44 protein-coding genes (1 of these 44 running past the window's edge) are annotated in these 57,671 nt (G+C 49.1%); 37 read left to right on the plus strand and 7 right to left on the minus strand.

Annotated elements, in window-relative coordinates; translation table 11 throughout:
* Positions 1-60 precede the first annotated feature (60 nt).
* The gene (locus ACTS3T_RS12290) at positions 61-1,266 is read left to right on the plus strand and encodes an ATP-binding protein (RefSeq protein ID WP_462935025.1); all 1,206 of its coding nucleotides are present in this window, start codon (positions 61-63) and stop codon (positions 1,264-1,266) included.
* A gap of 132 nt (positions 1,267-1,398) precedes the next feature.
* Here ACTS3T_RS12290 and ACTS3T_RS12295 read toward each other — a convergent pair whose 3' ends face one another.
* Positions 1,399-2,850: a sensor histidine kinase gene (locus ACTS3T_RS12295; protein ID WP_462935026.1), complete on the minus strand. Its 1,452-nt coding sequence runs from the start codon at positions 2,848-2,850 to the stop codon at positions 1,399-1,401.
* A gap of 278 nt (positions 2,851-3,128) precedes the next feature.
* On the opposite strand from ACTS3T_RS12295, the gene arsS reads away from it, so the two are divergent.
* From arsS to ACTS3T_RS12320, 5 genes are all read left to right on the plus strand, one after another.
* Positions 3,129-4,139, plus strand: coding sequence for an arsenosugar biosynthesis radical SAM (seleno)protein ArsS (gene arsS / locus ACTS3T_RS12300; protein ID WP_462935027.1), 1,011 nt, complete (start codon positions 3,129-3,131; stop codon positions 4,137-4,139).
* A 75-nt stretch (positions 4,140-4,214) separates the two neighbouring features.
* A complete protein-coding gene (locus ACTS3T_RS12305; RefSeq protein ID WP_462935028.1) occupies positions 4,215-4,973 on the plus strand; it encodes a TVP38/TMEM64 family protein in 759 nt (252 codons plus the stop codon).
* Positions 4,974-5,192: 219 nt separating this feature from the next.
* Positions 5,193-5,849, plus strand: coding sequence for a TVP38/TMEM64 family protein (locus tag ACTS3T_RS12310; protein ID WP_462935029.1), 657 nt, complete (start codon positions 5,193-5,195; stop codon positions 5,847-5,849).
* A 251-nt stretch (positions 5,850-6,100) separates the two neighbouring features.
* Positions 6,101-7,777, plus strand: a complete 1,677-nt coding sequence (locus ACTS3T_RS12315; protein ID WP_462935030.1) for a mechanosensitive ion channel family protein — start codon at positions 6,101-6,103, stop codon at positions 7,775-7,777.
* A 106-nt stretch (positions 7,778-7,883) separates the two neighbouring features.
* Positions 7,884-8,732: an Npun_R2479 family HD domain-containing metalloprotein gene (locus ACTS3T_RS12320; protein ID WP_462935031.1), complete on the plus strand. Its 849-nt coding sequence runs from the start codon at positions 7,884-7,886 to the stop codon at positions 8,730-8,732.
* 169 nt (positions 8,733-8,901) lie between these two features.
* Here the strand turns inward: ACTS3T_RS12320 and ACTS3T_RS12325 are convergent, their stop codons facing one another.
* A complete protein-coding gene (locus ACTS3T_RS12325) occupies positions 8,902-10,530 on the minus strand; it encodes a sodium/glutamate symporter (protein WP_462935032.1) in 1,629 nt (542 codons plus the stop codon).
* A gap of 423 nt (positions 10,531-10,953) precedes the next feature.
* Between ACTS3T_RS12325 and gcvH the strand changes: the two genes are divergently transcribed.
* The 7 genes from gcvH to ACTS3T_RS12360 all read left to right on the plus strand — a co-directional run bounded on the left by gcvH (position 10,954) and on the right by ACTS3T_RS12360 (position 21,227).
* Positions 10,954-11,346, plus strand: coding sequence for a glycine cleavage system protein GcvH (gene gcvH / locus ACTS3T_RS12330; RefSeq protein ID WP_462935033.1), 393 nt, complete (start codon positions 10,954-10,956; stop codon positions 11,344-11,346).
* A gap of 146 nt (positions 11,347-11,492) precedes the next feature.
* Entirely contained in the window at positions 11,493-14,450 is a 2,958-nt protein-coding gene (gcvP, locus tag ACTS3T_RS12335; protein ID WP_462935034.1) for an aminomethyl-transferring glycine dehydrogenase, read from the plus strand.
* Positions 14,451-15,110: 660 nt separating this feature from the next.
* Positions 15,111-15,842: a response regulator transcription factor gene (locus ACTS3T_RS12340; RefSeq protein WP_462935035.1), complete on the plus strand. Its 732-nt coding sequence runs from the start codon at positions 15,111-15,113 to the stop codon at positions 15,840-15,842.
* A 277-nt stretch (positions 15,843-16,119) separates the two neighbouring features.
* Complete coding sequence (locus ACTS3T_RS12345; RefSeq protein WP_462935036.1) at positions 16,120-17,859, plus strand: putative bifunctional diguanylate cyclase/phosphodiesterase; 1,740 nt, start codon at positions 16,120-16,122, stop codon at positions 17,857-17,859.
* A gap of 45 nt (positions 17,860-17,904) precedes the next feature.
* Positions 17,905-18,456: a response regulator gene (locus ACTS3T_RS12350; protein WP_462935037.1), complete on the plus strand. Its 552-nt coding sequence runs from the start codon at positions 17,905-17,907 to the stop codon at positions 18,454-18,456.
* Positions 18,457-18,632: 176 nt separating this feature from the next.
* The gene (locus tag ACTS3T_RS12355; RefSeq protein WP_462935038.1) at positions 18,633-19,685 is read left to right on the plus strand and encodes a putative bifunctional diguanylate cyclase/phosphodiesterase; all 1,053 of its coding nucleotides are present in this window, start codon (positions 18,633-18,635) and stop codon (positions 19,683-19,685) included.
* A 408-nt stretch (positions 19,686-20,093) separates the two neighbouring features.
* Entirely contained in the window at positions 20,094-21,227 is a 1,134-nt protein-coding gene (locus ACTS3T_RS12360; protein ID WP_462935039.1) for a response regulator, read from the plus strand.
* 29 nt (positions 21,228-21,256) lie between these two features.
* Here ACTS3T_RS12360 and ACTS3T_RS12365 read toward each other — a convergent pair whose 3' ends face one another.
* Entirely contained in the window at positions 21,257-22,297 is a 1,041-nt protein-coding gene (locus tag ACTS3T_RS12365; protein WP_462935040.1) for a hemolysin family protein, read from the minus strand.
* Between the two features lie 132 nt (positions 22,298-22,429).
* Here ACTS3T_RS12365 and ACTS3T_RS12370 point away from each other — a divergent pair, with 132 nt between their 5' ends.
* Entirely contained in the window at positions 22,430-24,319 is a 1,890-nt protein-coding gene (locus tag ACTS3T_RS12370) for an ABC transporter ATP-binding protein (RefSeq protein WP_462935041.1), read from the plus strand.
* A gap of 137 nt (positions 24,320-24,456) precedes the next feature.
* Here ACTS3T_RS12370 and ACTS3T_RS12375 read toward each other — a convergent pair whose 3' ends face one another.
* The 3 genes from ACTS3T_RS12375 to ACTS3T_RS12385 all read right to left on the minus strand — a co-directional run bounded on the left by ACTS3T_RS12375 (position 24,457) and on the right by ACTS3T_RS12385 (position 26,349).
* A complete protein-coding gene (locus tag ACTS3T_RS12375) occupies positions 24,457-24,594 on the minus strand; it encodes a photosystem II reaction center protein K (RefSeq protein WP_462935042.1) in 138 nt (45 codons plus the stop codon).
* Between the two features lie 71 nt (positions 24,595-24,665).
* Entirely contained in the window at positions 24,666-25,778 is a 1,113-nt protein-coding gene (tgt, locus tag ACTS3T_RS12380) for a tRNA guanosine(34) transglycosylase Tgt (protein ID WP_462935044.1), read from the minus strand.
* A gap of 121 nt (positions 25,779-25,899) precedes the next feature.
* On the minus strand, positions 25,900-26,349 hold the full coding sequence (locus tag ACTS3T_RS12385; protein ID WP_462935045.1) for a hypothetical protein: 450 nt from the start codon (positions 26,347-26,349) through the stop codon (positions 25,900-25,902).
* A 283-nt stretch (positions 26,350-26,632) separates the two neighbouring features.
* Here ACTS3T_RS12385 and cobS point away from each other — a divergent pair, with 283 nt between their 5' ends.
* The 3 genes from cobS to sbcD all read left to right on the plus strand — a co-directional run bounded on the left by cobS (position 26,633) and on the right by sbcD (position 32,776).
* Entirely contained in the window at positions 26,633-27,382 is a 750-nt protein-coding gene (cobS, locus tag ACTS3T_RS12390; protein ID WP_462935046.1) for an adenosylcobinamide-GDP ribazoletransferase, read from the plus strand.
* Between the two features lie 41 nt (positions 27,383-27,423).
* Positions 27,424-31,227 (plus strand): magnesium chelatase subunit H, encoded by a 3,804-nt coding sequence (bchH, locus tag ACTS3T_RS12395; RefSeq protein ID WP_462935047.1) that lies wholly within the window; start codon positions 27,424-27,426, stop codon positions 31,225-31,227.
* Positions 31,228-31,474: 247 nt separating this feature from the next.
* Complete coding sequence (sbcD, locus tag ACTS3T_RS12400; RefSeq protein ID WP_462935085.1) at positions 31,475-32,776, plus strand: exonuclease subunit SbcD; 1,302 nt, start codon at positions 31,475-31,477, stop codon at positions 32,774-32,776.
* Here the strand turns inward: sbcD and ACTS3T_RS12405 are convergent.
* Positions 32,773-33,678: a M48 family metalloprotease gene (locus ACTS3T_RS12405; RefSeq protein ID WP_462935048.1), complete on the minus strand. Its 906-nt coding sequence runs from the start codon at positions 33,676-33,678 to the stop codon at positions 32,773-32,775. The two genes, sbcD and ACTS3T_RS12405, sit on opposite strands and share 4 nt — an antisense overlap.
* 325 nt (positions 33,679-34,003) lie before the next feature.
* On the opposite strand from ACTS3T_RS12405, the gene ACTS3T_RS12410 reads away from it, so the two are divergent.
* From ACTS3T_RS12410 to ACTS3T_RS12505, 20 genes are all read left to right on the plus strand, one after another.
* Positions 34,004-35,419: a circularly permuted type 2 ATP-grasp protein gene (locus tag ACTS3T_RS12410; RefSeq protein ID WP_462935049.1), complete on the plus strand. Its 1,416-nt coding sequence runs from the start codon at positions 34,004-34,006 to the stop codon at positions 35,417-35,419.
* Between the two features lie 78 nt (positions 35,420-35,497).
* Complete coding sequence (locus tag ACTS3T_RS12415; RefSeq protein WP_462935050.1) at positions 35,498-36,487, plus strand: aldo/keto reductase; 990 nt, start codon at positions 35,498-35,500, stop codon at positions 36,485-36,487.
* 325 nt (positions 36,488-36,812) lie between these two features.
* Complete coding sequence (locus tag ACTS3T_RS12420) at positions 36,813-38,195, plus strand: nicotinate phosphoribosyltransferase (protein WP_462935051.1); 1,383 nt, start codon at positions 36,813-36,815, stop codon at positions 38,193-38,195.
* 119 nt (positions 38,196-38,314) lie between these two features.
* Positions 38,315-38,920, plus strand: coding sequence for a nicotinate-nucleotide adenylyltransferase (locus ACTS3T_RS12425; protein ID WP_462935052.1), 606 nt, complete (start codon positions 38,315-38,317; stop codon positions 38,918-38,920).
* A complete protein-coding gene (locus tag ACTS3T_RS12430; RefSeq protein WP_462935053.1) occupies positions 38,878-39,624 on the plus strand; it encodes an NUDIX hydrolase in 747 nt (248 codons plus the stop codon). The genes ACTS3T_RS12425 and ACTS3T_RS12430 overlap by 43 nt, the downstream gene beginning before the upstream one ends.
* A gap of 71 nt (positions 39,625-39,695) precedes the next feature.
* The gene (locus ACTS3T_RS12435; RefSeq protein WP_462935054.1) at positions 39,696-41,531 is read left to right on the plus strand and encodes an NAD+ synthase; all 1,836 of its coding nucleotides are present in this window, start codon (positions 39,696-39,698) and stop codon (positions 41,529-41,531) included.
* A gap of 200 nt (positions 41,532-41,731) precedes the next feature.
* A complete protein-coding gene (locus ACTS3T_RS12440) occupies positions 41,732-42,646 on the plus strand; it encodes an Npun_R2821/Npun_R2822 family protein (protein WP_462935055.1) in 915 nt (304 codons plus the stop codon).
* Between the two features lie 227 nt (positions 42,647-42,873).
* A complete protein-coding gene (locus ACTS3T_RS12445; RefSeq protein ID WP_462935056.1) occupies positions 42,874-43,065 on the plus strand; it encodes a heavy-metal-associated domain-containing protein in 192 nt (63 codons plus the stop codon).
* A 288-nt stretch (positions 43,066-43,353) separates the two neighbouring features.
* Positions 43,354-44,343, plus strand: coding sequence for a glycosyltransferase family 2 protein (locus ACTS3T_RS12450; RefSeq protein ID WP_462935057.1), 990 nt, complete (start codon positions 43,354-43,356; stop codon positions 44,341-44,343).
* Positions 44,330-45,232 (plus strand): phosphodiester glycosidase family protein, encoded by a 903-nt coding sequence (locus ACTS3T_RS12455; RefSeq protein ID WP_462935058.1) that lies wholly within the window; start codon positions 44,330-44,332, stop codon positions 45,230-45,232. Before ACTS3T_RS12450 ends, ACTS3T_RS12455 begins: the two co-directional genes overlap by 14 nt.
* Before the next feature lie 139 nt (positions 45,233-45,371).
* Positions 45,372-45,614: a hypothetical protein gene (locus ACTS3T_RS12460; RefSeq protein WP_462935059.1), complete on the plus strand. Its 243-nt coding sequence runs from the start codon at positions 45,372-45,374 to the stop codon at positions 45,612-45,614.
* 115 nt (positions 45,615-45,729) lie between these two features.
* The gene (locus ACTS3T_RS12465) at positions 45,730-45,894 is read left to right on the plus strand and encodes a hypothetical protein (RefSeq protein WP_462935060.1); all 165 of its coding nucleotides are present in this window, start codon (positions 45,730-45,732) and stop codon (positions 45,892-45,894) included.
* A 1,450-nt stretch (positions 45,895-47,344) separates the two neighbouring features.
* Positions 47,345-48,658 (plus strand): aminopeptidase P family protein, encoded by a 1,314-nt coding sequence (locus tag ACTS3T_RS12470; protein ID WP_462935061.1) that lies wholly within the window; start codon positions 47,345-47,347, stop codon positions 48,656-48,658.
* 608 nt (positions 48,659-49,266) lie between these two features.
* Positions 49,267-49,446, plus strand: a complete 180-nt coding sequence (locus tag ACTS3T_RS12475) for a hypothetical protein (RefSeq protein WP_462935062.1) — start codon at positions 49,267-49,269, stop codon at positions 49,444-49,446.
* Positions 49,447-49,718: 272 nt separating this feature from the next.
* A complete protein-coding gene (locus ACTS3T_RS12480; protein ID WP_462935063.1) occupies positions 49,719-52,193 on the plus strand; it encodes a putative bifunctional diguanylate cyclase/phosphodiesterase in 2,475 nt (824 codons plus the stop codon).
* Positions 52,194-52,475: 282 nt separating this feature from the next.
* Entirely contained in the window at positions 52,476-54,377 is a 1,902-nt protein-coding gene (locus tag ACTS3T_RS12485) for a protein kinase domain-containing protein (RefSeq protein ID WP_462935065.1), read from the plus strand.
* Positions 54,378-54,471: 94 nt separating this feature from the next.
* On the plus strand, positions 54,472-55,161 hold the full coding sequence (bioD, locus tag ACTS3T_RS12490; RefSeq protein WP_462935066.1) for a dethiobiotin synthase: 690 nt from the start codon (positions 54,472-54,474) through the stop codon (positions 55,159-55,161).
* A gap of 316 nt (positions 55,162-55,477) precedes the next feature.
* The gene (locus ACTS3T_RS12495) at positions 55,478-56,692 is read left to right on the plus strand and encodes a M20 family metallopeptidase (RefSeq protein WP_462935067.1); all 1,215 of its coding nucleotides are present in this window, start codon (positions 55,478-55,480) and stop codon (positions 56,690-56,692) included.
* 140 nt (positions 56,693-56,832) lie between these two features.
* The gene (locus tag ACTS3T_RS12500; RefSeq protein WP_462935068.1) at positions 56,833-57,444 is read left to right on the plus strand and encodes a hypothetical protein; all 612 of its coding nucleotides are present in this window, start codon (positions 56,833-56,835) and stop codon (positions 57,442-57,444) included.
* Positions 57,445-57,494: 50 nt separating this feature from the next.
* Positions 57,495-57,671, plus strand: partial view of a DUF3318 domain-containing protein gene (locus ACTS3T_RS12505; protein ID WP_462935069.1) — the 5' portion only. Its footprint extends 432 nt past the window's final position; only the first 177 of its 609 coding nucleotides appear in the window; the start codon lies at positions 57,495-57,497; its stop codon lies beyond the right edge, outside the window.

Consider the following 57,671-nt stretch of genomic DNA (forward strand, 5'->3'; position numbering starts at 1 on the left):
AACAAAACTAAATAATGACTGAGTTTCAAGTTGTCATTAGCGCCACTCGTTTTTTATCGCATGGACATCGGAAAAATACTCACTTATAAGTCCGATATCATTATTCAAGAATGGATTGAAAATATTCGAGAAGACAGCATCGTCACCAGCGATCAAAAACTTTCGTATCAGGCTGTTCGCAACAGCATTCCGCTGTTGCTTGAAGCGCTAGCCAGCATTTTATCGCAATCAGAAGAAAACGAAATTACGCTTTTAAAAGAAAAAGCTATAGAACACGGAATTTTAAGGGCTAAGCAAGGATTCAATGCCGAAGAATTAATGCGAGAATACGGCATTTTGCGGCAAACTATTTTTTCAAACCTAGAGGCAGAAATTTTTCAACTCAGCACTGCTCAAGCTATTCGTTTTTTTCGGCTAATTGATTTAGCCATTGATAGAGTCATCGGTCGCTGTTTTAAGAGCTATACAGCCGAACTGTTAGACGATCTAGAGCAGGTTAAAAGTCAGCTTTTGCTCACCAATCAGGAATTAAACCGACTGGTGATTGCTCAGCAAGAAAACACTTCTCGCCTAGCCCACGAACTCAAAAACCCTTTGAATTCAATCATTGGCTATTCTGATTTGATTTTGAGACGCAACAAATTTAACCCTGACAGCGACAATCACAACTACGATCTAAAGCAAATTGAACGAGTGCTGAGAAATGCCAGAAATTTGCTGCGTATTATTAACGATGCTCTAGAAATTTCGCGTTACAAAGCAGGCAAAATTAAGCTAAAGCCATTGTTTGTGGATCTGCCTAAGCTTGTTGATGGAGTGATTGATGTACTTGAACCGCTGGCAAATGAAAAGAATTTGCCGCTGGTCAAGCACTACTCTTTAGAAAGAGCAGGTATTGTGACCGATTCTTTGAGGTTACAACAGGTTTTGACTAACTTAATCAGCAACGCTATTCGCTATACCAAAACAGGCAAAATTGAAATTACCTGCTGTTCTCAGGCAGAGGGGATTGAGATTGCTATTGCTGATACGGGCATTGGCATTGCGGCAGCCGACCAAGCTCACATTTTTGAACCGTTTTATCAGTCGAGCTATAGTGCCCGTTTACCGGATAGCACCGGGCTAGGGCTGACGATTGTAGCCAATATTGTGGAGTTGCTACAGGGCAAAATTCAGTTCAAATCTGAAGTGGATGTGGGGACTACATTTAGGTTATGGTTACCAACGGCGATCGCGGCTGAAGAAAGCACCGAACTCTCAGCCTAGTCAGGTTGGCTTAGTAATCCGCCACCTTTGGCCGATTAGAACTGGGTTGTAGCTCAGGCGCAAGGCAGAAGCAGAGCTTTGCTAGCAGTGGCTTTCAGCGATCGCAGAATCTTAACCCTGATGGCTACCGCTTTAGCTATCGTAAACTGGCAGGCAAACCGTAAATTGACTGCCTTCTCCTAGCTTAGAGTGAACTCTCACCTGTCCGCCCATGCCTTCTACCCACCTTTTAACAATGGATAGCCCTAGTCCAGTTCCTCCTGTTGCCCGCGAGCGATCTTCATCAACCCGGTAAAACGGTTCAAAAATAGCGGTTTGGTCACACAGCGGAATCCCTCGCCCGTGATCGATCACCTGAATTTGGGCTTGCCTGCCGACCTGCAACAGTTTGACCGTCACCGTTGCCCCTACCGCTGAGTAATTGACGGCGTTGTCTACTAAATTGATCAAGACCTGCTTCAGACGGTTGCGATCGGCTTGAACAACCACAGAAACAGCTTCAGCTTTAACCTCAATCTGCTGATTGCCATAGTCTGCCATTTCAACCACCTCCAGCACCAAATCTTTCAGCTCCAAAAGTTCTCGGTTAAAATGCAGGCTGCCACTTTCAGCGCGGGCTAAATCTAGCAGGTCTTGCAACAGACGAATGGTTCGTTCGGTTTCAGCCGTGGCAATTTCTAACCCTTCTCGCTGTGGCTCTGTGAGGGTTTGGCAGCGGCGCAGCGTACTTTGCAAATAGCCGTTAATTAAGGTTAGGGGGGTTCGCAATTCATGAGAGACGTCGCTAACAAAACGTCGCTGCTGCATCCAGGCTGCTGACAGGCGAGAAAGCATCATGTTGCAGGTTTGGGCTAGCTGTTGCACCTCTGTGGGTGCTTGACCCAGTTGTAACTGCGTTTCTCCTAAATTGCTGGCTGAAACGTTGGCAGCCAGACGATTGAGCTGACAAATAGGTTGTAGCGATCGCCGGATGTAGAAAATAGTCACCCAGGCGATCGCCAGCAAAGCCACCCCACTTACTAAGCGCAAACTGCGCACCATCACTAAAAAGCTTTGCTGGGCTTGAGTAATGTCTTTAGCGACATATAGCTGACCGATGGGTTCTTCAGCAACTGCCAAAGGGCCTGCACAAATCACTAAATAGCGATTGCCAACGGCGTACACCTGCGCGACCTGAGTGGCTTCTAAATTGAGGAGTTTGGTGGCTAAACTCCCGGCCTGCCAAGACGGTAACGACAAAGTTTGCGATCGCGCCAAAACCTGATTATCCGCAGATTTGAGCCAAATTGCTAAGTCGCCTGTGGTGCGGTAGTCAATCACCCGCTGCACTGCTTCTTGAGAGGGCATCATGGCCTGATAAAGTTCAACATCTTCACCCAGGCGTGCCGCCACATCGATCGTGGTTTGTTTGTGCCCCGCTAGCAAGATTTGCTGCATTTGCCAGGTGATCCAGGCAGTCATGCCGCCAATTCCCAGCGCCAGCGCTAGCAAAATTACAGCCGTCAACCGAAACTGAATCGAGTTAGGATCAACACGCTGCAGGGCTTGGTGAATAGGCTTAGACAGCCGTTGAAAAAAGGTCATGCGAGGAAAGTCAACAACAGACGCAAAAAACCAAATCAAAATCTGCTGTAAAGCCTTTTAAGCCTTAGTTCAGAGGGTATCAGATGAATCTGAGAAAAGCCTGATTTTTCACCCCTCAGCCGCTGAAAAAGTTTACAGCAGACAGATTTTGGCACTAATCGAATCAACAGACGTTTCTCAGGAAAATTTCAGTTGCAGCACCTTTAATAAAGCCTGACGCCGAACCAAAGCCCCTGCAAACTTCCTAGACCCCACTTTGTTCAAATTTATCTATCCACATGGTCAAAGCACATCCCCCATTAGCTTCAACCGATCGGTTCACTCCTTTTGCCCAAAAATTAGCCGCCCCTCTCACAAAGCGTCGCATTCGCGTACTGCAAATTAACCTAGGTCGCCGCTGCAACCTGAGCTGTAGCCATTGCCATGTAGAAGCGGGGCCTCATCGCCAAGAAGAACTGACCCCAGATGTGTGTGAGCAGCTGATCGCCTTGATTCAGCGCTTTCCACAAATTGAGGCTGTCGATTTGACGGGCGGTGCCCCCGAAATGAACTATGGCTTTCGTCCTTTAGTGGCTGCAGCTCGCGCCGCTGACAAAACGGTGATTGTGCGCTCGAACCTGACCATTTTCTTCGAAGCTGGCTATGAAGACTTACCCGCCTATTTTGCTCAAAATCAGCTACGGGTTGTGGCTTCTCTGCCTTGCTATTTAGCCGAAAATGTGGACAAAATGCGCGGTCAGGGGGTATTTGAGGCTTCGGTGCAGGCGCTAAAACAGCTCAATGCTTGGGGGTATGGTCAAGATCCGGCTTTGAACTTAGATCTGGTCTACAATCCGCCTGTACCGACTTCGTCAGACTTTGCTTTAACCCCCAACCAGCAAAAGCTAGAGCAAGACTACAAGGCTTTTTTGCATACGCACTTTGGCATTGTTTTTAACCAGCTACTGACCATTACCAATTTGCCCATTGGTCGTACCAAATTTCATCTGCAGCACCGCCAGCTTCATCGGCCTTATCTGGCCTTTTTAGAGCAGCACTATAACCCCACCACTGTTGAGCATTTGATGTGCCGCGATGAACTTTCGATTGATTATCTGGGCAATGTCTACGACTGCGATTTTAATCAGATGGAAGGTTTGCCAGCGCGATCGCCTAAAGGTGAACCTCTGACAGTAGCTCAGCTTTTAGCCGCCGACTCTTTGGATTTAGTTGAGCAGGTACAAACAGCCGCTTATTGCTATGGCTGTACGGCAGGCAGCGGTTCTAGCTGCGGTGGGGCGTTGACCTGACCGTTTTAGGGGTTGTGATGCGTAGGTTTGTGGTTCGTCCGCTTTGATCTGTTGTTACCGTAGTGGTCTAAACCCATGAATTATTTACTTTGGCCTCGTTCTAAGGGCTTGCGCATGATGTTGCTAATGATGACGGCGGCGATCGCCTTTGCGGCGACTCCAGCTTTGGCTCAAGAAGCGGCGACGGGCCTTTCTCCTCAGGCGCGTCTGTTTGAAGTGCTGGCTTGGATTGATAGTTTGGGGATTGTGGCTCCGCTAGTTTTTATTGGCCTTTATATTGTGGTTACCGTTGCGTTTTTGCCCGCTTCGATTATCACTTTGGGGGCTGGAGTCGTTTTTGGCGTTGTTAAAGGTTCCATTTTTGTTTTTGTTGGCGCCATGTTGGGAGCCACCACTGCCTTTTTAGTAGGGCGGTACGTGGCTAGGGGATGGATCTCTCAAAAAATCGCTAACAACGAACGATTTCAGTCGATTGATGAGGCTATTGGCCGCGAAGGGCGCAAAATCATTTTTTTGATTCGACTGTCGCCAGCTTTTCCGTTCAATCTGCTTAATTACGCCCTGGGTCTGACCAAAGTTTCTCTGGTTGACTATGTGCTAGGCACGACAGGCATTATTCCTGGCACGATTATGTATGTTTATCTGGGTTCACTGGCGGGCAGTCTCGCCATGATTGGCACAGGCGAAGCCCCCTCTAATCCGGCCATTATCTGGACAATTCGGATTGTTGGCTTCCTGGCTACTGTAGCCGTGACGGTCTATGTCACCCGCGTCGCCCGCAAAGCGCTGAAAAATGCGGTTCCTGAAGGGGAAGAAGTGGTAGTAGAAGGTTAGGCCGAGCAGAGGCTAGGGCGCGATCGCTTTGATGATTCATGCGGTTATCGCGCCTCGCGGCTTGGCTTAATCGGCTGGCCTTTGCTCACCTGTTTGGGCGGCCTTGCTCTGATATTGCGGTAGCCACAAAGATTAAACCCCTTAGATAGCTAAAAGCTGCTGATAGAAAACTTTTGCTTCTGCCCTCTGCTGTCTACCTTTAGCTATACCTCGATCGCTATGCAAAGCCTCATCCGACATAAGCGGCTCTGGCTGTTGACAGGCTTGGGCGTGGTTTCGCTGGTCTGCTGCCGAGATGTGTTTCATTTGCTGCTCCATCCAGACAGCTTAATTGAGTTTTTGACCTGTGCCGGACACTGGCGATCGCTGGCTTTTATGACAGCTCATGTGCTAGCCACAGCCATAGGCGTGCCAGGAACCCTTTTGGTGATTGTGGGCGGCGCTGTTTTCGGCCTATTTTGGGGAACGGTGTGGTCAGTCGTGGGCGCTACCTTAGGGGCGATCGCAGCTTTTGGTCTGGCTCGTTACTTGCTGCACGACTGGTTTAAGCAGCGGTTTGGGCAGTGGCCGTTACTCATCCGGCTTAACCAGGTTGTGAAGCAGCGGGCTTTTCACTGCGTTTTAGCGGTGCGGTTTGCTCCTATTTCACCCTTTAATGTGATTAATTTTTTGTTTGGGCTGACGGTGGTACCGCTGAAACCTTATGCCCTGGGCACCTTTTTAGGCATTATTCCAGGTACCTTAGCCTATACCTGGCTGGGGGTAACGGGCCGACAGGCGCTCGATCAGCAAAACTTTTTACCATTGGCGATCGCCTTGAGTTTGTTAGGGTTGTTGTCTTTATTGCCAGCGTTGATGCGCTGGAAAGTCAGTTGAGTCAAACAGCATCGAGGGTGATTGTGGCTGTAGATCCTCGGACTGAGGCATGCTCAAGCCAGAGGGCAGAAGCAAAAGTTTTCTATCAGCAGCTTTTAGCTATCTAAGGGGTTTAACGCGGGTGGCTACGGCGATCGCGGCTAGGGTTGTGCTGGCAAATCAAACTCAAAACTTGAGGAACTTAGCGCGTCTTCTTTCCTCAGAGATCTAGAGTTGAGTTAGATTAACTGTCGCACCCCCTGAAATCGCCAATGGGACAGGACTGCATGAACGAAAGCCATCGAGAACGAGCTATTTGGCCTCAGTTACGCCGCTGCCGTAGCGTCTGGCGACGGTTGAGACGTCACTTGCAACTTGGTGCGATTGCCCTGCTGACAGCGATCGCAGCGATCTGTCTATGGGCACCCCTAGGGGGAGCGCAAACCGAACCGAATACAGCGGCGATCGTTCTAGATGGTCGCCCGGTTTTGGAAGTAGCCGCCACCGCTGACTTAACGGCTCAAGAGCGAGCCGAAGGCATCAGCGAGCGCCTGGCCGAAGCCGCCACTAGCCGGGAAAGAGCCATTTTGCGACAGGATGTGCAAAACAACTTGCCCACAATTTTGCTAAACGGAGAGCTTTTGCTCACCATTACCACCACCGATCAGGATTTGAGCAACTATCCCACCGTAGAAGCCCAAACCAAAGGCTGGATAAAGCAAATTAGAGAAGCCATTTCGCAAGCGCAAGAAGAGCGCAGTCAAGAATTTTTGCAGCGGGCGGGGCTAATTTCACTGGGGGTTTTGCTGGTAGCGGCGATCGCCCACTGGCTAACGGGTCGCATCTGGCATCGTTATCTTAGCCAGCTTCTACAAGGCTTGACCTTTAGCGATCCTAGCGAAGCCAATAGTCGTACCCCATCAGCCGCACGGCTACTGATTAACGGTTCTTTGCTGCTGGTGCGGCTGGGCATTTGGGGCGGCACGCTGCTTTATATTACTAATCTTTTCCCCTTTACCCGCCAGTGGAGCTATCGGTTTGTCGATGCCTTAGCCAACACGTTTACTCTGCGGAGTTTTGTTTTAGGTTCGCGCTCTTTTTCAATTCTTGATTTGCTCTTTTTGCTGGTGCTGCTGCTAGGGCTGATTATCGTCTCCAGCACGGTTACCAATATTTTGCGATCGCGGGTACTGCGCATTACGGGGATCAATCGCGGGGCGCAAGAGGCCGTTGCCATTCTAGCCAAGTACACCCTCATTTCAATTGGCACAATTGTCATTTTGCAGGTGTGGGGTTTAGACCTGAGTTCTTTGGCTATTTTGGCCAGTGCTTTGGGGGTAGGAATTGGTTTGGGCTTGCAAAATATTGCCAAAGACTTCGGCAGCGGTCTGGTGCTGGTATTTGAGCGACCCATTCAGGTGGGAGATTTCGTTGAGTTTGGTGACTTTATGGGCACCGTCGAACGCATTGGAGCGCGAAGTACCGAAATCAAAACGCTAGATCAAGTTTCCATCATCGTGCCTAATTCTCGCTTTTTAGAGCAAGAAGTGATCAACTGGAGCCACCGCAACCCGATTTCGCGAATTCGTCTCCCCGTCGGTGTAGCCTACAAGTCAGATCCCAAAAAGGTTCGTCAACTTCTGTTAGAGGCTAGCCGCGAACATGCCAGCGTTCTTTCAACGCCCGTGCCTCAAGTCTTTTTCACAGGCTTTGGCGATAGTGCCTTAGAGTTTGAACTGCTGGTTTGGATTGCTGAACCTAGCAAGCAGCTTTTGATTAAAAGCGACCTTTACTTCACCATCGAAGCTCAGCTACGGCAGCACGAAGTTGAAATTCCCTTTCCGCAACGCGATTTGCACCTGCGTACGGGTAACTTTCCCCTGGATCTATCAGCAGAAGTGCAGCAGTTTTTAAGCCAGTTTTCTCAACGTGCTAAAAATGGGCGCTAGCCGTTGCCACATCACACCTAAACTTCCATAAGTGGCCTAGGATTGCTATAAATCGCTATCAAGCTGATAATCTATTCGTCTGGCTGCGCCCAAACGTTATGATGCAATGCTAAATCCAAACCAACTGCTGATTGATGCCTTTGTTGAAAAACTAAAAGCGGGTTATTCGGCTACCTATGGCGGACTCAATGCTGACTATGCCGATATTATTGCCTGGGTCGGCAATATGGGCATTGAAAACATCGCCAACAGCAATGCCCTATACCACAACCCAGAGCATACGGTTTTGGTCACTTTAGTGGGCCAAGAAATTTTGCGCGGCAAGCATATTCGAGAAGGGGGCGTGTCTTGCTCCGACTGGCTGCACTTTCTGATTTCTTTGATCTGTCATGATATTGGCTATGTTAAAGGGGTTTGTCGGCAAGATTTTGTCAATCAGTGCATTTATGCTACGGGTCGCGGCGATGAAACGATAACGCTACCGCGAGGTTCTACTGATGCCAGCCTCACACCTTACCATGTCGATCGCGGTAAGCTGTTTATTCAAGAGCGATTTGGCGGTCATCAGCTGATCAAAGCTGCCACCATTCAAGCCAATATAGAACTGACGCGCTTTCCGGTACCGCTAGATACTGACCATCAAGATACGGTGGGCTATCCCGGCTTGGTCAGAGCGGCTGACTTGATTGGACAACTTTCTGACCCACGATATCTACAAAAAATTCCTGCCCTCTTCTACGAGTTTGAAGAAACAGGGGTGAATCAGCAGCTAGGCTATCAGACCCCCGAAGATCTACGCCTCAACTATCCCCGCTTCTACTGGAAAACGGTTTATCCCTATATCAACGATGCGATCGCCTATCTGCGTCTCACCCAAGAAGGCAAGCAGATTTTAGCTAATCTCTATGCTCATGTGTTTGAAGTCGAACACGAAAACCATCGCCAGCCGCTTTAATTAAACGGCTGGCGACAGCTATAGCTAAAATTAGAAGGCTAAAAGCAGAAGGCAGAATGAAAAGCTTTCAGCCCGCTAAATGCTTCAGTATCTCAACCTGAGTGGCTATAGCTATTGATCTCGCAAGATGATAGCAAGCTGCCCGTCCAGGCGATTTGATCCATATTGCCTATGGCACCGTAAGGGGCTTTACCGCTTGATTGGCCAGAGATTGGGAAATTTTCTTGTAATTCCAAAAGCCAAAAATCAGCCAGAAGGCTAACAGCCCGGTCGTCAGTAGTAAAACGGGAACCGCACCAAAGCGATTAATCAGCAACGGTGCCGCCCCCGTAAACAAGCCACCACCCACAATGGGTTCAAAAAAGAGCTGTTTATAGCCAAAGCTTTCAAAAGCACCTGAGCGATCGTCGGGGTCAACCATGCGCATGAGCAAAATGCCCGTAGCCGTGACGCCCATTGACTGCCCCATATCCCCAATGCCCCGCTCAAACCAGTAGGTAGGGATAATTCGAGGTGCCATGTAAACGAAGAAAAGCACATTCCAGGCAATTCCGGCGATCGCGAGAACGGTAAAAGCCCCTAGGTTGCGGGCAATAATTGCCAGACTAATAGAGGCTAAGGCCGCCACAATGGTGGCATCTAGCGCCACACCGCCAATGCGAACCATTAGTTGACGGCTGACCAAATACTGGCAGTTAAAGCGCTCTAAAATGAGTTGCACAATAATGCCCCCCACCAAAGCCATCGGAAACAGGGGGATGCCTCCCATAATTTCTAATCCATCCCCGCCCCGATTCCAGGTGAGCGTTTCAATTAAGACCAGCAGTTGCAAAATGATCCAGCCAATGGCGATCGCCACTCCCACAAACCCAAACTGCAACGAAAGCGGATCAACCAACAAGCTATTGAGATGTCGCCGTCGCCGCTCTCGCATCTCAGGGCTTTCGCGTTCAGCCGGAGTTCGCTCTTGGGCATCGGCAGGAATTTCGTCTAGATCACGTCCCTGAGCAATATACCCCCGCTGACGCCCCCAGTTAGCTAGCAGCACCCCGGCAATAATGCCACTAACGATACCAATCGTGGCCATACCAATTGCCAGATCAGGGCCCGCCTCAAACCCAATCTCTTCAAATACCTCTGCCATGCCCGCCGCCGTGCCATGCCCCCCTTCAAAGCCAACCTCAATTAAGGTTCCGGCTACGGGCGGCAGGCCAAAAACAGGCCCCAAAACCAGCAACGCTAGCAACAGACCAACCACATACTGACCCCAGGCCAGCGACTGACCAAAAGCAACCTGAGGGGAAGCCCGCCGCCAAATTTCAGCCGGAGGCGGGATAAATTCGCCCAGAAAGATAGTGGCAAAAACGATATTGATAAAAACGCCTGGAATTTCTGACCACACCTCTAAAATAGGCTGAGGAAACAGCCCCCCCGCCAGGGGAGCCGCTTCTCCAACCAGGTTGGTCATCAATGCGCCTAAAGCACCAGGCCCCAAAAGCAAAGCAATCACCCCCGCTACAATGGAGCTGGGCAAAAACAACGTTTGAAAGAGGCTTACCCGCTGACGCGTCCATCGCCCCACCAAAATTAAAAAGCCCAGAATAATAAAGGCAAAAAAGACGTCTTGAAAATCATAGGCGGCGCTTTCGCCGGCTGCCTGAGCGCGAGCCACCAGTGCGGCTGGCCCTGCTAACAGCAGCAGTGCCCAAACAACGGCCGAACGCCACGGCCTGAGTACCGAGTGCCGCAACCGACGGTTGAACCCCAACTTCGGCAAAGCGGACTTAAGTTTTGGCATGTCATCCTCCAAAAACTAAATAGCGCTTACCTAGACAACTTGGAAAAACCTTAGCCAAGCTGACTCAGCAGCCACTGAAGGTTATCGCTGAGGATTATCTGCAAAAAGACCAGTCTACGCGACACGATTAGCCTGAAAAGTTACCGTTGCGCTGCAGTAGCGTAAGTTTAAAGACAGTGTGGCAACCAGTTGAAAAGCTTAGAATTACCTCAGCCGCTTGATCTCACCTAAATATAAAGAAAATAGTAAGTGTTGCTCTCTTTCTTAACCGTATCAGAACTGACACTCTTTTTTAGCAGCGATCGCCATTGGGTCGCTAAAAAAGTGGTGGCAAGACTTACACAGCAGGTAACTTTGCCGATATAGTTGCTCTGATAAGCGTTCTATTTCAAACATTAGCCAGCAGCATAGTGAGGGAAGGGTATGGCCTTTGAATATCCTGCAGACTTGAAGTATGCAGATACCCACGAATACGTTCGCGTTGACGAAGAGGGCGTCGCCATTATTGGTATTACTGCTTTTGCGGTTGATCAACTGGGTGATGTCGTCTTTTTGGAACTGCCAGAGATCGGCGACACGATTGAAAAGGGAGATACTTTTGGCACGATTGAGTCGGTCAAAGCCGTTGAAGATTTGAAGGCTCCGGTCACGGGCGAAGTTCTCGAACGCAATGAGGTGCTGCTAGAGGCTCCTGAGCAAATTGCCGATGATCCCTATGGGGATGCCTGGATGCTCAAAGTCAAAATGGATGACCCTGAAGAACTAGAAGATGCTATGAGCGCCGACGAATATCAAGACCAAGTAGAAGGAGCTTAGGCATTAGCCAGGACTTAGCCTCGGCTAGATTTGACAGAGTGAATACAATTGTAAATAAGCGACACTGTGATCCATCAGTCCGCAGGCTGATGGGTTTTGACTATTTACTTGATTGCGATCGCCGTTGTTTCCAGCCATAAGATTACATGCAAAAATCTCAATTTGACCCCAGCTTGACTGCACTTGAGACTTCAGTAGTGGGTGCTGCTGATTCCCGACAGCAGCAAACTGTAGCCAGAGAAACAACGCTATCTAGCCCGTCAGATTTTTTGCTTCGCCACTTAGGCCCCAGAACTGCCGATATTGAACAAATGTTGGCGACCTTGGGCTATGATTCACTGGCAGATTTAATTACAGCCGCTATTCCTGCCGATATTTGTCTACGGCACCCCCTCGCCCTCGACGAAGGACTGAGCGAATCGGCAGCTTTGGCTAAATTAAAAGCGATCGCTGAGCAAAACCAGGTTTACCGCTCTTTTCTCGGCCTGGGTTATCACAACTGCATTACCCCACCCGTGATTCAACGCAACGTCCTTGAAAATCCGGGCTGGTATACCCAATACACACCTTACCAGCCAGAAATTGCTCAAGGACGACTAGAGGCGCTGCTCAATTTTCAAACACTGGTAGCTGATCTGACAGCCTTACCGCTAGCAAATGCCTCTTTGCTGGACGAAGGAACGGCTGCCGCCGAAGCCATGACTATGGTGTATGGGCTGCAGCAGAAAAAAAAGTGCAAAACTTTTTGGGTATCGGCGGCCTGCCATCCGCAAACAATTGAAGTTGTCAAAACCCGAGCTTTGCCATTGGGCATAGAGATCCAGGTGGGTGATCACGCTACGTTCGATTTTGCCACCCCTGTTTTTGGCGTGCTGCTGCAATATCCCACTAGCGACGGCACCATTGAAGACTATCGCTCCTTCATTCAGCAGGCTCATGCAGCGGGGGCAAAGGCCATCGTCGCAGCCGATTTGCTGAGCCTAACGCTGCTGACACCACCAGGAGAATGGGGGGCAGATGTGGCCATCGGCAATACCCAACGATTTGGCGTGCCGCTGGGTTATGGGGGGCCTCATGCGGCCTATTTTGCCACCCACGAAGATTACGCCCGTAAGCTACCCGGTCGGTTAGTGGGTCTTTCCAAAGATGTTTATGGTCAGCCAGCATTGCGTTTAGCTTTGCAAACGCGAGAACAACATATTCGCCGCGATTCAGCTACCAGCAATATTTGTACGGCTCAGGTGCTGCTAGCCATTATGGCGAGTATGTATGCCATTTATCATGGCCCCGACGGTCTACGCCAGATAGCCAGCCGCATTCACCGCTTGACGGTAGCTCTAGCCGAAGGCTTAGAAAAGCTGGGCTATCAACTTACCCAGACGGCTTATTTTGACACCTTGCGAGTTGAGGTCGGCGCTGCGCAGTCAGATTTGCTGGATCGCGCGATCGCGCGTCGGATCAATCTGCGGGTATTAGACGACAAAACCTTAGTTGTAGCTTTAGACGAAACCGTCACGCTGCCAGATCTACAAGACTTGCTCGATATTTTCAATTGCTCGGCAATGCCTTTGCCAGAAGCAGCTGAGCTGTATGCCAATGCCGCGATCAAAATTCCCGCTCTGCGCACCAGCGACTATCTAACGCATCCAGTCTTCCATCAGTACCATTCTGAGACAGAGATGCTGCGCTATCTCTATCGTCTGCAAGGCCGCGATCTATCTTTGGCAACGGCGATGATTCCGCTGGGGTCTTGCACCATGAAGCTAAACGCAACCGCAGAAATGTTGCCTATTAGCTGGCCTGAGTTTAGCCAAATTCATCCCTTTGCCCCCCTAGCGCAAACGCAGGGCTACCAGATTTTGTTTCAACAGTTGGCAGACTGGCTAGCCGAAATTACTGGTTTTGCTGGCATTTCGCTACAGCCCAATGCAGGTTCTCAAGGTGAATATGCCGGATTGCTGGTTATCCGCCAGTATCATCAGCATCGTCACCAGGGACATCGTCATGTTTGCTTGATCCCCACTTCAGCTCATGGCACCAATCCAGCTAGCGCTGTTATGGCTGGCATGAAAGTCGTGACGGTTGCTTGCGATTTAGAAGGCAACATTGATGTAGCCGATTTGCAAGCGAAAGCGGCCAAACATGCTGAAAATCTAGCCGCGTTGATGGTTACTTACCCGTCAACCCATGGCGTTTTTGAAACAGCAATTCAGCAGATCTGCGAAATCGTCCATGCTCAGGGTGGTCAGGTTTATATGGACGGAGCCAACATGAATGCCCAAGTCGGTCTTTGTCGGCCTGCGGAGTTTGGCGCTGATGTGTGTCACCTCAACTTGCATAAGACGTTTTGCATTCCTCACGGGGGCGGTGGCCCAGGCGTCGGCCCTATTGGCGTAAAAGCGCACCTAGTTCCTTTTTTGCCGGGGCATAGCTTGGCGCAACCGCTCACTGGCGATCGCCGGATTGGGGCGATCGCGGCTGCTCCCTGGGGGAGTGCTAGCATCCTGCCGATTTCGTGGATGTATATTGCCATGATGGGTTCTAGCGGGCTAAAACGAGCGACAGAAGTGGCTATTCTCAACGCTAACTACATTGCCAAGCGCTTAGACAGCCATTACGACATTCTCTACAAAGGCAAGCAAGGGCTTGTAGCCCACGAATGCATTTTAGATTTACGGGCATTTCGTAAGTCGGCAGAATTAAGTGTAGAAGATATTGCCAAACGTCTGATTGACTATGGCTTTCACCCGCCTACAATGTCCTGGCCTGTCGCTGGAACCATCATGGTAGAACCCACCGAGAGCGAGTCTAAAGCTGAGCTTGATCGCTTTTGTGAGGCCATGATCGCCATTCGCCAGGAAATTCGAGCGGTTGAATCGGGTCAGGTAGATTCAGAAAACAACGTACTCAAGCAAGCACCCCATACCATCGCCGATTTGGTATCACCAGACTGGAATCGCCCCTACAGTCGCGAGACAGCCGTTTACCCAACTTCCTGGACGCGCGCGCACAAGTTTTGGCCTACCGTTAATCGCATTGATCAAGCTTACGGCGATCGCAACTTAGTCTGCGCTTGCCCGCCGCTAACGGCTTATACCGATTAGCGGCTACAGCGATCGCAAGCGAACTTAAAACCAACTTATCACTCACCCATCTTGAACCTAAGCGCTGTAGCTGAAACTGACTTTAACTAGTTTCAGCTATAGCTATAGACCCTAGCATTGAAACACTTCAATAGCTGCAAGCCGCTGGCTGAAACGCTTTGCTTCTGGCCGCTGCCCTGAGCCTTTTGCCTGCCTTTAGCTATAGCTAAACGTTCTAACAACGAAGAACAGAAAAAAGGCGGCTTTATCGATTGAGATACATTTAAGGAAACCATTAAAAATCATCAAAAACAAACCTCAATTAGCCGAGATTTTTTGCTTTTTAGCGACTTGCTATCGGCGCAAATAACGTTTGCAAAGCTCACTTACCCGTTTCTCAAAAAAGGTTTAAGCACAAAAGTTGATACGGGTTTAAGCAACTTAATCGTTATGACAAGGCTAAACTAGCTTTTGCTGAGTGCCAATAAAAGCCACGTAAACGTTGTTACTCAGCGCTTTGATAAATTTTGCCACCAAAGCAAACCTTGTATCCGAGCCTAAAAGATTACCCCTTTTGGTGAAAACACTCATGGTACGGGCATCCTGAACGAGGTAATAGAAGTCAATCAACAGCGCTCGTTTGTCCGCTCTGTTGAAGCTGCTTTCAGGTTTAAGGCCCTTATGAGTAAAATTCTTGTCATTGAGGACGAAGACCAAGTTCGGGAGAATATCCGTCAAATTCTAGAAATGAGTGGTTTTGAGGTCAGGGTAGCCGAATTGGGAGAAAAGGGGGTCACATTGGCCCAACAGAACTGCCCAAATTTGATCATCTGCGACATTATGATGCCCGGTATAGACGGGTACGCCGTTCTGCAGCAGCTACGACAGTATCCGGCCACTTCTAGGGTGCCCTTCATCTTTTTAACCGCCAAAGCCGAACACGGCGATCGGCGTTTTGGCATGGGCTTAGGAGCAGACGACTACCTTACCAAACCGTTTGAACCTAGAGAGCTTTTGCAAGCCGTAGAAGCGCGGCTAAGCCGACATGCCATTCTAGAAAACCATGTACGCGATATTGAACAAAAGTCAAAAAGTCTCAAGCAAGCTCTGCAAGCCAATCAGCAGCAGGCAGCAGAAAGTTCTAAATTAGCTGATTTAAAGGACGATCTGTTGCGAAAGCTATCTGAAGATTTACGCAAGCCCCTTTCTAACATCAACATGGCGATTGAGATGTTGCGTCAAGCCAAATCTGAAGAAGAACGCGATCGCTACATTTCTGTACTTAAGGAGGAATACAACCGAGAAATGACTTTGCTCAGCCAAGTAGACGATTTACAGTCGTTGCTAACCCCAGCTAACGCCCGCTTGCTTCAAAGCTTGAAACTGTTCGAACGCTCAGCCTGCTTGTATTAACAGGCTAGCGTAAGTTTTCTTGCCTACTCAGCTTAAGCCCGCAGCCCCCTGAGAGGATTGAAATTGGTAGCAGAGATTGGCAGTAATAGAAATTTACTGAGCGATCGCAGTTAGCTGCTGAACAAACCTGTTAGTGGCAGTACAGTAGCCATCTCATTGGCAACCTCTTTTGCCACATTGAGCTTTAATAGTGAAGATTGTATTCGTCAACTGCCAACATCAATATTCCTTTTGAACCTCGCCTGATTACCAACGCTGCGTTTATCTGTCTCAAGCAATGAAAAGAATCTTAGTCATCGAGGATGAACCTCAAGTTCGGGCCAATATTCAAGAAATTCTAGAGCTAAACGACTTTACCGTCATTACAGCAAACAACGGTAGAATAGGCATTCAACTGGCTCGACAAGAGCAGCCAGCCATCATCATTTGTGACTTGATGATGCCAGAGCTTGATGGCTTTGGGGTTTTGCAAGCCCTTCGCCAGCAACCTGAGACCGCATTCGTTCCACTGATTTTTTTAACCGCCCGTAGCGAACGCTCAGATATGCGCCGAGGGATGGAGCTAGGAGCCGATGATTACTTAACCAAACCGTTTGAACCGTCTGAGCTACTGCGAGCAGTAGCCGCCCGTCTAGAAAAGCAAGCTTCCATTGCTCAGCACTACAACGAGCAAATTGTCGCTGCAAAGAACCAGCTAGACTACGCAATGCACCACCATGCTATTACAGACTTGCCTAACTGGCTGGCTCTACAAGAAATTTTTACTCAGTTACAAAGCCAAAATCCTAACCAACCTTTGCCCTTGGCCTTGTTAATTTTACATGTGCGAGAATTTAACGCAATTCGCACTAGTTTAGGACAAACCTTTAGCGGCTTATTGCTCAAAGACATTGCCCAGCGAATTCAAAATTGCTGTGAACCCTTAAAAGCCAACGTTCAGTTAATTAGCCATATAGAAGCCGATTTATTTAGCATTTTACTTCTCGATCCGCAGGCGGCACGTCAACTTTCTCAACAGTTGACAACTGAGCTAGCTCAACCTTACAACATCAACAATCATCGGATTACCGTAGAAATTTTTGCGGGTCTAGCCGTTTACCCGGAGCAAAGCAATAGCCTAGAACTCTTAGTACGTCAGGCTGAATCTGAAATCGTTCAAGCGGTTACCTCTCAAACAGAAATGCAGCCAGTTGTAACCGCGATCGCCACTCAAAATCACTGCGGTTTACTGTCTACCCCCTTATCTTTAGTCGATCACCTCAAACGGGCTTTAGAAAGAGACGAGTTCACCATTCATTACCAACCGCAAGTTGATTTGAGATCTGGCCAAATCACAGGTGCAGAGGCTTTATTGCGCTGGCACCATCCAGAGCTAGGGATAATTTCTCCTGCCCAGTTTATTCCAGTAGCAGAAGCCAGTAATTTGATTATTCCAATTGGTGAATGGGTTTTCAGCACGGTTTGCGCCCAGCTAAGACAGTGGCAGCTTAAACAGCTACAACCCATCACCATCGCCATTAATCTTTCAGCCCAGCAGTTTAAACAGCCCAACTTAGCAGACAAAATTTGTAAGTTCCTTCAAGAAAACGATCTCAATCCATTCTTTTTGGATATAGAGTTAACAGAAAGTCTTTTAATTCGAGATACAGAACTAACGCTTAACACCTTACGTCAGCTCAAAGAACTGGGGATCAACATCGCGGTAGATGATTTTGGCACAGGCTACTCATCTCTCAGCTATCTACAGCGATTTCCGTTTGACACCTTAAAAATTGACCAGTGCTTTGTGCGTAATATTAATAACAATCCTGGGAACATGGCAATCGTCAAAGCTATCATTCAGATGGCTCATAGCTTAAACCTATCGACTATTGCTGAAGGCGTAGAAACAGCCGAAGAACTTTCGTTTTTACGAAAAAATAGCTGCGAAGCCATTCAGGGATACCTTTTTAGCCCTCCCTTAATTGCCAATAGTTTTGAAAAAATGTTGGTTTCTAGCAGTATTCAAACTTCTTAAAATGTCTTAAACCGATCGGCTCCTGATCATCCAAAATTACAGTAGATGCATTTTACTGCCAGTTCAATTTATCGTCAACATAAAGATTCGATTTTTCAGAAAAAATTACTTTTTCACTTCAGTTGGCAGATAAAAAATTATCTACAAGTTGTTCTGGGTTTGATAGAGTCATCTTTTAAGTTTTCAATCGGGGGAATCATGGGTGAAAAGTGTGTTCTAGTTATCGATGATGAGGCTGACATTCGAGAAATTGCCAAGATTAGTTTGCAAGTTACTAAAGGCTGGCAGGTTATCCTAGCCGCTTCTGGCAAACAGGGTATTTCTATGGCTCAGGCGTATCAACCAGACGTTATTTTACTAGACGTCACCATGCCTGATATGAATGGGTTAGATACCCTCAATCAGCTAAACAAAAATCCACAAACACAAATGATTCCTGTGATTTTGCTCACTGCAAAAGTTCAGGTCAACAAACCTGGTCTTTATGTCGAAACGGGTGCAAAAGCAGTTTTAACTAAACCCTTTGATCCAGGATTGCTAGGAGAGCATGTGGAGAAAGCCCTTGGGTGGAAGTACGGAGAAAGTCAGCCTGAATAAAGAATTTGTATGAGTTGTTTAAACTAAAGTTGGGGCTTTAGCACGACTATATGACAGCTCTTATAATGGATTTGGCTCTGTCCACTGTCTTTAAAAATTGAGTTTTATACTGGTAGCCTCTATCGTCAATAAAGTTGATCAAAGTTTTTTGGTCACTTTTTAATTCGCTGATAATTATGATGGAAACTCAAACTACATCTCTTGATAACAGCCCTGCTTTAGACTTTTCAGACCAATCAGCAGACGATTTGCATTCACAGGTCACTCAAGAACTGCGAACTTCACTAACGCCTATTCAAGCCGCTTTAATGCTCTTGAATCAAGGAACAGTCACTTCTGAGACAGAGTCAGGTAAGCATCTGCTCAAGTTGGCTATTAGCAACACGAATCGCCTGTTGCGAATGATTCAAATTCTTGAAAACGAACATGTCTTAAACCAGCCTGGTCTATTAGCTGATTCTGCTGATAAAGTAGAAATGGAAAAAGACTTACATTTAGCTTTATCTAGGCAGGAACTCAGGCTTTTTTACCAACCAATTGTTTGCTTAAAAACAGGTAGAATTAAAAGTTTTGAAGCATTGGTTCGTTGGCATCATCCGACCAAAGGAACTCTCAGCCCTGACAAGTTTATTTCTATTGCTGAGAATTCAGGGCTAATTCATGATTTGGGTATCTATGTGTTTGAGCAAGCTTGTAGTCAACTGCAAAACTGGCAACAGCAATTTAAGGCGAAATTACCCCTACAGCTCAGCATCAATTTGTCTAGCTTTCAGTTAATTCACCCCGATCTTTCTCACGTTTTTGAAAAAATATTACAGAAAAACCATATTCCGCCTCACTCTTTAAACTTAGAGATTACAGAAAGTGCGCTAATTCAAGAAGATTGGCTAACCATTTCTAATATTAGAGCCCTCAAAAAATTGGGTATCGAATTTAGCGTAGATGATTTTGGTACAGGGTACTCTTCACTAAGTCGATTGCAAGACTTTCCTGTCAATACGCTTAAAATCGATCGGTCTTTTGTGCGGTTAAAACGATGGCAACTTGTCAAAGCGATTTTAATGATTGCCAATAGCCTAGACCTCAACGTAATTATTGAGGGCATTGAGACATCTGAAGAATTGGAGTCTTTGCGGGCCATGGGAGGTAGAGTATTCCAGGGCTACTTTTTCTCTGAGCCAGTTGATAGCAAAACCGCTACTCATTTAATTCGTACTTCTTTTCTGTAAAGTTGCTGGTTTTGGCATAGCGTATCTGAGCGTGCCGGTTAAAAGCTTTGATTCCGCCAGTTAGCGGAGAATAGCAGCGCTTTTTCTGGATGAAATGCGGCACCGACAGCTTGATAATTGGCAATAGTACCTCCTTGAATTGGTAGCGGCGGCTAAGATATGTCTTTCTCTGGGCATGCTTAAGATAGTGTGCAAACGAGAAAGGCTGCTTTGGGATTGTGCGAGCCCCATGTCAGTTCTAAGCAGGCCTTGACAGAGTTTTACGAAAACGCCCCAACATTGGAGATCGTGCCGAGATGCTGTGGGCGAGGTTCTGTGTCTTTATGTGATGCCGCTGAAGGTGTTAAGATTTTGAATTCAACAGCTTCTATTCAGCCAAATTATTCGCTCAGTGCAACCGATAATGAAATGAGTTGCAACATAGATCTTCCTTTTAAAGAAGATATCTTGATTGTTGACGACACTCCTAACAACTTACGGCTACTATCTCAAATGCTGTCGCAGCATGGATATGAGGTGCGTAAGGCTTTGAGCGGTCATATGGCTTTGACTTCGGCTAAGGCTGAGCCTCCCGACCTAATCTTGCTGGATATTCGGATGCCTCAGATGGATGGCTATCAAGTTTGTCGATCGCTCAAAGCAAATCCTCAAACTGCAGAAATTCCAGTTATATTCATTAGCGCTTTGGATGATGTTTTAGACAAAGTCAAGGCTTTTGAAGTGGGAGGCGTTGACTACGTCACAAAACCTTTTCAAGCGGCTGAAGTTCTCGCTCGCGTTGAGCATCAACTCAATCTCCAAAAACTTCAAAAGCAACTCATTGAGCAAAATCAACAGCTTGAGCAATCAAACCGAGAGCTTGAGCAGTTTGCGTATACGATTTCTCATGACTTACAGCAACCCCTACAAACCATCACAGGGTTTGCCAAACTAATCAAACTGCAGTATCTCAGCCAGCTAGATCCTCAAATTTACCAGTATCTAATACGCATGGAAGAGGCTGGTGAACGGATGCAGGCTTTTATCCAAGATCTGCTGACCTACTCTCAAGCAGGTAATCGTACGTTTGTGTTGCAGCCTGTCAGTTGCCACCGGGTTTTGACGCAGGTTTTAGAAAATCTAGATTGTTCGATCAAAAATAAGGCCATCGAGATCACGAATGACGCGATGCCTTGGGTGTTAGGGAATGAAATACAGCTGGTTCGCTTATTTCAAAATCTTTTGAGCAACGCGATCAAATTTACGCCGCCAACGGCGATCGCCTGTATTCATATATCTGTGCAGCTCAAAGATGGACTATATCTCTTTGGAATTCGAGATAATGGCATTGGTATTGCCCCTCAGCATCTAGAGCGCATCTTCGAAGTTTTTCAGCGTTTGCATGACACCCAAGACTATGCGGGTAGTGGCATTGGACTGGCAACCTGCAAGAAAATCGTCAAGCTACACAGTGGGCAAATTTGGGCTGAGTCGGTGGCAGGTCAGGGCACAACGTTTTACTTTACGCTGATGCCTGCAGATAATCCGGTTTTGGGCTGGTAGCTTAGCACCTAGGCGTTGAACGCTGTTGCTCAATTGCCGAAACCTCTAGTTTGCAATAAGCGCTTTCGACGCTGACGAGCGATCGCTTGCAAATCTACACTGCGATCGGTTTCATCCACGATTTCTCCTGTCAAGACTTCTAAAACGTCTTCTAGGGTCACGACGCCTGAAACGCCGCCATATTCATCTACAACAACCATTAAGTGTTCGCGATTAGCCTGAAAGGTTTTGAGCAGGCGATCGGCGCGTTCTACTTCAGGCACAAAGTGAACCGGACGAGCCAGCTTAGCCGCAGGCTGATCGCCTTGGCCTTGCACCAGGGCAGTTAGGAGCTCGTACTTGAGCGCTACGCCCAAAACGTGATCGATATCAGCTTCAATAATCAAAATGCGAGAATGCTGCGAGGCAATAATGTCTGACTTGAGCGCAGCCAGTGCCTGATCACCCGGAATGTAGGTAAGCGCTACTCGCGGTGTCATGAGATGCTCGGCGGTTAAGTCATTGAGCCGAAAGACTCGTTGAATCATGTCAGCTTCGTCGTCTTCGATGACGCCTGCTTGTAGCCCTAACTTTGCCAGCAATTTAATTTCAGCTTCGTTAGTAATCGGGCGTTGGTTGCCTTGGGTTAGCGGTGCGGTGATGTGCTCTAATAACCAAACTAAGGGAGAGAATAACCAAGTCAGCCATCTCACAGGTAAGGCAACAATCAAACCAATCGGTTCAGCGTAGCGTTCTCCAATCGTCTTCGGCACAATTTCACCGAAGATAATGATCAAAAAGGTCAGCACCCCCGAAAAGATGCCCAGTAGGGTGTCGCCTAGGAGGGCGCTGGCCATGCTACCAATGACGATGCTACCCACGATGTTGAAAATGTTGTTGAGAACCACAATGGTAGCAATGGGTCGATTGACCCTTTCGCGGATAGCGAGCAGGGCAACGGCAGCGGGCTTTTTGGACTGAGCAATTTGTCGGGCTTTGAGAATAGAAACAGAAAGCAGGGCGGTTTCAGTCCCAGAACAAAGGGCTGAGCCGAAGAGGACGATTAAAACCGCGATCGCAAGTTGCAGCATAGTAAGGGCTATTCGTTGGTTAGCAAAAATCTCGTCAACAAGCGCGAAATGAACACCAGAAAGGGTAGAGCGCTGCTATGATCCTGCTAATCCCACTGTACGACGTTCATTAGGCGCTTTTACCTTTTCTCAATGAGTGAACCTGTCTTAGACGTTCGCAATCTCAAAGTTCAGTTTCAATCTGATGACCAGACAATCATTGCTGTTGATGATATTTCTTTTCAAGTCAATCGCGGACAAACATTAGGGATTGTCGGTGAATCTGGTTCCGGTAAATCGGTAACGTCTCTAGCGGTCATGGGGTTGGTGCCAAACCCGCCAGGGAAAGTGGTGAGTGGGCAAATCTGGTTTCACCCCCATCAGGCGGATCGGGTCAATTTGGCTAGTCTGGCTGAATCCCAGATGCAGCAGTATCGGGGGGGGCAGATTTCGATGATTTTTCAAGAACCGATGAGTTCTTTGAATCCAGTTTATACCTGTGGTTTTCAGTTAATAGAAGCTATTCGCCAACACCAAAACATTTCTAAGACTGAAGCTCGCAAGCAGGCGATCGCCCGCCTACAAGAAGTCAAGCTATTGCCAACTGACGAGGAGCTAAAACAAGCCCTGATAGAAGCTGGCGGTTTGAGCGATCGCCAAATTTCACAGGAAATTGATCGGCGGCAACAAACGCTGTTAAACCGCTATCCCCACGAGCTTTCAGGCGGACAATTACAGCGGGTGATGATTGCCATGGCGATCGCCTGTAATCCCTCTGTGCTGATTGCGGATGAGCCAACGACAGCGTTAGATGTGACCGTCCAAGCCACTATTATTGACCTGCTGCGAGAACTGCGCGATCGCCGGGGAATGTCTTTAATTTTCATCACCCACGATTTGGGTTTAATTGCCGAAATTGCCGATCAGGTGGTGGTGATGTATCAAGGCAAAATTTTAGAGTATGGCTCGGTTTGGGAAATTTTCTCGAATCCGCAGCATCCCTATACTAAAGGGCTGCTAGCCTGTCGGCCTCGGCCCGATCAAAACCTGCGCTTTTTGCCGACTGTCTCTGACTTTATGGAAGTCAAGCAATCAGAAACAGGCGCGCTCAACATTGAGTCTAAGCCGCTGGAAGTGACTGAAGCACTGCGCCAAAATGCCCTTATAAACGAGGCAGAAATGGGCGATCGCCTAGTACGTTTGCAAAAGGAAGGCCCGTTGCTGACAGTACAGGATTTACGCGTGGGATATCCCATTCGCGGTATTTTTGGGCAGACCCAGCGCTATGTAATGGCGGTTAATGGCGTTTCGTTTGAAGTTTATCGCGGCGAAACCTTTGGTTTGGTGGGCGAGTCGGGTTGTGGTAAGACAACCCTGGGGCGGGCACTGCTACATTTGATTAACCCGATGAATGGGCGGGTGTTGTTTGAAGGGCGCAATATTTACGACCTTAGCCCCAAACAACTGCGGCAACTGCGCCGCGACATGCAGATTATCTTTCAAGATCCCTTTAGCTCTTTAGATCCGCGCATTAGTATTGGAGAAGCGATCGCCGAACCGTTAAAAATTCATGGGGTAATTAAAGGTAAACGCAATCAGCACGAGCGGGTCACTTATTTGCTAGAGCGAGTAGGGCTGTCCCCAGATTGCATGAATCGTTTTCCCCACGAGTTTTCGGGCGGGCAACGTCAGCGGGTTTGCATTGCCCGTGCTTTGGCGCTCAACCCCAAATTTATCATCTGCGATGAGTCGGTGTCGGCTTTAGATGTATCTGTACAGGCTCAGGTGCTAAATCTACTGAAAGAACTTCAGGCCGAGTTTAACCTCACCTATATCTTTATTTCTCACGATTTGGCAGTTGTTAAGTTTATGAGCGATCGCATTTTGGTGATGAACCAGGGCAAAATCGAAGAAATTGGCCCCGCTGAGCAAATTTATCGCCATCCTCAGCAACCCTACACCCAAAAGCTGATCGCCTCGATTCCGTTAGGCAACCTAGAGCGAATTCAAACAATTCAAAGCGGGCGATCGCTGGCTAGCTAAAAATTACGAAAGCCGATTATACCCTCGATAAAAATCTCCCAAGCAAGCCAGGTAGCTTCACTTGGGAGGACAATCTTCTCTATTAAGCTGTTAATAAACAAGCGCTTGCTCAGGCTACTAAGCCACGCATTGTAGATTTATCTAAAGCCGACGGCTGCCTGCCAGACAAAAGCGAGAAGCAGAAAGAAGACAGGAATTACAGGTAGAACATCTACCAAGGGATCAAACAAGGAGTAAGCCTCAGGCAACTTCGCCAAGAGCAGAACCGCTTCCATAGATGACTTGACCTCTTCAACACAAGATTAATAATTGCGATAGATCTTAACATGAACCGAGAGCCGAAACTTTAAGGATTTGTCGCCGTCGGTTGGAGCCACTCAGCAAACTCTTCCGTAAAGCGATCGCTCAAAATAGCCGCTCGAATTCGCTGGGTAAAGCGAATTAGCTCTGTAATGTTGTGAATTGACAGCAGCGTAAACGCCAAAATCTCATGGGCGTGAATCAGGTGGCAAAGGTAGGCACGGGTAAAGTTTTGACAGGTATAGCAGGGGCAGTCGGTATCTAGGGGAGTAAAGTCTGTGCGAAAGCGAGCGTTTTTGAGATTCCAGCGATCGCCTGCAACTAACGCTGCTCCATGACGGGCTAGACGCGTGGGAATAACACAGTCAAACAAGTCAATACCAGCGGCGATCGCCTGTGCCATCTCCCGGTAAGTGCCCACCCCCATCAAATAGCGCGGTTTGTCTGGCGGCAAAAGCGGCGTCGTTGCTTGCACAATTTTTTCAATTAACGCGGGCGGTTCACCCACACTGACGCCGCCAATGGCATAGCCAGGTAGATCAAAGGCTGTGACCGCCCGCGCCGCCGCCTGCCGCAGATCGAGATGAACCCCACCTTGAACAATGCCAAACAAAGCCTGGTCAGAACGCTGGTGAGCTTTAACACAGCGTTCTAGCCAACGGTGAGTACGCTCAGTAGCGACTGTCACGGCAGCTTTGTCAGCTGGGTACGGAGGGCACTCATCAAAGGCCATAATCACGTCGGCACCTAGATGATTTTGAATCTCCATCGACCGCTCAGGGGTCAAATGAATCATGCTGCCATCACGCGGCGATCGAAACGTCACCCCTTCATCCGAAATGGAGCGCATTTTACTCAAGCTAAAGACCTGGAAGCCGCCCGAATCTGTCAAGATTGGCCCTGACCAAGCCATAAATCGGTGCAATCCCCCCGCTTGAGCAACAATCTGCTCTCCTGGCTGGAGGTGAAGATGATAGGTATTAGCCAGCACCATCTCAGCCCCCGCTTCTTGCAAGTGGACTGGGGTTACGGTTTTAACGTTAGCCAGCGTACCCACGGGCATAAAGCGAGGCGTATGCACCGGGCCATGTGGAGTCGAAAAAATACCCACTCGCGCCTGGGTATGACAACAGCGAGCCTGACAGTGAAATGAAAACAAAGTTAAAAAGTTAAACAACTAGACTGACATAGCAAAAGGCTGTGCCAGCAAAGCACAGCCTGCAAACTGATTAAATCAGAAAGTGAGCGTTTGAGCAGACTACCCGCAGGGTCAAGGGCTGCTAGGTGGAAAAATTATCGTCATCCATACAAACATCCCAACTGGCAGAAAGCGCTTCAGCTACCATCGCTTCTAAAGCAGCCGCGTTGAGGTTACGAGCAGTTTGCTCTTGTAGCGGATTAGAAAGGGGAAACAAACAAAAGCGGCGGCTTTCTTGCACCAGGGTTAAGCAAGCCTGCTGGTCGCTAGAACGGCTGAGTTCCAAGTAATCAAAACTTTGAACGTTAATGTATAGCGTATGATTGGCAACTAGGGTAGACTGTTGCGGATCGTTGAAAACTTCTAAAACATAACCTTCTCCTTCGCTCGTTTGGTCGTCATGTTCATAAACATAGCGGACACGCCCAAGGTCACCCAGTAACCTTTGCATATCCGTTTTGTTGACGACAACACCTGTATCTACGAGACAAGGTGCAGGTAAGCTTGTGTTGCCAATGGGGTCGTAGCTCATAAATTTGTAGGAATGCAGCTGTTAAGCGAACTCGGCATTCAGGGTCAACGATCTGTAGTTGGGTCTAAATCCACGATAATCGAATTTTGCCGTTTGATCCCTTATAAATAGTTTTTTGTTAAGTGGGATACGTTAATTGTGACAATTACGATAAGTTAGTGGACTCAGCCAAAACACTGAAACTCTACCTAGTTTTATACTCTGCTGCTTTGAACAATCACCCCTCAAGGGGTTGAATCTACGGTTGAAACTAAGCTTCACACGTTACTAAGGCAAAACTTTTGTGCATCGATGGATAGCTCAAATAGGCGGTGCCATTCTCTTTTACACTTCAATTCCGCTGCCCAACGGCTCGTTTGATTTTTCTAGAATTGCGCGATTTGCGCCTTTTGTAGGGTTGCTGATTGGCGCGGGGTTAGGATTTGTTGACTTCAGCTTTGGCTGGCTAGGACTTCCGGTACTGACGCGAAGTGTTTTGGTAGTAGCTTTCTGGCTGGTTATCACCGGGGGACTGCACTTAGATGGCGCGATGGATACCGCTGATGGACTGGCGGTTCTAGATCCGCCTAGACGGCTAGCGGTGATGGCTGACAGTGTGACAGGTGCCTTTGGGGCGATGACAGCAGTTGTGATTATAGGCTTAAAGGCAGCCGCTCTGAGTGAGTTAGCAACAGGGCAGTGGCTAGCCTTGATGACGGTAGCGGCTTGGGGACGCTGGGGACAGGTGGCCGCGATCGCCTTTTATCCCTATCTCAAACCCACTGGGAAGGGCGCTTTTCACAAACAACATATGCACTACCCCTGGGACTTACTGCCAGGGATAATTGCCCTCATCCTTCTAGGGGTGGGGCAATGGGCGATCGCCCCTGGGCAGGGCTGGCAGATTTTAGCTAATCATCTAGCTGGCTTTGCGATCGCCCTTTTGACAGGAGCTTGGTTTAACTACAAGCTAGGCGGTCACACAGGAGATACCTACGGCGCAGTAGTGGAGTGGACGGAGGCGTTGTTGTTGTGCTGGATGAGTCGGGGGTAATCGCACTAGGATAAAGATGAATCCATCTAGCCTCTCAACCTATGGCGCAAATTGTCCTAATTGCGGGGTTTGAGTCGTTTAATGCTGAGCTTTATCGGCAGGCGGCAGAGTTGGCGCGATCGCGTTGCTCAGCGTTAGAGATTTTTGTGTTTAGCGATCGCGACCTCATCCAGCAACCTGACGCTGTGGAACGGGCGTTGAAAGCGGCGGATGTCTTTTTTGCTAGCTTGATTTTTGACTATGATCAGGTGCTTTGGCTACGCGATCGCGCTCAGACTATCCCGATTCGGCTGGTGTTTGAGTCGGCGTTAGAGCTGATGGCGCTAACGCGACTGGGTAAATTTGCCATTGGCGAAAAGCCCAAGGGTATGCCCAAGCCCGTGCAGTTTATCCTCAGCAAGTTTGGCAGTGGTAAAGAGGAAGATCGTCTGGCGGGTTACCTGAGCTTTTTGAAAGTTGGCCCGAAGCTGCTGAAGTATATTCCGGCGCGTAAAGTTCAGGATCTGCGTAACTGGCTGATTATCTACGGCTATTGGAATGCGGGCGGTGCCGAAAATGTCGCGGCGATGCTTTGGTATCTGGCTGAGCAGTATTTGAGCTTAACAGTGGGTGAAATCCCCGCTGCAATTGAGATCCCAGCAATGGGTCTGCTGCATCCTGACTACCCAGGCTACTTTGAATCTCCCAGCGCTTATGTGGATTGGTATGAACGTGCCCGCGAAGGTTCGCAAACTGCTGAGGTAAAACGCCCTACGGTTGGCATTTTGCTCTATCGCAAACATGTGATTACAAAGCAGCCCTATATTCCCCAACTGATTCGCCGCTTTGAAGCCGCCGGATTAAGACCGCTGCCAATTTTTATCAATGGGGTTGAAGGTCATGTGGCAGTACGCGATTGGCTGACGACGGCCTATGAACAAGCGCAGCGGGCTGTGGGTCGGGTAGAAACGCCTTCGCTCTCTTCAGCGGCTGCACAGGTAGACGCGATTGTCTCGACGATTGGCTTTCCGCTGGTGGGGGGGCCTGCTGGGTCGATGGAAGCGGGACGCCAAGTAGAAGTAGCTAAGCGAATTTTAGCGGCCAAAAATGTCCCCTATCTGATCGCTGCGCCGCTGTTAATTCAAGATATTCACTCTTGGACACGGCAGGGGATTGGTGGACTGCAAAGTGTAGTGCTCTATGCCTTGCCAGAGTTGGATGGGGCGATCGATACTTTGCCGCTGGGCGGACTTGTTGGCGACAACATTTATCTGGTGCCAGAGCGAGTAGAGCGTCTGATAGGTCGCTTGAAAAAATGGGTTGCCCTGCGGCAAAAACCACCTGCTGAGCGTAAGATTGCGATTATTCTCTACGGTTTTCCACCCGGTTATGGGGCGACGGGCACAGCGGCTTTGCTAAATGTGCCTCAGTCTTTGTTAAAGCTGCTGCGATCGCTGCAAACCCAAGGCTATAGCGTGGGTAATTTGCCGGAAACGGGAGAAGCCCTAATTCAGCAAGCCAAGGCCGCTGATGACGCTTACCCTAGCCCGGATTCTTCTCCAGGGACGACAACGGCCTCGGTGGCAACCTTAGAAAAATGGCTGGGCTATCTGTTAACTAGCCGGATAAAAAAGCAGTGGAAATCGCTCACCGACACGGGCATTCGCACCTTTGGGGAAGACTATCTACTTGGTGGGGTGCAGTTTGGCAATGTTTGGATGGGCGTACAGCCGCCCTTAGGGGTTGCAGGCGATCCGATGCGGCTAATGTTTGAACGCGATTTGACACCCCATCCTCAGTACGCCGCGTTTTATCAGTGGTTGCAAAATGACTTTCAAGCCGATGCCTTGATCCACTTTGGTATGCACGGCACAGTGGAATGGTTGCCGGGTTCGCCGTTGGGTAATACGGGTTATTCCTGGTCTGACATTTTGCTGGGCAACCTGCCCAACCTCTACATTTATGCGGCCAATAATCCCTCAGAATCAATTTTGGCCAAACGGCGCGGCTATGGCGTTTTGATTTCTCACAATGTGCCACCTTATGGCCGCGCCGAGCTGTATAAAGAACTGGCCGTGCTGCGAGAGCTAATTCAGGAATACCGCGAAGATCCGCACAAGAATGCCCTGCTGAAAGAAGCCATTCTGAAGAAAATTACCGACAGCGGTTTGTACACTGACTGCCCTTTGGCCGAAGCGAAACAACTCGGTATTGAATTTACACCTGAAAACGCTCAGCTATTTAGCAATGCGGTGCTGGATCGCTACTTCGTTCAGCTCTATGCGTATCTTCAGGTACTTGAAAATCGCCTATTTTCGTCCGGGCTGCATGTGTTAGGAGACTCACCCAGTCCTGAAGATTTAGAAAGCTATCTCAGTGCTTATTTTGACGATGCCTTGCCCCTAGAGGTTTTGCAGGCGATTAGTCGCTATGCGTTGCCAACCGCGCAAACGACGACTCAACCTCAGGCAGCGACGACCGAGATTATCAATCAGTTTTATCGAGCGGCTACAGACGATTACAAAAATCAGGTTTTGCGACCCAAGATTACGGAAGCACTTGAGATTTGCGATCGCCTCGCCCAAACCCCCGACGAACTGACGAACTTACTGCGGGGGCTAAATGGAGAATATATTCCGCCAGCACCGGGGGGCGATTTGCTACGCGATGGGCCGGGGGTGCTACCAACTGGACGCAACATCCACGCGCTTGACCCCTACCGCATGCCCTCACCTGCCGCTTATGCCAGAGGCCAAGCGATCGCCCGCAAACTGATCGATCAGCACCGGGCTGAACATAACACCTATCCCCAAACCATCGCTGTCATGCTGTGGGGCTTGGATGTGATTAAAACACGCGGCGAGTCCATTGGTATTTTGCTAGAGCTAGTGGGGGCAGAGCCGATTAAAGAAGGCACCGGACGGATTGTACGGTACGAGTTGAAACCGCTTGCAGCGCTAGATCATCCCCGGATTGATGTACTGGCGAATCTGTCGGGCATTTTCCGCGATAGTTTTGTCAACATTTTGGAGCTACTAGACGATTTGTTTTGCCGTGCGGCTGAGGCGGATGAACCAATTGAGCAAAACTTTATTCGCAAACACGCTCTAGAGTTACAAGCGGAAGGGATTGAGAATTCTGCCGCCCGACTGTTTTCTAATCCGGCGGGTGACTATGGCTCTTTGGTGAACGACCGCGTGGTGGATTCTAATTGGGAGTCGGGGGATGAACTGGGGCAAACCTGGCGCGATCGCAATGTCTTTAGCTATGGACGGCAGGATAAGGGGCAAGCCCGTCCAGAAGTGCTAAACACCCTGCTCAACAGCACCGATCGCATTGTGCAAGAAATTGATTCAGTCGAGTATGGACTTACCGATATTCAAGAGTATTACGCCAATACCGGAGCGCTTAAGCAAGCCGTTGAGCAAAAACGGGGCCAGAAAATCACCGCTAGCTTTGTAGAAAGCTTTGCTAAAGACAGCACCCCTCGCAAGCTAGAAGACTTACTGCGGATGGAATATCGCACCAAGCTCCTCAATCCCAAATGGGCGACGGCAATGGCGGCACAAGGCTCTGGCGGAGCCTACGAAATCTCTCAGCGAATGACAGCGCTAATGGGCTGGGCGGGAACTACCCGCTTTCAAGACAATTGGGTCTACGACCAAGCCGCTGATACTTATGCTTTTGACGCGGAGATGGCTCAGCAGCTACGGCAAGCTAATCCTGAAGCGTTTCGTAACATCGTCGGGCGGCTGTTAGAAGCCCACGGACGGGGCTATTGGCAGGCCAATCAAGCAAAACTAGAGAAGCTACAAAATCTTTACGATATGGCCGATCTAGCTTTAGAAGGGGTGGGTACAGAATAAGACAGGTGAGAGAACCTCTCGCTTGGCCTTTGTTAACTGCCCAAAACTACGGCAAGTGGCGCTGTGTTCGCCTGCTACTGCAATGGATGGTTCAACTCACGACAACCTCAAATTTTCTGAGCATTTTCAGCTAGCGTTGCTTGCAGGTATATTAGCCACCAATAGCGGTTTGCTTTTGTTAGAGCGGCGTTGGGTACAAGCGTACCATGCTACGCTAAGCCTGTACGGCCTATCAGAGCGATCGCCGATGATACGGATTCTGCACCTTTCCGACATTCACATGGGCAGTGGCTTTTGCCACGGACGCCTTAACCCAGAAACCGGGTTAAACACGCGCCTAGAAGACTTTGTAGCTACGCTGAGTTTGTGTATTGATCGCGCCATTGCCGAACCCGTTGATCTGGTGCTCTTTAGTGGGGATGCTTTTCCGGATGCAACGCCGCCACCAATTGTGCAGCAAGCCTTTGCCAGCCAATTTCGTCGTTTAGTAGATGCAGAAATTCCTACGGTGTTGCTGGTTGGCAATCACGATCAGCACGCTCAAGGGACGGGGGGAGCCAGCTTGTGTATTTATCGGACGCTGGGGGTGCCTGGTTTTGTTGTCGGCGATCGCTTAACCACCCATCGTATAGAAACGTCAAATGGCGTAGTGCAAATTATCACGCTGCCCTGGCTAACGCGATCGACTTTGCTAACTCGACCTGAAACAGACGGGCTATCAATGGCCGAAGTCAACCAGCTATTAATTGATCGGCTGCGCGTAGCTTTAGAGGGAGAAATTCGTCGTCTAGATCCAGACCTGCCGACTGTTTTGTTAGGGCATCTGATGGCTGATACGGCTTGTTACGGAGCCGAACGCTTTATGGCCGCAGGCAAAGGCTTTACTGTTCCGATGGCCTTACTGACGCGAGACTGCTTTGACTACATTGCTTTGGGTCATGTTCACAAGCACCAAATTTTAAGCGAATCTCCTTTGGCGCTTTATCCCGGCAGCATTGAACGGGTTGATTTTAGTGAAGAGAAAGAAGACAAAGGTTACGTGCTAGTGTCGCTGGCGCGGGGCGCTACGACAGCCGAATTTTGCCCCTTGCCTGTACGACCCTTTAAAACAGTGAGCGCCGATCTTTCTAAAGCCGACGACCCGCAGCAAAAGCTGTTGCAGGCGATCGCAGCTACTGACATTGAAGAAGCTGTTGTCCGGTTGATTTACAAATTGCGATCGGAGCAAATCGAGCAGATTGACAACGCTGCCATTTATGAGGCTCTCAGCCTAGCGCATACCTACACGGTGCAAGCCGAGTTTGTCAGCCAGCTAGCCCGTCCGCGCTTACCAGAACTCAAAGCCGAAAGTACACTAGAGCCCTTAACGGCTCTGCAAACCTATCTAGCCAACCGCGAGGATCTCAGCGGCTTAGCCAGCGAAATGCTAGCCGCCGCCAATGCCCTATTAACAGCAGAACCGAGCCTAGTTACAGACTCGGTAGCCCAACCACAAGATACTCTGCTGCAGGAATTTGATTTAACTTCGCAGCAATTGCGGCTGCTCTAAGCAGCGGAAGCGGGATAGCTCGACAGGTTAGGTACCTGCTGTTGCTGTAATTGCTGAGCGATCGCCTGTAGCCGCTTAATTCGTTCTGACGTTAGTGGATGCGTCCGAAAGAGCGCCTGTAACCCAGAAGCCGAAATAGGATTGATAATCAGCAGCGGCGACATTGCTGGGTTGCCATGCATAGGAATTTGACTGCCCATCTCTTCGAGCTTCTCTAAAGCGCTAGCCAAGGCCAAGGGCGTGCCAGTTATGTCAGCGGCACCTGCATCAGCCGCGTATTCCCGCGTCCGCGAAATCGCCATTTGAATAAGAGCAGCGGAAATGGGAGCCAGCACAATCAAAAACAGCAAAGCTAGCGGATTTGGCCCACGGCGATTGTCGTAGGAGGCAGGCATATACAGCGTGCCAAAAGTCAAAATGCGACCCAAGAAAGTAATCGCCCCGGCTAACGTACCCGCAACTGCTTGGGTAAGGGTGTCGCGATTGCGAACGTGGGTTAGTTCATGAGCCAGTACCCCCGCTAGTTCCTCTCGCGAAAGTAACTGTAAAATCCCTTCTGTCACCGCAATAGCAGCATGGTCTGGATCGCGCCCGGTCGCAAACGCATTGGGTGATTGAGTTGGCACGACAAAAATTTTAGGCAGAGGCAGTTCGGCGCGATCGCAAAGCTCTGCTACCAAATCATAAAGTTCAGGAGCTTGTTGCCGAGCAATAGGCTGAGCCTGATAAGCGGCTAGGGCTGCTTTATCGGAATAATACCAGGAGCCAAAGCTAGTAATGGCCGCAAAAATCAGCCCCAAAATTAACCCCTGCTCATTGCCGACTAAGTAATAGCCAATCAAAACAATTAAGCCACTGAGCAAGCCTAGTAGAGCCGCTGTTCTAACCTGATTACCTAACATACGTTTTTTGAAAAGATTTAAGCATAACTTTATCTAATTAGCTTTTCAGCTTTTTCAAACTTTGCCGTCGTCCAGGGGGCTGAAATTAGACTCTATCGCCAGAGGGGTTAAACCCTGAGGTGTTTAGACTAAACAGTTTGTACCAGAGTTTAATGCTAAGGATTAAGATCATCTAATTTTTTCCCTGGAGCCAGGACAACTGCCGCTGATCAGCCTACTGAGTGCTCTGGCAGCGGCTACCTTCGGACTTTGAACAGGTTTGGCAAGCTGGCGACCTGGCAAAACAGCTATCAAAAATTCATCCCTTCAAAAGAACCTTAAAGTTATGACAGTAAGCCTCGATAAACCCAAAGCTATCTACAACGAATACTTTACGAGTACGGGTCACCCCCGACCTGAAATTGCGGGTCTAGCCGAATGGTTAAAGCAACTGTCGGCTGAACGGCTAGCGCAGACAGAAGCTGCCGCAGAGGACGCCCTCAAAGACTTAGGTGCAACTTTTGTCGTCAATGGCGAAGAGCGAATTTTACCCTTCGACATTTTGCCTCGCGTTATATCAGCTCAAACCTGGCAAACGTTAGAAAAAGGCTTAAAGCAGCGAGTCGCTGCCCTTAACCGCTTCTGTGCCGACGTTTACGGAACGCAGCACATTATCCGCGATGGCAAAATCCCGCGAGCGGTTGTAGAGTCTGCGGCTCATTTTCTGCCAGCGTGTATGGGGCTACGCCCACCGGGAGGGGTTTGGTGCCATGTTAGTGGTACTGATCTGGTGCGCGATGCCGACGGTCAGTGGTACGTCTTAGAGGATAATTTGCGGGTTCCCTCTGGCATTGCCTATGTGTTGAAAAATCGGCAGGTGATGGAGCGAATTTTGCCGCAGCTTGTAGCCCAGTTTGACCCAGAGCCGATTGATCACTATGCGGCACCGCTACGCCAAGCTCTGGTGGCTGCCGCTTTTGTAGACGATCCGGCGATCGCTGTTTTGACACCTGGCCCGCATGAGTCAGCGTATTTTGAACATGCTTTGCTAGCCGAACAAATGGGAGTAGCCTTGGTTCGCCCCCAAGATCTAGCAATCGCCAATGGCTATTTGCATTATCGCAGCGATCGCGGCCTCAGCCCAATTGACGTGCTTTATCGCCGGGGTGATTTGCCTTTGTTTAATCAGTTTCAACCAGAAGGCTATGCATCTGGTGTAGCCGCTCTGATTGAGCTTTGCCAAGCCAGACGCTTAGCAGTGGCTAATGCGATGGGTGCAGGCGTAGCTGACGACAAAGTCATTTATGCCTATGTGCCCGATATGATTCACTACTATTTGGGCGAAGAACCGATTTTGCCGAACGTACCAACTTATCTCTGCTGGCAAGAGCGCGATCGCCAGTATGTGCTAGAACATCTCGATCAGCTAGTGGTGAAAGCAGCCAGCGAAGAAGGCGGACGCGGTATGATGATTGGCCCTCATGCCACCCAGGCAGAGCGCGAAGAATTTGCCGCTAAAATTCGGTCGCATCCTAGAGACTATATGGCTCAGCCGACCCTCTCTCTCTCTCAAATTCCGACGGTAATTAACGGTCAACTAGAAGGCCGTCATGTCGATTTGCGGCCTTATGTGCTGCACCAAGGAGACAGTATCTACGTTCACCCAGGGGGCTTAACTCGAGTAGCGCTCAAAAAAGGATCGCTGGTTGTGAACTCAACCCAGGGCGGCGGCAGCAAAGATACCTGGGTCCTTAAGCGGTAGGATCAAAAGAGCAAGACAGACGCTCTCAGTGATGTCAGTGCTCGCCTACCTGCTGTTTTCTGAATCAACTTAGCCCCTATGGTTAATCCAGAATCCATTTCTTCGCCGCCTTTACCTGTGATGGGCTGCGGTACCTGGGCTTGGGGTAACCGTTTGCTATGGGGGTATCGCCCAGAGATGGATCAGCAGCTACAGGCTGTATTTGATTATTGTGTCGCTCAGGGAGTCACCCTGTTTGATACGGGTGACTCTTACGGCACCGGGCGACTCAACGGACGCAGTGAGCAGTTGCTGGGTCAGTTTGCTCAAGCTTACAGAGGGCCGCATCAAGCCACGATTTGTCTGGCGACCAAGCTAGCGGCTTATCCCTGGCGGCTGAGCGCTAAAGCTATGTTTGCAGCCGGACAAGCTTCGGCAAAACGGCTCGGACGCCCCATTGATTTGGTGCAGATGCACTGGTCTACGGCCAACTATGCTCCCTGGCAAGAGTGGCCGTTGTTAGACGGGCTAGCTGATCTCTATGAACAAGGTCTAGTCAAAGGGGTGGGCTTATCTAACTACGGCCCTCGGCGATTAGAGCAGGTGCATCAGCGGCTGGCTGACCGTGGCGTCCCGATTAAAACCCTGCAAGTGCAGTATTCGCTTTTGTCTACCTACCCGGTGACAGAGCTAGAGGTTAAAGCAGTTTGCGATCAGTGGGGAATTCAGCTAATTGCTTATAGCCCTTTGGCACTAGGGTTACTCACAGGCAAATATAGCTTAGATGGCAAGCTGCCTAAAGGACTGCGAGGTTTTTTGTTTAGAAATTTGCTACCGGGAATTCAGCCAGTGCTGAATTGTCTACAGGCGATCGCCGCTGAACGACAAAAAACAATGGCTCAAGTAGCCCTCAACTGGTGTATTGGCAAAGGAACTCTACCCATTCCGGGAGCAAAGTCACTGCAGCAGGCAAAACAAAATACAGGTGCGTTAGGCTGGCAGCTCACCGCCGGAGAGATGGCGGAGTTAGATCAGGCGGCGGACAGTACGGACAAAAAAATGGTGCAAAATATTTTTCAAACAAAATAATACAGTCTTCAATTTATTTGAAATTCCACTATAAATAGATATAACCTATCAGCCTATTTGGCAAAAACGTGGCTGGCTAGCAAAGACGGCTATCGTCTGTTATATCCGCTTAGTTTCTGAGCCACTTATCGCTGTCACCCCAAGCGTTAAGCCTGCAACTGCTGCAAGCCGCTGCTAGAAAAGCTTTCCTTTTGCGCTCAGCCTTCTATCTTTGGTCATCCCCTAAGCTTATGCCATGAAGAATTGATGAACTTATCGGCGATCGCCTGGAAACAAAGCCAATATTTTTGGTTAAAATAACCATAAGTCGTCCTACTTTTTCCTTATGAAGAGTGCAGCTTTACAGGTTACTCCCAATGAGTATGGCCTGCTGACCGATCTCTATCAGCTTACGATGGCGGCTTGCTATGCGGGCGAAGGCTTAGATCAGCGACGAGCTAGTTTTGAGTTGTTTGTCCGTCATTTGCCCGATCGCTTTGGCTATCTAATCGCGATGGGTTTAGCGCAAGCGCTGGAGTATTTAGAAAATTTTCGCTTTGGGGCTGAGCAAATTACGGCATTACAAGCTACTGGCATTTTTCAGCATGTCCCCGATCGCTTTTGGCAGTTGCTCAGCGAAGCTCAATTTACGGGCGATGTGTGGGCTGTTCCTGAAGGTACCGCTATTTTGGCTAACGAGCCGCTATTGCGGGTAGAAGCGCCCCTTTGGCAGGCTCAAATAGCCGAAACTTACCTGCTTAACACCCTCAACTATCAAACCCTCATTGCTACCCGCGCGGCTCGTATGCGAGATGTAGCAGGCCCTCAGGCCAAAATTCTAGAATTTGGTACGCGACGAGCTTTTAGCCCGCAGGCTTCGCTGTGGGCGGCTCGCGCCGCGATCGCCGCTGGTTTTGATGCGACCTCTAACGTGCTAGGAGCCCTGCAACTAGGAGAGCAGCCCACTGGCACCATGGCTCATGCGCTGGTGATGGCGCTTTCTGCGCTAGAAGGTAACGAGGCTAAGGCTTTTGCTGCTTTTCACCGCTATTTTCCGGGGGCACCGCTCTTAATTGACACCTACGACACTGTCGCCGCCGCCCGCTACCTGGCCGACCAGGTAAAAGCAGGCCAGCTAGAACTAGCCGGGGTACGCCTCGACTCGGGTGATTTAGTCGAGCTATCACAAACGGTGCGATCGCTTTTACCGCCCGATGTGGCGATTTTTGCTAGCGGCGACCTCGACGAATTTGAAATTTCGCGTTTGCAGCAAGCTGGCGCTAGTTTAGATGGCTATGGCATTGGCACTAAGCTAGTGACCGGATCGCCCGTCAATGGAGTTTACAAAATTGTTGAAATTGACGGCATCGCCGTGATGAAAAAGTCGAGTGGCAAAGTCACCTACCCTGGACGCAAACAAGTTTTTCGCCGTTACCAAGCAGGGCAAATTATCGGCGATCGCTTAGCGCTCATGGATGAAATGCCTGCAGCTGATGAAAGACCGCTTTTGCAGCCAGTGATGCAGTCAGGGCAACGCCTCAGCGACGATGACAGCTTATCTACCATTGCTCAGCGTACCGCTCAAACATTAGCCAGTTTACCCGCCACGGCTCGGCACCTAGAGCAGCCTACCTCCCCGCCTGTCTCCGTCTCTAAAGCCCTAGAAACGCTGACCACCGAAACCCGCCAGCGGCTCAGTGGCGCTGCAACCGTCGAAAGCCGATCTTGAAGCTGAGTCGTCAGCCCTGAGCAGTCCTTACCAGCAAATTTGTTAATAATAAACTGCTGTCTGGCAATCGCAAATTCACCTGATAATTTTCTTCAGTCTGAGACTTTTCTAACTCGCCTATGGCTAAAATTGCTCTATTTGGAACTAGCGCCGATCCTCCCCATCGGGGGCATCGAGGTATTTTGCAATGGTTGGCAAGACGCTTTGATCAAGTTGCCGTTTGGGCAGCTGATAATCCTTTTAAGGCGCACCAAACCTCTCTAGCCGATCGCGCTGCTATGCTGAGCTTGCTGATTCAAGATCTTGAAGATCCGCACCACACTGTGCAGCTCTATCCTGAGCTAAGCCACTCGCGTACGCTGTTTTCGGTAGAGCAGGCTCAAAAGATGTGGCCTGGATCTGAACTTTATCTGGCGATCGGAGCGGATCTGGTAGGGCAGTTGCCCCGCTGGTACCGAGCAGCTGAAATTTTACGTCAGGTCAACATTGTGGTGTTTCCGCGTCCGGGGTATACCGTGGACACGTCAGATCTAGAAACGCTGAGGCAGTTAGGCGCTTCTGTGGCGATCGCAGAAGGCCCAGAACTCCATGATGTCTCTTCTACTAACTACCGCCAGTGCGAGGAGAACGCCGAGGTACCCACGATTATCCAAGCCTACATCGATCAAAACGACCTATACCTATGCCCGGAAAACTCCAAAGAAAAGCTGCCGACCCGGTCTTAGCGTCGCCTTTGGCGGACTTTAAAGTGGGGGTCGATAATGTCATCTTTTCAGTCGATATCGAACAAAATCGACTCCTGGTGCTGCTGGTCATGCGCCATGAAGATCCTTACTTGGGCTACTGGAGTTTGCCAGGTACCCTGGTACGCCAGGGCGAATCGCTTGAAGATGCCGCCTACCGGGTACTGGCCGAAAAGATTCGAGTCAAAAACCTCTATCTAGAGCAGCTTTATACCTTTGGTGGACCCGATCGCGACCCCAGAGAAGCCGCAGATGCCTTTGGCGTTCGTTACCTCTCCGTGAGCCACTTTGCCCTGGTACGCTTTGCTGAAGCAGAGCTAATTGCCGATGGTGTTAGCGGTATCGCCTGGTACCCGCTGAGCCGCGTGCCTAAGCTAGCCTTTGACCACAACCAAATTTTGACCTACGGCTATCAGCGTTTACGCAACAAACTCGAATACAGCCCCATTGCCTTTGACGTGCTGCCTGAGAGATTCACGTTGAGCGATCTCTACCAGTTCTACACCACCGTTTTGGGGGATGACTTCTCAGATTACTCTAACTTTCGCGCTCGGCTGCTAAAGCTGGGTTTTTTGCAAGATACGGGGGTCAAAGCCTCACGAGGGGCAGGACGACCCGCCAGCTTATATCGTTTTGATGCTGCCGCTTTTGAACCGCTCAAAAATAAACCTTTAGTGTTTGTCTAACTTTAAGCCTGACTAGAGCGCATTGACTGTCTGTCCTGAGCGCTCACTCATCCTACTCATCCTATATCGCTATGAAAATTGGACTGGCTCAGCTTAATCCCACCGTGGGCGATCTGGTTGGTAATGCCAAGCAAATTCTGCAAAGCGCCCAGCAAGCACGAGAGCAGGGCGTACGGTTACTACTCACACCGGAGCTATCTTTATGTGGCTATCCGCCCAGAGATTTGCTCATGCGTCATAGCTTTATTGACGATATGCGACAAGTGTTAGCAGAACTTACTGCCGATCTGCCTGCCGATCTAGCCGTTTTGGTCGGTTTTGCTGAAGCTAACCCAGTAGCCTCAAACCAGGGGGGCAAACCGCTCTACAACAGTACAGCGCTGCTGCTAGGCGGCCAGATTCAGCAAATTTTTCACAAGCGACTGCTGCCTACCTACGATGTCTTCGACGAAGACCGCTACTTTGAACCGGGCTACCAGATCAATCAGTTTCAGCTAGATGGTCTCACGGTTGGCGTCACCGTCTGCGAAGATCTATGGAATGACGAAGAGTTTTGGGGCAAACGCACCTATAAAACAAATCCAATCGCTGATTTGATCCAACACGGCGTTGATTTAGTCATTAACTTATCAGCTTCTCCCTACAGTGTGGGCAAGCAAAAGCTGCGCGAGGCCATGTTAGGCCATACAGCCAAACGCTATAGTTGCCCCATTGTCTATACCAATCAGGTTGGCGGTAATGACGATTTGATTTTTGATGGCAGTAGCTTGGTGGTCAATCGTCAGGGCAAGCTGGTTAGCCGCTCTCCGGCATTTGTGTCTCATTTAGCAGTGGTAGAGTACGACCCGGCTTTAGCAGACTTTTTGCCTGCTCAGATGAACGCCCTACCCGCTAGCGAAGCAGCAGAAATGTGGTCGGCCTTGGTACTCGGTGTGCAAGATTATGGGCGCAAATGTGGCTTTTCTAAAGCGGTGATTGGCCTGAGTGGAGGAATTGATTCGTCTTTGGTAGCAGCGATCGCAGTGGCTGCTTTTGGCTCAGACAATGTCCTTGGCGTGTTGATGCCCTCCCCTTACAGTTCTGAAAATTCTATTGCCGATGCCGTCGCTTTGGCTAAAAACCTCGGCATTCGTACCCAAACACTGCCGATCGGCGAACTCATGCAGGGCTATGACCATACCTTTGCTGAGCTATTTGCCGGGACTGAATTTGGCGTAGCCGAAGAAAATATTCAATCGCGCATTCGCGGCAACTTGTTGATGGCGATCTCAAACAAATTTGGTCATCTGCTGCTTTCTACAGGCAATAAGTCAGAAATGGCAGTGGGCTACTGTACCCTCTACGGCGATATGAATGGCGGTCTTGCCGTTATCGCTGACGTACCCAAAACCAGGGTGTATGAGATTTGCCACTGGTTGAATGGAGAGGTAGGAAAGATGGGGCAGGTAGGAGAGACAGGAAAGAAGCCGTTGACGAACCATGAAAATGGGGCGATCGCCGACTTTTCTGCCGCTCAAACCGCTCTCCCTTATTTCTCCTGCTGCCGTACCCCTCTCATTCCCGCCAACGTCCTTTCCAAAGCTCCCAGTGCTGAACTCAAGCCAGATCAAAAAGACGCTGACTCGTTGCCTGCTTATGAGGTGTTGGACGATATTTTGGAGCGCTTAGTGCAAAAGCAAGAATCAGCAGGGCAAATTGTGGAGGCAGGGCACGAAGCCGCCATAGTAGACCGGGTGATTCGCCTGGTGACGCGGGCAGAATTTAAGCGGCGTCAGGCTCCCCCCGTGTTGAAAGTAACCGATCGCGCTTTTGGAATGGGCTGGCGGATGCCGATCGCAAGTCGTTGGTCATTGCCCATTTCTCCCCCCAAACGCTCCGCAGCAACCGCGACGGGGCAAGCGGTTTAAGCTAGCTAAAAGCTAAGGGCAGAAGGAAAGCTTTTCTGTTAGGCGCTGTCAGTCAACGGTCTTTCTGAGCTTGTTTTTGGGCACTCTTAGCCCAGCAGAGTCAGTTTTCTACGGAGCCTACTGGGTGGTCGGGCTGAGCTGGCTTAGCGAATCTACCAATTTGGCAAACTACGGTCTATACCTTCAAAGAGAGCCTCGCTATGGAAAAAGGCATTTATATCGTTGCGAACGATAAAGTTCTGGATAATGCGATCGCCTTACTCAATAGCCTTCGCTTGTATGATCCGGATATTCCTGTGGTTTTGATTCCGTTCAACTCTGACTATCAGCAAGTTGCCGCTGTTTTAACTGCCCAGCATCAGGTTTCGATTTTTCCCGACCTGCCTTTTCTAGAAGAATTTACCCAAGCGATCGGCAATATTTTTCCTAGAGACTTTTTAGCGCTGCCCAACAAAATGCGCAAGCTAGCAGCCTGGTTTGGCCCACTACAAAATTTTCTGTATATCGACACCGATATTCTACTGTTTAGACCGATTACTGAAACCCTAGACTACTTATCTCAGGCCGATTTTATTTGCTGTGACTATCATTCAGTCGGACGCGGGCTAGCAGATGTTTTTTCTAATGAGGTTATTGAGCAGAAAATTTTTACTGAAGTAGACCTTCAAGACGTTTTCAACAGCGGCTTTTGGGGATCGAAAAAAGGCACCATCACCCTTGAGCAAATGTATACTCTGCTGAAAACGTGCGCTCAGCACCGAGCCTATTTTGATTTCTCCAGCGGCACCACCGATCAGCCAATACTCAATTACCTGGTTCTCAAGGCCATTGCGTCGCGATTGAACTTAACGAAGGTTGTTTCAGCCGAACCGGGCAGTTGGGCTGGTTCGGCACACTTTCAAATTGTTGACCACAAACCCTATGACGGTGAAACGCCCCTAAGATATTTGCACTGGGCCGGAACACCTATGCGCACAGGTGGCCCTTACCGTGAACTGTGGGAGTATTACCGCTACCTGCACAATCCCGCCGAACGCCCTCTGCCTGCTCCCCCTGTGAGCCGCTCACCCTGGCAAACCTGGGTAGCTCGGATGAAGCGAACTTTGAAGCGCTAACTAAACAAACGACCAAGGCAAAAATCACAGCTGTAGCCATTGGAGTTAAGACACTTCAATGGTTGCAAGCCTCTGTCAGACAAGCTTCTCCTCTGCCTTTTGCTTCTAGCTATAACTGGAAGCACGCTTCTGACGCCGCCCGAAAACCCTTCCTCCGGTAGACGATAAGCGCCGAAATTTTTCTTAACCTAGATTTGACTCTAATTTAACCTAGTTATTTGTTCTATATGAAACATCAGTTCAAAGTTCCTGACCTGTCTACCGATTCTGCTGATGAAATCAAAGATATTATCTTGACGGCTGAGCCAGACGCATCCGTTGATCTAGATTTTGATCAAAAAACGATTTCAGTAGAAACCGAAGCTTCCGACGAATCGTTACGGCAGCTTATTGTTTCTGCTGGGCACCACGTCGCCTAAGCAAGTGTAGGGCAGCTTAATTAAACCACCAAAGCTAAACTGCTAGACATCAAGTGCATCCCCTTTTGTCGCCCTTACGCTAAAGCGGCAAAAGAGGTTTGATTAGCTCATTTACTCTTTTCTAAGAGCAGGTTTGCAGGCTGCAGATTACTAGCAAAGCTGGGATGTACACCTAGACATGTTTGTATTAACCAGCCAGGGAAGATCGTTATCTTTCCTGGTTTTTGCGTACTTTTAATTTCTGTTACTAGCTGGGTACTCTGAAGCTAGAGACTTTTTGTGTAATCTGTGCCCAAAGTTAGTGTTTGCATCCCTACCTATAACCGCGCTGAAATTTTGCCCTATGCGGTTCATAGTGTTTTAAATCAGACCTATCGTGATTTTGAGTTGCTGATTTGCGATGATGCCTCACCCGATAACACTGCCGCTATTGTGCAGCAATGGTCAGATCCTCGCATCCGCTACATACGCCATCCTCAGAACATTCAGCGTAGCCGCAATATGCGGGCTGGGTTTGAAGCAGCTCAGGGAGATTACTTTATTAAGTTTGACGATGACGATGCTTTAACGCCAACGTTTTTGGAAAAGACAGTTGCTGTGTTAGATCAGCAGGTAGCTGTAGATTTTGTTTGTACCGATCACTGGGTTATCAATGCAGCTAATCAGCGTGATGAGGCGGCTACCGTTGCGAATTCAGCCAAATGGGGTAAGGATCGGCTACAGACGGGTATTATCTCAGACTTGCTGACAGAGACGTTTCAGCACCAAAGCTTGCAGGTTGGCTCTACTTTATTTCGCCGCCAGAGCTTACAAGACGTTGACTTTATGCGTTTTGAGGCGGATGGCTGTGAAGATTTTGACTTGCTGGTGCGTCTGGCGATCGCGGGAAAAATCGGTTACTTTATTGCAGAGCGGCTGATGGAATATCGCTTTCATGGTGGGCAAACCAGTTTGAAGCAGGATATTCACTTTTTGGCAGCTAAGCTTGGCTGCCTCAAAAGCTACCAGTTTGAGCAGGCTGAACTGGAGCGATCGCGCTATTACAAAATTCAAGATTTAAAGCAGGTACTGGCTTTGCGGCTAATTGAAAAAGGGGAAACCCATAAAGGTCGGCAACTGTTGCGAGAACTACAGCAAGCTGAAGGACTCTCTTCACGCGCCAGAGTTGGACTAATGCTGTCTTATCTACCTGTGGCGTGGCGGCAGACGGCTTTTCAAAGCTTCCGTCAAGTCCGCCCGAAAGATTATAGCGAACGAGTTCGCAATGCAACGCGTTAGTCGCCTCGGCTTAGGGTTATTGCTGCTGGCATTAACTGGCTGGCTAGCTACCAAGCGAGAACCCGAACCCCCAGTTGAAAAGACGCTGGCGGCTCCTACGCCTCAGCCCTCACTGGCTTATGTCACCTATTCGCTTGCCCATGCTACCCTGCATGTCGTCACCATTCCGCCCCACGGCTACGAAGTAACGGTTGCTTCGGCAACAGGGCTTGCTCCCGTTCGAGACGTGGCTGAATCACAAACAGCGATCGCCGCCTTAAACGCTGGTTTTTTTGATCCACAAAATGCCCAAACCACTTCTTATATCGTTCATCAAGGTGAGTTAACGGCTGACCCGCGCCAGAACCCGCGTCTCGTTGGCAATCCAGATCTACAGCCTTATCTGCACCAGATTCTAAATCGCTCAGAATTTCGCCGTTATCAGTGCGGCTCCGAAACCCGCTACGATATTACTCCCCACGCAACACCTGTCCCCGCGCTTTGCCGCCTGGTTGAAGCAGTTGGTGCAGGGCCGCAACTGTTGCCGACTGATACTTCGGAAGCGGAAGGATTCATCACTTATAGCAACGGACAGCTAATTCGCGATGCCTTAGGTGCCCAACGCCGCAACGCCAGAACTGCTATTGGCATTACAGCGGATGGTAGCCTTATTTGGGCGATGGCGGCTCAGCAGCCTGACACTGCGGCTGACTCAGGAGTTTCGCTGGCAGAGATGGCGGATTTTATGCGATCGCAAGGCGCAATCAAAGCCCTCAACCTAGACGGGGGTAGTTCGTCATCGCTTTATTATCAAGGCAGCCTGTATTTAGGACGAGTAGATAGCCAGGGGAATTGGATTGAGCGACCCGTATATTCAGTTTTGTTAGTGCAAGACCAGAAGAATCGGTAGCTGTTCTGGGCTTTGTGTATTTACTTTGCAAAATAGCTGGATTTAACCCGCGTTTAACAGCAGCTTTATTTTCAAAATTTATGGTTATCCCGTTCGTTCAAGAGATATTTTTTCAGGGATTTTAGCAAAGCAGGCTATATTGCTTTTTTCGATTTCAGTTTCTCGGGCTGACTGGCAGCGACAGCCTCAGGTGCAAACTTGGCTCCGCTATTTCGGCAGTTCTCCCGTTTTGCTAGGGCTAAACGAAGCCCCTTCAAACACGGCGGCTGTCGCTAACATCAGCATTGTCAACGCCGAAGCAGGCGAAAGCTTTGATGGTTTACCCCTGGTTCCCGACAATTTAGAAGAAATTTTAGCCAACCCTCCTCCTTTGCTGCACTAGCTCTGACCGCAGCGCAGCATTGTTCTAAAAGCGCAAAATTGCAAATTGTAGTCTATGTAGCCTGCAAAATCAAAAGAAAACATTAAAATTTATAAGGAGCTTAGCAAGATACTCTATGCGCATTCAGCCATCACACACAATCGAGCAGATTTTTGCTCAGGGTGGGATTATGGTTGCTCACCTTTCTGAAGAAAAGAAACAAGCGCTGTTTGCAAGGTTGAAAGCGATTTTGCAAAAGCGTAGTCTTCATTCTCTTAGCCTTGAGACAGAAGATTCTTAACGGAGAAATAAGGCTTTACAGACTCAAAAGTTTAAACTTAACCAAAAATCAGCGAGCAATTCTTAAGGCTATCGGGGTGGCCTTTGAGAAGGTTCGCTGATTTTTTATGCATGTTTTTTGCAAGTCACTCTCCCTTGTCAACCTTCTTGACTAGTTGCGTGTTCCGCAAATAATCAACTCCCTGAATCTCCTGCAAAACAAAGAGCTTAGGCAACAGCTTTAATGAACTGGACTAAAATTGGACTAGATTTAATCGCGATCGCGAACCGAAATTTTTAAGCGATCGCACTTTGGCTTTCCGCCAAACACCTAGCAGAGACAACCCGTTCTGACCGCTTTGAGCTTAGTATAGGGCACTTGTTTGTGGCGCAAGCGATCGCCCTCAAGCAAAGCTTAAGTACAAAAATAGATGAGTGAGGACAGTCGCAAAGCTAGTCTAACCAATACCTCATAAGACCAATTTCAATACTTATGAGTCTTACGAAAAGACAAATAAAAACTCCTAGCGTTTTGAGCTAGGAGCCAGCGTTAGTTAGGCAAAGAGAATTAAGTAGCTATCTCAAGAGTGATCTGTCATCAATATATTTTCGGCAGGAAGGCTAGAATGCTCGTCCCCTGGCAAAAGCTGCAGATTGTTTTCTAAAAGTGTAGCTGTGTAACCTAGAAACAAGCTGACGATGAGAGCGGTCAGTGGGGCTTGCAATAGGGATTTCATAAACTCGCTACGGCTAACGATGGGTAGACAACAGACTAAAATCGCAATCTATCTTCAGACAGATTTCCCAACTTTGACAAGATACGACACTTCCTTTGCCATTTTCGCCAAAGAATTTACAGTCTTAAGCCAGTCTTTATGCTGTCGGCCAGCCTCGACTACTATTCTTTATTCCTAAAATGAGACTAATTTGTTTTTTATAAGACCATAGTTAAGGCAATGAGTCTCAGCATAAGACAAGGATTTACTGCTTTCAAATCAACAAACTTTTATTTCCGGCTCACCTCACAAAGTGAAACTAAGTTGCGATGCCTTAGCTTAGGCTTGATGCCAAACCTCGACCATAGCGGTAGCTACTAGCATTGAGAGGCTTAAATAACTACAAGCCCTTGACAGAAAAGCTTTCCCGCTGCCCTCAGCATTTTGCCTTTAGCTATAAAAGTTTCATTCAGTCCCATTACTGGTAGCAACCCATTCAGGAGGGAATCGTCATCATCAATCTAGTCTTATTAAAAGTCCAATTAATATTATTTTGAGTCTAAATAAAAAGTTGTGAGTCTCAAGTCTAAACACTCAGTCGTCTCAAACCCTGGGCAAGTTTCTGTCGCTTTAATCCCTTCCCTCTCCCAATAATTGACTTGGCTCTTTAACAGCCGTTTGGATCCGCTAGCGGGCAGTCGCACGCCTTAAAACGCTTTAGGATAAAATCATCTATTGCTTAGGTGGCTAGTAGCAATGCAATCTTCACCCCCTTCTTCTCTTGCCAAAACCCTGCGTCATCGACGGCAGCAACTAGCCCAAAAAATCGATTTTCCAGTGCTGCTGTGGTCAGGTCAGCCAAAAGCTCGCAACTTTCCTGCCAACACTTATCCGTTTCGCGCCAATAGCCATTTTCTTTACTTTGCTGGCTTGCCTTTGCAGCAAGCGGCTATTCATATAGAAAACGGCAAACTGACCTTATTTATAGATGAAGCCTCTGCTGAATCAGCTTTGTGGCATGGCCCTTCTCCAACCCGTACCGAAATTGCCCAAGCCATAGGAGCCGATGCCGCTTATCCGCTGAGCGAACTTTCTCTACAGACTCAAGCAATTCGTCAGCCCGCTTTACCTGTCGCAGAAAATTCAGCCCTAGCCGAAGCAATGGTGCAGTTGCGATTAACCCATGACGATTGGGCGATCGCCGAGATGCGTCGGGCGGCTGAGGTAAGTGTTTTGGCTCACAAAGCAGGTTTGTCAGCTACGGCTACAGCACAAACAGAGGCAGAAATTAGAGCCGCTATGGAACAAGTCATTATTGCTCATCAAATGACTTGTGCTTACAACAGCATTGTCACGACCCACGGCGAAGTTTTACACAATGAGCAATATCATCATCCGCTACAGACCGGAGACTTAGTCTTAGCCGATGTTGGCGCAGAGACAGGCTTTGGCTGGGCTTCAGATATTACCCGCACTTGGCCAGTTTCCGGCAAATTTTCGCCAACCCAGCGCCAGATTTACGAAATTGTTTTGGCCGCTCATGATGCTTGCATCGAAAGCATAAAACCCGGCATAGAGTATCGCGACTTACATTTACTAGCCTGCTGCATCATAGCTGAGGGTCTAGTTGATCTAGGCATTTTGCGAGGCCAGCCCGAAAGCCTAGTTGAGCAAGATGCCCATGCACTGTTTTTCCCCCACGGTATTGGCCACCTGATTGGTTTAGATGTTCACGATATGGAAGATTTGGGAGATTTAGCTGGCTATGCCGCCAATCGCAAACGCAGCGATCGCTTTGGCTTAGGTTTTCTCAGACTTGATCGCCCTTTAGAAGCTGGGATGGCTGTCACTATTGAACCGGGTTTTTATCAAGTTCCGGGCATTTTGCAAGATCCGCAACCGCAAGCCCGCTATCAAACGGTAGTAGATTGGGAGCGCCTGTCTCAGTTTGCAGACGTTCGCGGTATTCGGATTGAAGATGATGTCTTGGTGACGGCCAATGGCTATGAAGTTCTAACAGCAGATCTACCGAATCAGCCTGAAGCTATTGAACACCTCATTCAACACTAAAAACAAAGAATAACAAGACAGCACGCACAGATTATTAGGGAGTTGACTAAATCCGAAACAACTCAATTTTTTTCTATAAGCTAACTTTAGCGGCAGAAATTAGATAGCTTTTACGCGCTTAGCCAGACCAAGCGGTTAAATTGTAATGCCGTCTCTTACGCCGTCAAGGTCGTAGCATTTGCAAAATTTGTGAGTCAATTGACAGCGTTTGTCTATTGGCGGATACTTTCTCAGCCAATGCGCTTAAAAGATAACGCCTAAGCACAATGGCGGACATGAGAAAAAACGCAGGTTTTTTTGAGACATTAAGATACGTAAGTCTACAGGTATTTTAGCTACTTGAATGCGCTTGTAAGCAACAACACAGCAGAATACCGAAAAATCGCGTATTTTCTTGACATACCTTAATTTGCGACTATCTACGGAAGCAAAAAAATCATTCATTTAGCTTTGAAGCTGACATAAATGTCGCTTGAGACTTGATTTAATTCTCAAGTGAGGTGTCAAAAATATAGCTAGCTAAGAGCTTGCAAGTGCTAATCAATCAGTTGCTTGTCGGCTGCGAGTTCCTGTCCGTTTATCAATCGTCGTCACTACCCTAAATTCTGATGAAAAGCTTACTAGTGAAATCTGTGATTTTGCCCCGAGGACTAACGGCAGTTGCGATCGCTTGTCTCTTGAGTCTCACAGCTTTAACACTATTGCAAACCGAAAAAGTGGAAGCTGAGCAGCGAGACGAATTTCCTGGAAATCGTCAAGGCGGCGGAACTCACTTAATCGCTTCCTAGCTAAATTTTCCGCCAGAACGCTTAACTTCTGTCTGCCTTTTGCAGATGAAATATCACTATCAGCCAAATTACTCTAGGATTAGGACTAAATACTAATTAGCTTTCTGGTGTGAATCTCAGCGAACCCTTGCTAAGTTCTAGAATTTGCAAGGGTTTGTTTTATTAGCTCAAGGTGTATGGTGCATAGGGTGATTGACCGCAGTCGGAGTTGGCTGAACCGATTAGCGGCCCTAAGATTTAAGCCTTGGATAACTAGCGGGCAAACCCTCTTAGTGACGAGCCTGCTAACCACAACTCTCCTCAGTGCAACTAAGCAGGTTGGACTACTTCAGGATCTAGAGCTTTTCGCTTTCGACCAACTCACTCAACTGCAACCAAAGGCAGCCCCCGACGATCGCATTTTGATTGTTGGTATCACTGAATCGGATATTCAACAGTATGGCTGGCCGCTGTCTGATCAGCTTGTGGCCAAACTGCTGCAAAAGCTACAACAGCATCAACCCCAAGTCGTTGGCTTAGACCTTTATCGCAGTACTCAACGCTCACCCGGACGAGCCGATTTGCTCAGACAACTGGCGGCCTCTAATCTAGTTGCCATCATGAATGTCGGCTCAGATACAGAAAGCGCTGGCTCAGAGACAGAAGGCGTACCCCCACCCGCCATTGTTCCCTGGCAGCGAATTGGGTTTAATGACCTGGTTTTAGATCCTGATGGCGTTGTGCGCCGGAGCTTGCTGTACGTCAGTGCGCCGGAGCATCCTTACTATGCCTTTGGTCTGCGAGTGGCCATGCAGTACAGCACTCCCCAGCTAGCCTTACAAGCCGATGGAACGACTTTGCGGCTAGCTGGCGTTAAAATCCCGGCTTTAGTGAGTGGCTCAGGGGGCTATCAGACAGTCGATGCCCGGGGTTATCAGATATTGCTGCACTATCGCTCAGCGACTTCTCCGGCTAGAGAGGTCAGCGTTGAACAAGTGTTGAGCGATCGCTTAAATCCTGAGTGGGTGCGCAACAAAGTTGTTTTAATTGGCTCAACCGCTCCCAGTCTTAAGGATCAATTTTGGACACCCTACAGTGCCCAGCGCAACCCCCAACTCATGCTCTCAGGGGTTGTGATCCACGCTCAAATTACCAGCCATCTCCTCGATGTCTTGTCGGGTGAAGCTGCTCTTTACCGCTTTTTGCCAGCTTGGGGTGAAGTGTTGTGGCTATGGAGTTGGACTTTGTTAGCTGGTATCGTCAGTTGGCAAACTAAGCGGTCTTGGCTAGCCGGACTGGGCATGGCTAGTTTGCTAATGGGAATTTGGAGTTTGGGCTGGTTGGGTTTGTGGCATCAAGTTTGGCTACCCGTCGCTGAACCCCTTCTAGGGGCGATCGCAGCAGGCAGTTTGGTAATTGTCCAAAAAATGATCTATCGCAGCACCTACGACAAGCTGACGCAGCTACCCGGAAGAGAAATCTTTAACCATCAAGTTCAGCAAGCGCTACAAATCAGACGCGCAAGTTCGCCCAAAACGCCGATCATTGTGGCCTTTTTGGGGGTCAATCGTTTTAAGTTTATTAATCAAAGCTTAGGGCACGCAGTTGGCGACCAGGTTTTATTGGCCATTGTGCAGCGACTCCGACAAGTTTTACCCGCCTCTACACCACTCGCTCGAATTGGTGGCGACGAGTTTGCCATCTTGTTTCAACACAGTTCACAAAAGGCAGTTGAAAAGGTGCTCAGTCAGCTACAGCAGGGCTTGTCTGAACCTTTCTGTATTGAGCAGCAGTACTTATCTTTGAGCGCCAGCGTCGGCTTAGCGGTGACTCAAACATACGGGCACCAAAAATCGGAAGACTTGCTGCGAGATGCCCACACCGCTATGTATCGTGCCAAAGCGCTCAAGACTTTTCAATGTCAGGTCTTTGCTACAGGTATGCTGACAGAGGCGGTCAACCGACTACGGCTCGAAGGCGATTTACAGCAAGCTTTAGCCGCCGGAGAGTTTTTACTTTACTACCAGCCCATCGTTTGCCTGCGTACAGGGCAAATTACGGGCTTTGAAGCTTTAGTCCGATGGCAGCAAACAGCACGCGGATTTGTGCTGCCAGGTGATTTCATTCCTGTTGCTGAAGAAACGGGCTTGATCGTACCCTTAGGAGAGTGGATCTTTCAGGCAGCTTGCTATCAGCTTCGCGGTTGGCAGCAGCAATTTCCGGAATTGTCCTTAAAGATTAGCGTCAATCTTTCGAGGCGGCAGTTGCGCCAACCCAACCTTGCAGAGCAAATTCGCGCGAATTTGCAAGCGGCTGGTATGACGGGACAACAGGTGCGGCTCGAAATCACCGAAAGTATGGTGATGGAGGACGCAGAAGCAGCCATCGTGTTGATGCAGAAGCTAAAGACGCTGGGATTGCAGCTGAGCATTGATGATTTTGGCACGGGTCATTCCTCCCTTAGCTATCTGCACAGATTTCCTGTAGATACGCTCAAAATTGACAAATCCTTTGTAGAGCAGATAGAGCAAAGCCATCAAAAGCGAGAAATCGTTCACACCATTGTGGCCCTCGGTCATAAACTGGGGATGGAGATCGTGGCTGAAGGAATTGAAACTGAGCGTCAGAGAAGCGTTCTAGATCGGGCCCACTGCCAATATGGTCAGGGTTATCTTTTTTCGCCTCCTCTCTCAGGTGAAGCGGCAACTCGCTTGCTAGCCCGACAAAGCCGACTTTGTATACCTAACACTGAAAATTTGCAATGTTAGGGCTGGTCTAGGGGCTAAAAAACGGAACGCTCTAGTTATTGCTGTCGCAGAAGCGCTAAGGCGCTTTAGTTGCTGAAACTCGCTAACAAAAAGTCTTTCATTCTGCCCTCTGCCTTTAGCCTTCTGTCTTAGCTATAACTTATCCAAGTGTCTGTTTTCGGTCAGTCAGGCTTCTGGCACAGTTCCCCATCAGGACTAAAAACTTGCAGTAAACTGGGGAAGCTATACCCTGAGCAGCCATCTGAGGCGTTCGGCTGGTTTTGAGAATCGACAATATTCACTATGCAATCTCCTATCCCTGCTGGAACCGTTCTACAAAACCGCTATCAAGTTGTCCATATGTTGGGACAGGGTGGCTTTGGCCGCACCTATCTAGCTGAAGACCAAGGCAGATTCAACGAGCGGTGTGTGTTGAAAGAGTTTATGCCGCTGCAGGGAGGCGATCATTTTTCTGACAAAGCAACTCAGCTATTTCAGCGAGAAGCTCAGATTCTCTATAAAATTCAGCATCCTCAAATCCCTCAGTTTCGGGCAATTTTTGAGCAAGACCAGCGCTTATTTTTAGTCCAAGACTATGTTGAGGGTACAACCTATCGCGAACTTCTCGACCAGCGGCGACTACAACAGCAGGCTTTTTCAGAAGCTGAGGTGCGCCAATTTTTGCACCAAATGCTGCCAGTGCTGGCTCATATTCATGCTCAGGGCATTATTCACCGAGATATCAGTCCGGATAACATCATCTTGCGCAACAGCGATCGCCTGCCGGTTCTGATTGACTTTGGCGTGGTCAAAGAGGTAGTCACTCGCATTCAAATGCCGGAAACAGCTAGCCAAGCCACTACCGTAGGCAAGCGCGGCTACGCCCCGAGTGAACAAATGCAAACCGGACGAGCTTATCCGAGTAGCGACTTGTACTCGCTAGCGGTTACTGCCGTTGTGCTGTTGACTGGCAAAGAGCCACAAATGCTGTTTGATGATGTCAATTTGGTGTGGACATGGCCACAATATGTCACCGTCAGTCCGGGGCTGGCTCAGGTGCTAAATCGGGCTTTGAGCTATCGCCCTGGCGATCGCTATCAGTCTGTTAGTGAGATGGCACAAGCACTGGGCGAATCTAGCTCAACAACAGCGCCCCGACCGACGGTACCCTCGCCCCCCTCAGCGACTGAAGTTTCTCAGATGCGAACGGTGGCTGTCAGCCCGCGTTATCAAGCAACACAGGCGCGTACGACCCCTGTGCGCCCTAATGCAGTATCTCCGCCAGTGCAGGAATCAGAATCCCTGTGGGAAAACCCCTGGGCCATTAGCGCTATCGGATTAGGGCTGGCCTTAGCAGCAGCTTTAGGCGGTTGGGCTGTGGTGCGAGTGCTCAATGGCGGTGACTCAAGCAATGCCCCCCCCCCGTTAGAAAATCCTGATATTACGATTAACCCCACGCCGACTGAACCTGCTGAGCCAGCTCCCAATCGCCCAGTTGAATATAGTCAGGCGTTTAGTTTGTCAGCAGGTGAAAGTCAAACAGTCGAAGGTAGTTTACGCGCTGGCGAAACAGTCAACTATCAGTTTCGGGCTGAACAAGGACAGGTGTTATCGGCGAGCCTAGAGGGTGAAGGGGTCCTCTTGAGCGTTTTGGCTCCCAATCAGCAGCCAGTTGAAGCGTCCGCCAATCGCACTTTGAGCTGGCAAGGCGCGTTGCAGTTCAGCGGTGAATACACGATTCAGCTTCGCCCGGTTCAGGGACTCAATGAAAGTGACTATCGGCTAGTCGTGAGTTTGGCGGTTGATGAACCCGAACCCGAACCGGAGCCAGAACCGGAGCCAGAACCTGAACCCGAACCGGAGCCAGAACCCGAACCCGAACCGGAAACTCAGCCGGAAGTTTTGCAGCAGCGGGTACAGTTTCCGCAGGGGGAAACCGGAGTACGCGTCGCCAATGACGTAGGCCGAGGTCGGGTGCGGCGCTACATCGTCAATGCTCAGCAGGGGCAAATCTTATCTGCTAGATTAGTTAATGCCAGTGGCCCAGCGACCATTAGTGTCCGTTTACCGAGTGGAGACTTAATTGATAATGGTTCTGGCTTACTGTCCTGGAGTGAAGAGTTGCCCGTTGGCGGTGACTATTTAATTGATGTGGTATCTTCGGCTCCGGCTGAATTTACGTTAGATTTGCAGGTGACTAATTAAATTCATGCCTCCATCTCAACCTGAGGCATGACTCAGCAACTGGCTCACGGGTAGATCGCTGAAATCAAAACGACTGAAACTGGACATAAAATTTGTGCTTAAGGCGCTGCTAATTGCTGGAACCGATACCGATGCTGGAAAAACAGTGGTCACTACGGCCTTAGTCGCTTACTGGCAAAAGTATTGGGGTTCTCGTTCTTTAGGCTTAATCAAGCCTGTTCAGTCGGGTCTAGGCGATCGCGAACTGTATCAGCAGCTCTTTAAGCTGGATCAATCTTTAGCAGAAATCAATCCGGTTTTTTTTGCGGCCCCGCTTGCTCCTCCCTTAGCCGCTGAACGGGAAGGCCGCCGAGTTGACTTGCAGCCCGTTTGGCAAACCCTGCGAAAATTGGAGCAGTCTCGCGATTGGGTGCTGGTAGAAGGGTTAGGTGGACTGGGTTCTCCCGTTACCAACGAGCTAACCTTAGCGGATTTAGCAGCGCAATGGCGACTACCAACAGTTTTAGTGGTGCCTGTGCGTTTAGGAGCGATCGCTCAGGCCGTCGCCAATGTAGCATTGGCTCGACAAACCCAAGTGGCGCTCAAAGGAATCATTCTCAATTGTGTGCAACCGCGTTCGGCTGCGGAGATTGCCGATTGGACACCTTCAGCCCTGATTGAATCGCTTACTCAGACACCGATACTAGGGGTAATGCCCTACATTGCGGATACGAGCAATCTCTCCAGCCTATCTGAGGCAGCCGCTCAACTCAGGTTAGAGGGGCTACTTCCCGTCATGGCTTAACCCTAACCTGGTTAATGTAATTTTTCTGCATTAAAGAGACTCGGATCACAACCGATTATAAAACTTATCGCCATAATGTACTGAAAGGGTCCGGATTTTCAGTAAAGTCACTGAAAATACTGAAATACCACTCAGCCTACTCACCCTGAGAGAGAGGCTAGTTTTCAACCTTTAGATCCTGTTCCCTTTCTTCAAAACATAAGAATCTATTGCTATAGGAGCGTTTTGCCTGCTGTGTCATGCTGACGAGCGCTGCACTCGTTTTAAGTCTTCAACGCTGTTTAGCAAATTCATTATTAATAGATTTGTTAACTCTATGATTTCTACCATTCCGTCTACCACGGCTGATCTAGCTAGCATTCGCCTCCAAATTCGCTCCCTGCAACCTCAGCTAGTGGCTTGGCGGCGGCGGTTGCACCAGCGTCCTGAACTGGGATTTCAAGAACTACAGACTGCTCAGTTTATTAGCCAGAAGTTAACTAAGTGGGGAATTGAGCACCAAACCGGGGTTGCCCAAACCGGGGTCGTTGCTACCATTGCAGGCGATCGCCCTGGGCCAGTTTTGGCTATCCGAGCCGATATGGACGCCCTCCCGATTCAAGAACTCAACGAAGTGTCTTATTGCTCTCAAAACGATGGGCAAATGCACGCTTGCGGCCATGATGGACACGTAGCGATCGCCCTAGGCACCGCTTATTATTTGGCTCAGCACCGCGATCGCTTTGCAGGCACAGTCAAGATCATTTTCCAGCCTGCCGAAGAAGGCCCAGGGGGAGCCAAACCGATGATCGAAGCGGGGGTGCTACAGCAGCCAGAAGTAGATGCCATTATCGGCTTACACCTTTGGAACAACCTTCCTCTAGGCACTATTGGGGTGCGCAATGGCCCCTTAATGGCAGCTACAGAGCTATTTCACTGCACCATTCATGGCAAAGGCGGACATGGCGCTATCCCCCATCAAACCATTGATTCAGTCGTGGTGGGGGCTCAGGTGGTTAACGCAGTGCAGACTATCGTATCTCGCAATGTCGATCCACTCAAAGCAGCGGTTGTCACAATTGGTGAGTTCCATGCAGGCACAGCCCTTAACGTCATTGCCGACGAAGCCCGCATGAGCGGCACCGTTCGCTACTTTGATCAGGCTTACACTCACTTTTTTGCTCAGCGGTTAGAGCAAGTCATTGCCGGTATTTGCCAGGGTTATGGTGCCCGTTATACATTCGACTATCGGCCTTTGTATCCGCCTGTGATTAACGATGCCGATATGGCCGATTTGGTGCGGACTGTGGCTCTTTCAGTTGTTGAAACACCAGCCGGGGTCGTGCCAGAGTGTCGTACCATGGGCGGTGAAGACATGGCCTTCTTTTTGAAGGAAGTACCAGGCTGCTATTTCTTCTTAGGGGCGGCCAACGCGGCCAAAAACCTGATTTATCCCCACCACCATCCTCGCTTTGACTTTGACGAAACGGCTTTGGGCATGGGGGTTGAAATGTTTGTTCGCTGTGTCGAAAAGTTTTGTGCGTTGGGTTAACCGTTGACTCAGCCCCTTGACCGAGTTTGGCTCCTGATTGCCCGGTTTAAAGAGGGGCGAGGTTGCAAAAAATCTTAATCTTTGGCGGTTTGCCCATCTCTGCTTGTAAGCTTTGGGTGAAAAGGCGAGGGAAAATTAACATGAGGCGAAGAATTCTCTGGCTCGTGGGGCTGGCTATCTGCACCCTAGCGGGGGTGTTTTTCGTAAGCACGGGGGATTTGGGGTTGTCGTCTCAGTCGCCTGCGGTAAGTTTCGGTAACCGTATAGCCGTGGCTCAAGCCCAGACTGAATCTGCCCAGTCGGCGACACCGACGCTAGGAGGTAACTACGCCGATCCGCAGGGTCGTTTTCAAATTGGTATTTTGTCAGGTTTTAACGTCAATAATATTGCGGGTTCTGTTTTGATAGAAGCGCCCGATGGCAGTCTGGCTTATTCGGTAACGGTAGTACCCGCTGGTAGCTTAGGCGAAGAAACCGCCTTGACGGATGCGGCGCTAGCTCAAATTGTCAAAAATACCTTTGCGACTGGCGAAGGGTTTCAGCCCACCGGATTTCAAACGTTAGCCGGGGGTGGGGTGCAAATTCCTTGGGTTGGTCGGCTAACGCTGGCAGCAACCACTCAACCACTGCAAGGGTGGGTGTTAGCCCGACAGGCTGCTAGCGATGTCTATTTGCTGGCGATCGCCGCAGTAGAAGGATCGCAACCACAATCTGTTCTGCCAATTTTGGCGGATAGTTTAGAGGTTCTCTAGCCCGTCTGGCTGCTAGGCTAAGGGTTATCCGCTTTTATCCGCATAGAAACGTGGTCAATTCTAATCGGGAAATTTCTCGCCTGCTGGAGCTAATGCCTGCATCAGGCCGCATGAAGATTCGCTTAAGGGAGAATGCCGCTCAAACCCATGCGATCGAGGCTGATTTTCCGCGCCCCTGGCAGCGAGTGCATATCATCACCTTTAATTTTGATCTGTGGAATCAGCTT

This window comes from Almyronema sp. (assembly GCF_052168255.1).
GTDB lineage: Bacteria > Cyanobacteriota > Cyanobacteriia > Phormidesmidales > Phormidesmidaceae > Sphaerothrix > Sphaerothrix epifaneia.

What these genes read in the sequence shown, in the direction of transcription:
- ACTS3T_RS12290 (WP_462935025.1), top strand. Translation starts at nt 61, where the DNA reads ATGGACATCGGAAAAATACTCACTTATAAGTCCGATATCATTATTCAA.
- ACTS3T_RS12295 (WP_462935026.1), bottom strand. Translation starts at nt 2,850, where the DNA reads ATGACCTTTTTTCAACGGCTGTCTAAGCCTATTCACCAAGCCCTGCAG.
- arsS (WP_462935027.1), top strand. Translation starts at nt 3,129, where the DNA reads ATGGTCAAAGCACATCCCCCATTAGCTTCAACCGATCGGTTCACTCCT.
- ACTS3T_RS12305 (WP_462935028.1), top strand. Translation starts at nt 4,215, where the DNA reads ATGAATTATTTACTTTGGCCTCGTTCTAAGGGCTTGCGCATGATGTTG.
- ACTS3T_RS12310 (WP_462935029.1), top strand. Translation starts at nt 5,193, where the DNA reads ATGCAAAGCCTCATCCGACATAAGCGGCTCTGGCTGTTGACAGGCTTG.
- ACTS3T_RS12315 (WP_462935030.1), top strand. Translation starts at nt 6,101, where the DNA reads ATGGGACAGGACTGCATGAACGAAAGCCATCGAGAACGAGCTATTTGG.
- ACTS3T_RS12320 (WP_462935031.1), top strand. Translation starts at nt 7,884, where the DNA reads ATGCTAAATCCAAACCAACTGCTGATTGATGCCTTTGTTGAAAAACTA.
- ACTS3T_RS12325 (WP_462935032.1), bottom strand. Translation starts at nt 10,530, where the DNA reads ATGCCAAAACTTAAGTCCGCTTTGCCGAAGTTGGGGTTCAACCGTCGG.
- gcvH (WP_462935033.1), top strand. Translation starts at nt 10,954, where the DNA reads ATGGCCTTTGAATATCCTGCAGACTTGAAGTATGCAGATACCCACGAA.
- gcvP (WP_462935034.1), top strand. Translation starts at nt 11,493, where the DNA reads ATGCAAAAATCTCAATTTGACCCCAGCTTGACTGCACTTGAGACTTCA.
- ACTS3T_RS12340 (WP_462935035.1), top strand. Translation starts at nt 15,111, where the DNA reads ATGAGTAAAATTCTTGTCATTGAGGACGAAGACCAAGTTCGGGAGAAT.
- ACTS3T_RS12345 (WP_462935036.1), top strand. Translation starts at nt 16,120, where the DNA reads ATGAAAAGAATCTTAGTCATCGAGGATGAACCTCAAGTTCGGGCCAAT.
- ACTS3T_RS12350 (WP_462935037.1), top strand. Translation starts at nt 17,905, where the DNA reads ATGCATTTTACTGCCAGTTCAATTTATCGTCAACATAAAGATTCGATT.
- ACTS3T_RS12355 (WP_462935038.1), top strand. Translation starts at nt 18,633, where the DNA reads ATGATGGAAACTCAAACTACATCTCTTGATAACAGCCCTGCTTTAGAC.
- ACTS3T_RS12360 (WP_462935039.1), top strand. Translation starts at nt 20,094, where the DNA reads ATGAGTTGCAACATAGATCTTCCTTTTAAAGAAGATATCTTGATTGTT.
- ACTS3T_RS12365 (WP_462935040.1), bottom strand. Translation starts at nt 22,297, where the DNA reads ATGCTGCAACTTGCGATCGCGGTTTTAATCGTCCTCTTCGGCTCAGCC.
- ACTS3T_RS12370 (WP_462935041.1), top strand. Translation starts at nt 22,430, where the DNA reads ATGAGTGAACCTGTCTTAGACGTTCGCAATCTCAAAGTTCAGTTTCAA.
- ACTS3T_RS12375 (WP_462935042.1), bottom strand. Translation starts at nt 24,594, where the DNA reads ATGGAAGCGGTTCTGCTCTTGGCGAAGTTGCCTGAGGCTTACTCCTTG.
- ACTS3T_RS12385 (WP_462935045.1), bottom strand. Translation starts at nt 26,349, where the DNA reads ATGAGCTACGACCCCATTGGCAACACAAGCTTACCTGCACCTTGTCTC.
- bchH (WP_462935047.1), top strand. Translation starts at nt 27,424, where the DNA reads ATGGCGCAAATTGTCCTAATTGCGGGGTTTGAGTCGTTTAATGCTGAG.
- sbcD (WP_462935085.1), top strand. Translation starts at nt 31,475, where the DNA reads ATGATACGGATTCTGCACCTTTCCGACATTCACATGGGCAGTGGCTTT.
- ACTS3T_RS12405 (WP_462935048.1), bottom strand. Translation starts at nt 33,678, where the DNA reads ATGTTAGGTAATCAGGTTAGAACAGCGGCTCTACTAGGCTTGCTCAGT.
- ACTS3T_RS12410 (WP_462935049.1), top strand. Translation starts at nt 34,004, where the DNA reads ATGACAGTAAGCCTCGATAAACCCAAAGCTATCTACAACGAATACTTT.
- ACTS3T_RS12415 (WP_462935050.1), top strand. Translation starts at nt 35,498, where the DNA reads ATGGTTAATCCAGAATCCATTTCTTCGCCGCCTTTACCTGTGATGGGC.
- ACTS3T_RS12420 (WP_462935051.1), top strand. Translation starts at nt 36,813, where the DNA reads ATGAAGAGTGCAGCTTTACAGGTTACTCCCAATGAGTATGGCCTGCTG.
- ACTS3T_RS12425 (WP_462935052.1), top strand. Translation starts at nt 38,315, where the DNA reads ATGGCTAAAATTGCTCTATTTGGAACTAGCGCCGATCCTCCCCATCGG.
- ACTS3T_RS12430 (WP_462935053.1), top strand. Translation starts at nt 38,878, where the DNA reads ATGCCCGGAAAACTCCAAAGAAAAGCTGCCGACCCGGTCTTAGCGTCG.
- ACTS3T_RS12435 (WP_462935054.1), top strand. Translation starts at nt 39,696, where the DNA reads ATGAAAATTGGACTGGCTCAGCTTAATCCCACCGTGGGCGATCTGGTT.
- ACTS3T_RS12440 (WP_462935055.1), top strand. Translation starts at nt 41,732, where the DNA reads ATGGAAAAAGGCATTTATATCGTTGCGAACGATAAAGTTCTGGATAAT.
- ACTS3T_RS12445 (WP_462935056.1), top strand. Translation starts at nt 42,874, where the DNA reads ATGAAACATCAGTTCAAAGTTCCTGACCTGTCTACCGATTCTGCTGAT.
- ACTS3T_RS12455 (WP_462935058.1), top strand. Translation starts at nt 44,330, where the DNA reads ATGCAACGCGTTAGTCGCCTCGGCTTAGGGTTATTGCTGCTGGCATTA.
- ACTS3T_RS12465 (WP_462935060.1), top strand. Translation starts at nt 45,730, where the DNA reads ATGCGCATTCAGCCATCACACACAATCGAGCAGATTTTTGCTCAGGGT.
- ACTS3T_RS12470 (WP_462935061.1), top strand. Translation starts at nt 47,345, where the DNA reads ATGCAATCTTCACCCCCTTCTTCTCTTGCCAAAACCCTGCGTCATCGA.
- ACTS3T_RS12475 (WP_462935062.1), top strand. Translation starts at nt 49,267, where the DNA reads ATGAAAAGCTTACTAGTGAAATCTGTGATTTTGCCCCGAGGACTAACG.
- ACTS3T_RS12485 (WP_462935065.1), top strand. Translation starts at nt 52,476, where the DNA reads ATGCAATCTCCTATCCCTGCTGGAACCGTTCTACAAAACCGCTATCAA.
- ACTS3T_RS12495 (WP_462935067.1), top strand. Translation starts at nt 55,478, where the DNA reads ATGATTTCTACCATTCCGTCTACCACGGCTGATCTAGCTAGCATTCGC.
- ACTS3T_RS12500 (WP_462935068.1), top strand. Translation starts at nt 56,833, where the DNA reads ATGAGGCGAAGAATTCTCTGGCTCGTGGGGCTGGCTATCTGCACCCTA.